Origin of the sequence: Paenibacillus sp. A3M_27_13, assembly GCF_024213315.1 — a bacterium.
Lineage (GTDB): Bacteria > Bacillota > Bacilli > Paenibacillales > Paenibacillaceae > Paenibacillus > Paenibacillus polymyxa_B.
The window spans coordinates 57,672-115,342 of record NZ_JANAVE010000006.1 but is presented as its reverse complement, the minus strand read 5'-3'; the positions used below and the strand labels follow the sequence as shown (position 1 = coordinate 115,342).

Genomic DNA, 57,671 nt, shown 5'->3' with positions numbered 1-57,671 from the left:
GTATGTACGAAGAGTGGAATCAAACCCACCCTCCGCTTGTACTTGTAGAAATGTCTCGTCCACAGCGACTGCTAATTTTCGTTTATCACTCCAGATTCCTTCGATATCTGTCCATAAAAATGTGAATACCGAAAAGATTAATATTCCAAGCATAATAAATATGCCTGTCATTTCTCCACGCTGGTTAAAACTAGCTTTAAATCGTTTAACCATTGTTACATCACACTTTTGATTTTGTCTTCGATAATGTTCCAAAGGTCGGGCATAAATTTTTTCATCAACATGATAATAGCTCCTGCTACGACCACAACACCTAAAATCCAAATCATACTCCCTACGCTAGTTTGTCCTTTTTGGTTCGTAAGTGTTGAAATTGCCTTTTGCCCTAATGCATAGGTTTTTTGAATAAACTTTGTGCTTCTATAGTTGAATTTTACCGCCATAACATCTGTAGCCTTGACCAATTGATTAGATAATTTCATTGATAAATCCCCCATTAAATTAGAATGTGTGAAGCAAGTCTGAAAAAATACTTACAAAGCATATAATTACAGAACCTATAGCCATAAAAATAATCCCAATTGTACTCAACTTGACCCGCTCAGGTTTGGACTTCGTATTCTCTTCCATTGCGGTTCTTCGCAGCTTCAGCATTTCTTCACGGATTTCATCTAAATGTACCTTGCCTTCTTCATATCCGGAGTTGATACCGATCTTAATAGCCGTAGCAAAAGGAAGCATAATAGGAATCGTCGTTTCCCTCGCAAAAATCTCAATCGCCATTCCGGGCTCCATATGTTGCAAGTTACTGTTCAGCCGTTTCAACAACAGCTTCATCTTCTGTCCGCAGCGTTTCTCCATTTCTCGGAAGACGGTAACAAATGATTTCCCTGACTCTAAAGCCATATTCATTTTATCTATAAATTTGGGTAAATCCTTAGTTATCTCTCGTTGCATAGAGGTAAACGATGCTCTTACATCGCGGATACCCTTGATTAAAAAGATGACCACAAATACGGGAACCGCGGCATAATAACTCTCAAGTAAAAAACAGAGAAGAAAAATAGGTGAAGATAGAATGAGGGCCTGTAATAATTTGATTGCAAGCATTTCTTCAACACTGGCATACTTCCCCATCACTTCGATGTTTTGTTTCATATTTTTCCCCAAGAGCCGATCTATTCTGAAAATCGGGTTTTGAGTTATTTTAGGAAGAATCTTTTCACTCAACCAGAGTGTGGCCTTTCCTTTTTTAAGTCGTGCTCGTTCTAAATCAGAACGAGTTACATTTTCCGCTGCCCTGGTATATTGAGCCTCTTTTTGGAAGTTTGGTACAATTTGATGTATACCTAAAAGTAAAACAGCGAATAGAGCAAACCCGAGCATATAGATCCATATCAATGATATTCACCTCCCTTCATAGTTCTTCAAGGTTGACAGCCAACCACTCATCCGACTTGACGAGCACAAAAACGGAAGCAAGTACAAAAATAGCAATGTACATCTGGCCCAGAAAAGTATCCAGAAATACGTTCGCATTTCCTGTATTCATGGTAGAAAGAACAACAGGCACGAACCAAGCCAAAATAATAACTATTACAAGCTGGCGTTTGTCCTTCTTTGATTTAATTTGAAGGTCACGAATCATTGTGTTATCTAAACTGAATTCTTTCGTTGTTTCCTTCAGGCTTCTAATCGATTGCTCATGAAACCCTTCTTGTTCAGCCATTAAAAGTTTTTCACAATACTCCGTAAATCTTTGTACTTTTATTTTTTTTTGAGCTTCTTCTAAAGTTTTATCCAAAGTGAAACCTAAGGTAAGATCATTTAAAATTGCCTGAAATACTAGTTTAGTTTGACCGTACATATCAGGAACCGCTTGCTCCAGAGCACTAAGAACTGATGCAAAATCGATAAGCTTACTGGTGAGCGTTTTAAGATTATCCGGTAACTCAAACATAATTTCTTCCCGTTTGGAGCGTTTCACTTTCCCAATAATATATTGGGGAAGCATAAAACAAAGGATTACACCAATGACAATAAAAAAGTAGTTCTTTGTAACAAGTGAGATCACGATCCCGCCAATACCTGAGAAAAGAGTTATTCCTACAAATTCTTTTAAAGATATTTGTATTCCGTTATGACTAGCTTCCTCCTGGACCTTGTCATAACCTAATATTTTGAGCAACCTATTGTGTTGTGCGTTATAGGTTTTATTTTGTTTAACATTTACTTTAGGCAGAATATAGCTGAACGTCGCTAACCATATAAACAATAGAAGTAACGGAAGGGCTGTTATCATACTGCTTCTTCCTTCAGTGGTTCACACCAGCGATCAATCACGGCCTGTGAAGCCCCGCTTCTGATCATCTTATTTCGCATATTTTTTAACGATCCTACCCGTTCAAATTTCTTTGTTTTGAAGTTGTAAACAAAAATTGGGTTAAGAATTGGTTGATTACGCTCATCGAATCCTAACAGTTCAGCGATTTCGCTTTGTCTTCTAATACCAAAATCATTGACATTGTAACGAACTAAATCAATGGAATCTCCAACTTGAGACGCAATATCCGGTGTATTCCCCGCCAGCTGGAAGAAACGAACAACCGTCATTTTGGCATCATTCGCATGTATAGTAAAAGTTACATTACTACCCGTGTTAGCTGCTTCTAACGCTTGTCGCGCAGCTGCATGGTCACGGACTTCACCGATGATGACCCAATCAGGATTTTGACGCAATGTAATTTTAGTGATTTTAGCAATATCATACCGGCGACGTTCTATTTCATGTTCTTTAACAAAAAATGAAACAATATTCGGATAGTTGAGGTAGGCTTCTTTCTTTTTGAGCATCATCTCCTCACTATCTTCGATCGTTAATATTCGAGTTAATGGATTTAGATATAATGGAATCCGTTGAAGCCCCGCAGTCTTACCAGCATTTACAGAGCCCCCCGTAATTTCATTAACGCCCAGTGGATATATATCAGCGTTAAATTCATCTATTTCCTTACTTATGTTGCCATACGCGATACAAGCTTCCGAGGTATACACATCGGGCGGGAACTTTCTAATGGATACAACTGGAAAATCAGATGTTAATCCACCACGATCCCGATCAGCAACGACATTAATACGGAACCCACCATATTGAGAGTCGAGAACCGGATCATTCGCTGTGAGTGTTTTCCCCATAGGGATTAGCATTTTATTGATGATGGCATAGATGTGCTCTTTGTCTTCGAACTTCACTCGGGTATCGAGCTGATCAACATGGTTAATCTCAGACATGACTTCGTCCGGCCCATTGATCTCAATGCTAGAAGTATTGGGATCATCTAAAGCTACTTGAAGTGGTCCCATTTGGGTAATTTCAGTTTGAACTTTTTGAATGATAACATCTATACTGGCTGTAAATTTATAGGTAGTTTGTTCACGGATATAGTCTGCGATGTGATGCTGTATAATTCCCCGCTTTTGGATATTCGTAAAGGATTCAATAAATTCATCAGCGTGTTGTGATTTTAAGACTTGGCGAGTTTGGTCAACTAACCTTTTTAATTGTTCGGACTCCCGGATGTTGAGACTAACACCATTTCCTCCTTGTAGAGAGGATTGATAGGCTATGTGTTCTGCTGGGTTAATCACACCAATATGTTGAGAAAAAGTTGTAGGTTTCTGATCCGAAATTTTTGAAATTACTTTTTTGTCTAGATTACAAATAAACGAAGTGAGTTCATCCTTTTTCCATACTTTTTCTGGAAGTGCCAATTGAAAATCGCTGTATAGGATAACTTGATCTTCGACACCATACGTAGGCAATTTTTTTAATGTCTTATAAGAATGCGGCAAAGCTACAAGGGACTGAACCTGAACAATGACGCTATCAGCGTGTCTTAGGGCACCAAAACTCATTGGATGGAATAATTGACCTTGCAGTGCATAAATAACTAAATCATAGGTACCAAGTAAACCCTGAGCCAGTTGTTCCGGTGCTTGTAGAGCTGTCTTTAAGTTCTCCATTTTGATCAACACAGGTATATCAGCGCTAGTTTTTGGATGAGCTGCTACACAGTCAACGCCTTCAACAGTAGTGATATATGTATCTAGCGTTTTAACATCACCGCGATCCATATCTAATAAATATTGATCTACGCTTTGCTCTTTTAATATCGTGTCTGGATCTTCAATCCGCGAAAGCAAACGAGGTAATCCAAGACACGGGAATTCAATAATGACTGCTTTTTTCTGGGTGACTCCCATCCATTTTTTTGCTACTGATAATGCTGTTTCAGTAGTATCTCCTGAATTCGGGTCGAAAATGGAAACAACAATTGGCGGCTGTTCTTTAATAGTCGTAATCTTATTCTTTTTAAATCTTCTTAACATTGTTCACCTCAAAAATTGTGTCATATAAGGCATGGTCAACATCACTCAATGGATCGGGGCATAATGATCCCATATGTAGCGTAATCCCGAATTCTTTTTGTTGCTTTTTGGTCAGCATTTCGGATTCGATTTTACGAAAACTACGCTCATCAGTGAGGTTCATAATAATTTTTGTGCCTGGCAAAAAGTGATTATCATGTAGCTGCTCGACTGCATCCGTCAATCTATCAATATCCCATTCTGCGGAACCAGCAATCAGTAATTTAAAGTTTGCGCGAGCATACTCCTGAACCTGGGCAGTTAAGTCCCCTTCTTTCACGAGTGCCCCCAGATCCAAAACAGCAGCATCATATTTATTACTGAAAATGATTTTTAGATATTCCGTACATTTTGGGTAAAAATCAACCCCTCCAAACTGAAATGGATTTTGTCGTGAGTGATTCATTTTCCAAAATACAGCTTCTTGACCTAATTCAAAGCAAGCAACCTTCTTATGCTTCTTGGCCAAATACATCGCACATTGAATAGCCTGATTTGTGGTACCAACCCTTCCATTCATTCCGGCAACTCCAATGACCATGGTACCGAATCCAGAAAAAACAGAGATATCATTTGCACTCGTTTTAGATTGGTTCTCTTTCCTGGCCTTACTTTTTTTCTTTGGAGATGACTGGCTCCTATTATTGCTCACCTCCTCCTCGGAAGGGCTTTGAACATTCTCTGCTCGAGTTAATCGAAGAAACTGCTTCAGCTTGCCGGGGTCGGAAGCAGCTTTAGGATTTTCAACTTCAGAATCACTGTTCTCAGTTAGAATCCTATTATTTTTCTCTTCTGTTTTAACTTCAAAAAAGGCTGCCCCACCAGTTTCATTTATCTCTTGAGAGTGTGAATCCATCGTTTGGTTTGTGACTTCCATGGGTTGCTGGTAAGTCTGATCTTCGATCGTTCTTATACTCTCTTTTTCAGGAGCTTCAAGTTCTTGTTCAGAGACAATTTCTACCTCTTGCTTAGGTATTACAAATTCCTCTTCGACTCTATCCTCATCAAGAAATTCAGCAGGTCCTGGCTTGACTGTCCTTGGTGCGTTATTCTCTAATGGTTTGTTAGTGTGCTTAAAAGAAGTGAGGATTTGTTTCAACATCCCTGTCTCCTGAACCTTGCCTGATTGTGTACCACTTCCATGCTCAGCAATAGTTGATTCTGTGTTGCTTGATAGAGCCTTCGGCTCCTCTTTCGTTAGTTCTTCGTTAGCAGGTTCAACGACCACAGCACTGCTCCCGAACAACAACCTCTCCAAGTCGGAGATACTCGGGTGTCCATATGCAATACACTGAACGTTTTCGGCCGCCAAAAAATGAAGAAATTCATCCTGATCACTTCTATCATGAAAAATAATGATTTGCGGTCTGGGTGCTTCATTATTCAATCTCTTAACACAATTCAAGAATTCGGCGTCTTCATCGAATGCATTATCCATTACGATCAAAGTATCTGGTTGTGCTGCTTCCCATTGGGGGATAAAAAAATTAAAATCTTGAATATCCCCGACCACCCTACAGCTTTTCAATTCGTCTGTTATCCACTCAACCTCTGTCTTATCTATGGAAACTATAAAGACCCGCTTCATCACACACTTCCTTTTCATAAATTGCCTAAAACATTAATGATGGACCATTAATATATTAGGCAATTAATCAAAACCTGATTAATTGCCCATCCTAAGATAGGTCAAAGTATTGTTTTACCCCATCTGCAATCTCGAAAAAGCTGCTTTTAGTGAGGCAATGGTCTGGACTATAAAGGTCATTATCTGTTACAAACCAAGTGGTTTCCCCAAAGCCCTCTGTGCGTACAATTTTATTAGCTATCTCTGCTTTTTTTTCATCGGACACCAAAATTACCAGGATGAATTGTTCGCCCGATTCTTTCATGTATTTCTTATAAAAATCAATCTGATATCTTAAAGTCTTCATCCACTTTTCTTCATCACGATGACATATCAAAATGAATGGCAGGTCGGCACCACCAGGTGTACGAAGAATAAACCTAGCTGTTGGGGCTTGTACTTCTTCACCTAAGCGAAACACTGGTGTAAATTCAAAATGCATAAGTTGGAGCTCATGGTTCAATTGAATATACAATTCATTAGCTATAACGTACTTGAATTTATAAGCTAATGTTGTTGCCTTCGCATGTCGCGGATCTCTCGATCCCACGCGTACACCATATTTGTTATTGAGAATGTCTGCCCCACTTGCACCCAGCTCGTATAAGCTGGGACAAGAGGCTTTGGATTTTGAGTGGCTTCTCCAAGTTATCGTGCGTATTAAACCATGCTTGAGCATTTTTTTTATTCTTTTTCTTACTGTGGCTGGTTCATTGTCCTCGAAAAACAAATTACAAATCTGAGTAAACGTTAGCCATCGATGAACAAATAATGTTTTTACGATTAACAAATCTCGATCCGTAATCCAGTTTTGATTGATTAATTTTTCAATGTAATAGTATTGATGCCTAGTGAGAGGAGCCATGCTTTCTACATAAGCAAAGGGATCATCATACGTCGGGTACTTCACCAGGACTTCCTCAGTACGTTCCTGTTGTAATAAAGGTGATACGTTGCCTTCCATTAGCTGACTCCCCCTGACTAGTACACCTCATGCGGGAAATTTGTGATTCTGCTTTTGATTCTTCGCTCTTCTTTTTTGATACTCTTTATAGCTACAGTCACACTTTTTCCTACCAGTGGACCTTCCGGTCTTCTGTCTGGCCACCAGGACAACGTCTCTATACCAGCACGCAACCGAATAAAAACACCTACGTTGGGAACCTCTGCAGTTACAATGCCACTGTAGAAATTTCCCACGCCATAATGGGTATGAATTCTTTCCCACGGATCTTCCAACAATTCTTTACGTGATAACTCAACTGTTTTCTTTTTCCTGTTGAATGAAATAATCTTCGCAGTAATCGGTGCACCGAGTGGCAGCTTTTTCAGCATAGAATCGGTCCAGCCGTACTCATAATCCTGAATCTTCATGCGGCAAGTTACACCACTGACATCTATAAAGAGCGCTCTATCCTGAAAGCCAGAAACTTTACCATTTACAACATGATCGATCAACTGTTCATCGGGAATGTTCCAAAATTCTGTTTCAAGTTCATCCAAAGCCTGAATTCTTGATAGCAGTACAATATTTTTTTCATAATTGAAAACATTAAATTGTTCCGGATCTAGGTTTTGTTTTCTTACATCAAGAACCATAAAATCAACTGTATGGTCAATAAATCCCACAAGAGACCGGTATTTATGTGCATCAAACTGTGATTCATGAATGAGACCCTTCAAGTCATTTTCGAGATCTATAACAGCACACTTCATGCTATGTCCAAAAGGCGAATGTTCTTCAATTGCATTAATTCTTCCCTGCAGTATTTCACCCCTCTTAAGTGCCTTTTCGTACATTGCAAATGGTCTAATATTTAAAAGCTCATTACTCATTTGGAAGCCTCCGATGGTTTTAAATAAAGTATAAAGTGTCTGGCACTCTCTTCCTGAATACCTGCTAAAGTCAACTTTTGAAGGCCTTCACAGGTAATATCGATGTGTTTCCTGTTTTTCAAAATGTATAAGCTGTTCGAATCAGACGGAGAATGATATGGCGTTATGTAAAACCCATTTTTATATAAGAGATCCTCCCTACGGAGAGCAATAGTCATAACACTCGTTTCTGGAATCTCCAGTTCTTGCATTGCATTTCGAATGGCTACATTTTGTGATGACCAATCCCGTAATAGTGATGGGTTACTCATATTCATATGATTTACAATTTTGAAAACAGGAACATGATGATAGGCCATAAGGCAGTTGTTATAAAACCACTCAAGGTTCTTTATTTCTACCTTAGGATGTGTCATTACGAAGTCCAAATCCAAAATTAGTTGATCATTACTCACAACTGTCCCCCTTTCAGACGACAACGTTAATTAATTAGTTAGTTAACTTGAAAAAAATTATTCTAACTAATTAATTAGTTAGAATTCTAAAAAAAAGCTATCTAGCTAATTAGCTAGAAAGCGAGAATTAAACAATTAGTATCTTACTACATGCCGTCTAAGAAATGAAGAGTATTTTAAAATAAATTTCTGAATACTTATTTTACAGACCTTGTGTTCTTATGATATATATCAATGGGACTTTCGAATTTGGTAAAAAAAGGAGATGGTTCTCCTTTTTTTACGTATTTGGATTCAACATCATGAAAGCTACATTTGTGAACGGTTTGATGTTATCCTCAAGGCTCATCTTAATCAGATCTTTCGCGCTGTCTTGAAGGTCTTTGCTCGTGTCTCCAGCAACACCTAATCTTAAAGCAGGTATGTAGCCTGTAAGTTTACCATCTAGTTCTTCACTTTCTTCAATAATCATCAAATAGCTTCCGTTTTCCTCAACTGCAATGTTAGGAACGCCCGCTGCACTTATATCCGAAGTTCCCGATATTGATTTCATTTGACCTAACATATTAAAATCATCCCTCTCATACTCTTATATAAAGTAGATCAATAGTCACAGAAGAGTAGTTCTTCTAGTTCAAATCTAGACGAAGTGTACTATAAATACGACAAGCGGTCAATACTTTTCCATCTTCTTCTTTAAATTAAATTTTATGTCGACATTATAGTACTTTATTCGCTATTATTCGACATATTATATGTTTTTTTCTCGACAAAACATTATTTTTTACCAGTTTTCTTCCATAATATTAATTACCATACTAGATAAATTTATTTTTTTCGAATAGGTCTATATGCCTATAGTGTATAATAAAGACAATAGTTATATAATTTAGCCTACTATAACTTTAATATGGGGGTACCATGAATACACTTGGAACTTACTTGGAGAAACTAAGAATTTCTTACGGCTATTCCTTACATGCTGCTGCACGTAAATGCGGTTTGAGCCACGGATATATTCGTGATGTCGAGAAAGGAGTAAACCGTAACAATTGTAGTCCACTAATTCCCAAACCCATTACCTTAAAAAAATTCGCTCAAGCATACAATGCAGACTTTAATGTACTGATGCACCTGGCAGGATATTCAGGTGATCCGGTTAAGGGTGAATTCGAATTTGTAGAGATCGAACTTGACCTGATCAATTACATAAGGGTGAATACTTACAATGAAATCGAGTACCATTTAGACTCGGAAGCGCATCTAGAAAAAAAACCACTCTATGACTACCTTCTGCTAGAAACTAAATTAGAGAAATTTGATTTTCTTCGAATTGAAAGTGGGCTTTTTGTAAACCTTAGACAAATTAAAGATTTACGTTTCCCTGAGAGAAAAATACAATTTGATAATAAGTGTTTAACGCTGACTTGGGTTCAATATACTAAGCATAATAAAATTTTAAAACGAGCATTAGAAAAAAACAGTTCTACAGAAGGACAGGCTCCTATTAACACATCCACTTTAATACGCAAATTGACTAGCTTTCATTGATTATTTAAGCAATTAACTAATTGATTAGTTATTGTCTATTCAATAGATGTATGTAATAATCAAACTACAGAAATAAATTTGAAAGAGAGTGGTAATTCAATGACCTTTAACAAAGCAAATTACGACATAGATCTTAATCAACCTACTGAAAATTATCTTAAAGAAATTATAATAAACATTCTTCCTACAGGACCAAAACTTATTATGAAAGCTCTATCTAAAGTTGCTACAATGAATAAAGATAGCCTATCTCTTTCGGCTCAAGTACGTCGAGGAGAGTTGAATTATGCTCTCGGATATTTGGAGGCTTTGGGTTTTGTAGGTACTATTCCACATGGAAAATCAGTGCTGTGTACATTAACTCCACTTGGAAGAAAAATATATGATAAATATACTGAAGATTTTGAGATATCTGAAGAAGAATGAGCGGTTAATCCGCTTCATTCTTCTTTTTTTTGTTCCTTTCTTCTACTGCTCTCAGTCTAACTTTATTTGCAATATTTAAAGCAGCATCTCCTACTACCGCTTGATCAAACCCTTCCTTGACTATAGGCTTCTGAATCGTTATATTTTTTTCCTGATCTAAGAGTGTGACGCTGTCTTTATTAGAATTACTTGTCTCATGCTCCGTTCCTATAGAACTATTTGTTTCAGATGTCTCAGTTACTTTTTTAGCATCCCATAATGGGTTTCGCTTGCTGCTTTCTATTGTGACTACCTGTTTTTTATCTTCTTCCTTCTTCAATTTTTCAGTTAGGCCGATGGGTTTCTCCAAAGGAGGATCAATTGTTGTTGTCTCCACTATGGGTTCAATAAGCTGCAGGTTTTCTTTCTTGGTCTCATCCTCTGTCCTCTTATTTTTCACCACTTGATTTTCTTGCCCAAGTGGACTGAATAGTACTTGAGGTAGTGGGTAAATTTCAGCAAAAACAGGATCTAACCTTACATTATCTTTAACTCCACGGAAGTAACACTCCACTGGTTCGCCCGTTCTCGGGTTATACCCCTTGAGCCTTAAGAAGTCACTCGGATCAACAAGATACCGCTTCTCTTCGCGTACTTGCGTATTAAAACCGGTTGTCGACATTTCATCGGTGCCGCTACTTAATGTTTTCTTGTAATAGTCTGTAAATAATTTAGCATAATATTCTGCATCTTCCACCTCTAAACCAGCTAATACAATCTTCTGCACTGCATTTTGCTTCACCATCGCAGCTAGCCTTCTACTCACATCATTTAGCTGCTCGTTCCCCTGGTGAATAAGCGAAACAAACACTTCATATTCCCTAGCCATTTCTAGAAATGTAGAAAATTCCTCATCACCAAACATTTCAATTTCATCAATTAATAGTGAGTGTGCCTTGAAATTCCCGGTAAGATCCCGTCTAAATGTGCTAGCGCGCAATAAATTCAGATATAATCTACCAACCGTGTAGGTTAGCGTTTGGAGTTTACCAAAGGCAGCGTTAAAAAGAACGATTTCACCATTCTCAAGAACATCATCAATATTAAACGTAGATTTACCGCAGAACATTTTTCGAATATGTGCATTAGACGTTAATTCCAGCATGTAATCATGCAAACTTGAGTATGTCTGCATGGTAAACTCTTTGATTTTTCCATCTGTTCCTATGTTTTTGTGGTATTCATTGAGTAATTGAACCTGATTTAAAAGGTTCTTTTGCTGAAGAACAAATAGCGTATCAGTTCTTAATTCTTCACCAAATGGTTGTATGATCTCATTAAGCTCATCAAACCCACATTCATTTCCATATGCCAGTTTAAGGGCCTTGATACAAACCCGAAGCAATTGAGTAGATCTAGACTTAAAATACTGTTTTGCCTCAGGACCTAAATGAGCGTGAAAAGCTGATATGTTAGCTTCTATCATCAACTCAAAATCTTTTCCTTCTGTAACATATAAAGGATTCAAACAATCAGAATTTTCTGCATCAGGATCTAATCGATAATAATTCCTACCAATTCGATCTAATAAGTTTGCACTTCTTCTGACAAATGTACCCTTAGGTTCTACAATAGTTGTTCCTATTGCATCATTAAAAAAATCCTGAGCTGTCGTTGTTGCCGCAAACAAGGTTTTTCCAGAACCCGTCCCTCCGAGAATTTGGGTATGCTGTGCACGATCTGATTTCTCTAAAACCTGAAGTTGACTCTGTTTGAATAGTGTAGGGACGCTCCAAAAAAGCTCCAGTCTACAATCCTCTGAATAATATCTAAGGTGACTTAAACATCCTCTTTGACTTAAATCTATTTTTGAATTTTCTAAAGCATAGACTGCTTTAGTTCGAGATTCGGTCGTATAAGGAAATAATGAAAACAAACTAAATCTCTCAGGCCTCTGAGCCTTTTCAACAATAGAATGTAGTCTGGCAAACATCGTATCTTGTAGGCTGCTATGTTTGGAGAGTCGTAAAGTCAAAAAAATCATAATAGTTAACATAATAAACGTTATGACAATACCAATACTCGAACCTATAAAAGGTATCAATATTTGTCCTAATGCTAATACCGAGATGGTATTAAGTAGGGTTTGAACAATAGATTTGGCATATATGTTCTTTCGTAAAACTGGACTGTTATAGATTGTATGTCCAAAAAAGCAAACGAGTAATAAAGGTATAGATCTTAAGGTAGCCGGCTCGCGATCAAAAAAGATTATATCCTGGTACCTACCCACCATCCATATAAAAATATAAATGAACAGCGGAAAAAGGAAAACAGCTTGTATAGTCCATTTTGCCTTAGTATTTGCATCATCTCGTATAAATCTTACTAATTGTATATATAAATTCTTCAACACAAAAGAGCTCACATGCAAAATGAGCGAAATCAAACCTCCTATTAACATTCCCACAATCCGCACTATTCTATCATCCTTTCCAAGTTGGTATTAAAGCAGACGAAACTATACTCAAGTATACTGTCTCGCTATCTAACTAATCAATTAATTAATTAGATGTCGAGAAGCTCTCGTTTCTAAGGATCTAGCAGATTTAGTGAAACCTCAATAGATACTTAACTGGTTACAAATATAAGCAGTAACTCATACTTACGAAGAGATCAAATCACATCAGATTTAAGTAGATTTCATCAATTTCAATCCGATTGCGTACTTTTGGATTGAAATCAACAAAAAAGGAGGCCCCTCTTGGGTGCCTCCTACTTATCTTTCTTAACGAACATTCTAACGAACCATGGTAGTGAGTTAACAATCTCCTGCTGTATTTCTTGTTTTGACTTCTGCTCTTTTTGGATCATAGAGAGTTGTTCCATGACGATCTTGTCACGCGTCTCCACGTCTTCACGCATCTTACTTACCGCTTTATCAAGAATTTCTTGTTGCTCTTCAGAATTAACGGAACTTTGGAGTTGAGTCAAGACATCAGCGATCCCTTCCACTTTTTCTTGCAGCTCATTCATCCGGTCTTCTCCAGGAAGTGCAAGCATCCTCATCTCTTCCATTCGCTTGTCAACGATTCCTGCAATCCATTCACTCATCTTTTGCATCTGTTCCTCAGAAGCACTGGCGAAAGGGTTAACAACTCCACTTTCTTGGCTAGTTCGCCTCTCATCCTCATAATTGTCAAGAATCCGAAGACTATCATTAGAGACAATGCCAACCATTTCTGCACATCGGTTGAGCTTAATATTTTGGTGTTTACGAAGCAGAAGTGCCATTTTGAGACGGAAAACAGCTTGATAGTCCATAATCACAGTCCGGCCACTCATTCTCCCCTCAATATAATGGTTCAATTGCTTTTGCCAGCTCCGCATTGTTGACGGCTTACACAAGAAATTGACCGCCTGCTCTTGCGTGCAATACCACCCTTCGAATTCAGTTGTTGTGTAATCTACGGACTCATTCAAGTCCTCTATGTAGTCATCAAACAGTTCATCTAAAAGGTCTGTTTTTGTAATCAACTTATAAAGGGGGTCTTGCTTAAATTCTTGGCTTAGGCGGTCACTCATTTTGCTCATTTCATCCATTATCAGATCACCTCATATTATATTTTACCTCAATCTAATATGATCTGTCACGATTTAAACCACCTCAGAATCTCATATCCTGTATTATTTATCATTACATTTAGTTATTTTGATATATTCTATTGAATTATAATTACATCTGATGAAATCTGATTCAGTATTATTATTTCTGATTTAGATTATATTCTATCAGAACACATCAGATAGTTTTCTGATCAAATCTGTTGAAATAAGTCGCGTTTGGGCTTGAAAACCACTGCTGCCTCAATGATCTACCTTGTCATAACAACCGAAGGGGGATGTAAAACGGGTATATAAGGGTTTTTAAGCATTATCATTTGATTAAATGAGAAATCAAAACACATTCAAGGTAAAGCTTTAGAACAAAACCAAGATAGGGGGGGAATTGAACAACCTCAGATACAATGCAAAAATAACAATTCAAGAAGGGAGAAGGGGATAGGAGCTGAATTCTATTTTGGATCTAAACTTAAATCTTAGAGCTTTGAAGTTAGCCAAGAAGAGAGGAATGATTAACCTTGTTTGAAGATTTTATATAATAAAAAATCTAAATTTAACGCAGCGTTACGCTGCGTTACGCAGAACTATACTCGAAAAATACCGTTATATCAACGTTTTTTAACGCAGCGTTATTTCAAAAATAACGCTGCGTTACGCAGAACTATTTTAGAAATAATAAAAAAAGAGGCCCTCTTTGAAGAGGCCTCTACTAGAATTACTTTCTTGGTGGAAAATTTAACTTCAGATCAAATGTATTGTTGTTTTTTTCTTTTTCTTCTGTTTTTGAACCGAAGAGATCAAATTGGTTGCCGAGTGAAGACTTTTCTTTTACAACTTTATCTTCTTGCTTTGTAAATGAGGAGAGATCTAGTGACTTTTTATCGCTTCGTTCAATTCTTTTTTTCTCAAGTTTTTCTTCCTCTTGTTCGATTTCAACTAACATCCGTCTAACCCGATCTGGAAGATTGATACTTACGGCTGCGGTATATACGATTGCTTTCTTATCTTCTGATATCAACTTGTTCTTACTGGTGATTTTACCCCATATATGATTAGCAATCATGCCAGAATGAGGCTTTTCAGCACTTTCTATAAAGTCCCCGAATTGCTCTTCTAGCACTTTGAAACTCGAATCAGTAATAATTTCGTTTTTAGGATGAATAACCGCCATAAAACCATTTACAGTATCTAATTCATAATCATAGTCACTGGCTGTCGGAGAATTCGCAAAGGCATCTCTGAATATTTTGTCACTTCTATCAATTTCGTTACTATTAGTAATATAACTTTTCCCTATAGATACCCATCCAGGTGAACTAAAAACATCTCTCCATTCGTCCAGGTCAAATGCTTTTGAAGAGGGGAGTGAGGTAAGCATAGTTATTTCATCTAAAAGGGCAGCGAGACTACTATTACCATAATCCATCCAGTTTAAAGGTGTCTCTGTTGTATTACTGTGTACACCCTGAGTCAGATTATAGAGTTTATCGTTGTCTATCAGTACTATTGCACCAATGTCTTCATTTTTAACCAGTTGATCCAGATGTCCTAATCCCCAAAGTGCATTTTTCTTAATACCACGCTTTTCCCAAGATGCTGGTACCGTAATAATTGCACCGAAAGAAGGCTTACCATTAAACGGTTTTCTAATTTTAGCAAGGTTACTACAAATCATTGGAATAGCAGCATTACCTGTTCCGCCTCCCATGCCACCTACTACAAATACATGATCGGCATCAATAACATCCTCATGCTGTAGGACATTCACAATGGCTTCACTATTATCATAGATGGCAGCTTGTCCTCTCTCAATGTCTTTTGCTGCTCCACCGTAGCCTTCCAACTTGATGATCCGGTCACTATTTTTAGCAATGGCTTTTAAGTCAAGTAAGTCGGATTCCGAAGTGTTAATCACAAACACGGAGTGCCCTAATCTCGCTTCCTCATCACCTTGTCGTCCTCCATATTGACCACAGCAGATAAAGCAAAGCTTCAGCGTACGATTTGTTACATCATCTCTTCGAACAAAACCTTCTAGAGTAATAAAGCCTAAATTTGTGTATTCAATTGCCACGATTAATTACCTCCTTGATAAAGTTTATATATAAATTCTGCTAGTTGCGGACCTCTAGTCCTGTCCGGGATATATCTCTTTTTCCGTTTGTCTCTATTATCAATATCAACTTCAACGAATCCAGTAATTTCAAAAATGAGAAGAGCTTTCTCCATAATATATCGCTCATGAGATTGGAGGAGTTCAGTCCACATAATCCCTGTCTCTTTTCTATTCCATATTTCTGAAAACACGGCAAGCATATCATGAGAAAACCGACTTGATACTAATTCAAGTAAATCTTCTGGGTATAACACCTCATTATTCACCTTTTCTTTCACCCCCAATTTAACGCTGCGTTAATTCCAAGATAGTTCTGCGTTACGCAACCTTAACTAATTATACCCTTATATATAAAGGGATTTATGTACATCAAACTAGTTCAGCGTTACACTGCGTTACGCGCCCTTACCAACATTATCCGTTCTATCTGTCACACTGTCAAGAAAGAGAAGGCTTCGTCTACCAAACTACGTTACCTATGTTAGAAAAACAGAGCAAGGTACTAAGAAAAGTCGTTACCCTATATTTCTGTTATGGAAACTCGTTCCTGGATGCTCATCAGCTGCTAGGGGGGACATAGGGAGCAAGTGCAGACGAATTCACGCATGTAAGTATTTGTTTGTTCCAGTATTAGCAGGAAAGAGCCTGGCCATGAAGCACTAACCAGCCACCACCTCACAACCATTACTTGATGGCCTGTACTTCCTAATCCCCTTACATAAGCAACAATATAGATATCTGTTTCAATCTGTATCAGATTTCATCAGAAAATATCCTTCTAACCAATCCCATTTGAAGTTTAAGTCTTTTCATTTTATACAACCAGCATGACTTTTTACTCTCATGGGATATAACGCTTTCTTCATGTTCTAGAATTCATATCTTGTAGGATCTGTACATCCTAAAAGAAAATACCGGTTGCAGAACCCGATCAACCTATATTCAAAAATTTGAAACAGCGACTGACAGGAGTGAATGTATATAAGAAAAATTGATATATTTGTATGCTTGTTTTTATATGCACATCTATGTACATTTTTAATGTTGTTTTATCCACGATTTTACAAAGGATTTTATATGAATGTATACTGTTGGTAAAAAATGATTAAAAATATGCCTAATTCCTTTTACAACAAAGGATTACTATGATTTAAAAAACGCGACTAATGCCGAAAAAATAGTTTTATTCAAAACTGCGGCATTTTTACTACAGCCATTATCACTTGTTAAATCCAAGAGAAGGAGATACATACTTTTGAAGAACCTACCTAATCGAGAGACTAATGAAAAGCAAGCCGATTATTCTTTAGGCCAGACCATTGATTTACTATCTCAAATGGACTGGTCATTTCTGATTGATCTTTACAAATGCCGATGTATGGAGCAAGAATACATTTCACAACTGTACTTTAATGAGAGACCAGAGGAATATTACAAAAACTACCTAGAAGCAGATGAAGAAACGAAACATGAAATTGAGGATCAGAACAATAAACGCTTGCAGGCTCAAATGGCTCGTCTGAAGAGAAAGCTAAAAAGCAGAGGACTTATCGAGACGACAAGTGTAAATCCGGATGCTTTGAATAAACCTAGTTCCTCTCGTGGATCGATTCACGGTAAGACTTGGATATATCTGACGTTAAGAGGACTGAGGATTGTTGAGAAACGTCTGGACATACCTGACGAGGCAAAGCTTTCAAAAATTGAAGTAGACATGGAGAGGGCTAAGAAAGAGCATTTCTGGGAAATTGCTAAATTATACTTAGAATTGAAATACAAAATTTTTAGTGGCGATATGAAGTTGGTTCAATTTGATGAGTGGGACTGGTATCCAAGTGAAACGGTAGCTAGCGATAACGAAACACTCATTATCAGGCCGGACGCTATTCTTAAACTAGAAAACCAACTGTTTTATATTGAGTTAGATAGATCCACAGAGCCCGTTTATAGATCACCCTTTTTTAGCGAACAAGTGTCCATTCAAAATAAACTGAAGCGATACTATGATGTCATGAGATTATCGACCAACGAGCTAATTAGGGAAGGGTACATCGCTATTGTCATCCCAACCGCTAAATACGAAACCCGTCTACAAAACATTCGGAAAGCAGCAGATTATATTTTCCAACAGGCAGGGAAGGTTTTTCAGAATTCGTCAAAAGTAATCGTGAGTAAAAGTATTCAAGATATCTTAATCAACTACGCTGAATTAAATAGCCCCCTGGAAAACACTGAGTCCTAAAATCTGCCTTATATGGACTACTTAAAAAAAAAATCATATTCCAACGAATTAATTTGTGATAATATACAACTAACTAACCAACTAATTAATTAATTAGTTAGAATTCACAATCAATTAGTCCGTTGTTTTTTTCTTATTATCTAATTAATTAGATAATATTTTTTCGTTTTTAACTAATTAATTAATTAGCGAAAATTTCGTTAGGAGGTGAGCCTTATTTGGAAAAACAGAAGAAGATCATGATTACATCTCTTGGTGTTGTCGTTCTTCTGATCGTGGCTGTAATGGTGTTGAGGCAACCACAGCAAAGTGTTGATTCCACTGCTTCGATTTCAGGTACGCCACAGGCAAGTATCCAAGAGATTTCTCAGTCCACCCGTCAACCGGCAGCTGAACACCAGGAGACAAAGACTGATGTATCTCCATCTCCGCCATCGCGGAAGCAAGATGAAAGTCATGAGAAGATTAGCGGCATTCTTGATACGGTATCCGATACGGTATCGAGTAGAGCGCCGTCTCTTTGGGATGGAGTTAGAAATGTATGGAGTTGGTTACTTGGCTTCGACACGAAGCACCTTGTGATTCTCGTAATCATTATTTTCGTTTTCCTTGGTTCAATCGGAAATATCAGCAGTGGTTCCAAAAAGAAAGAAAATGGTAGGTAGGTGAACAAATGTTCGGACGAAAGAAAACACAAGACAAGTCAGGGAGTGAGGTAGTCCCACCTTCATCCACAACTCAAAAGAAGATGAAAGAGAAGGCCCCAAAACAAATGATGATGGGGAAGGTCTATCGGATCTTGTTTTGGATATTTATTGGGTTCGTATGTTTACGAGGAATAACTTCCCTAATTACTGGGCCGAAGGTTATTCAACAAGTGAATAACTACGGAAGTCAAATACAAGAGGTACCCATTGGCGCCAAAGGATTTGCTGCTGAATTTGCAACAGAATACTTTACCTGGGATAGCAACTACATCAATAGTCGCAGTAACAGGCTCGCTCAATTCATTACCAACATCGATGCTGATGCTGGCCTGGATGCTTATTCAACGAAGGGACAAAGCGATGTTTTGACTACTGAGGTGACTGAAGCTCGTTGGATTAATAAATCGTTAGCCGAAATTACAGTTGTCGTTCGTCGAAAAGCCACATTACCAAAAGAGAACACTCCTGAGAATAAGTCAACTGAATTGAGTTTAACGCCTAATCCTCTGGATAAAGACAATTCAATTATCAAAACAAATATCGTTGTTCCCGTTACCGTTGTCGGTAACAAGTATGTTGTTCAAAACTATCCTCGCTTTATTGGTGATGAGGAAAAGGCCGACGTTCCATCCACCAATTTAGGAGAAATCGTAACAGATCAGCAGCTTATTGAGAGCGCTAAAAAGATTACGACAAGTGTCTTAACAGCAATGTTTAATAACAAATCTGATGAACTTAAATATTTCTATGCTGAAGGCAGCAAACCAGCAGCTACTTATCAAAAGGTTAACTACTCCTTTCAAAAGGTAGAAAACTTGACGTTGAGACAAGCTGAAACCGATGCTGAAGGACACTACACCATTTATGCAACGGTATCCGTCAAAGGTCCTTCAGGAGAAAATTTTAAAAATGACTGGATCTTAAAAGTAGCATCCAAAGGGAGTGAAATGTATGTTACCTCCATTGGAGATTCTTCAATTCAGTAAAATTGAAAGGAAGCTAGATATGAACAAAGACAAGAAGAAAAAGAAAAAATTAGGTCTTCGCACTATGCTTACATCGCTCGCAATCAGTGCATTTTGGACAACCCCTATTTACGCTGACACTGACACTAAAATTAAAGTCGGTGAAAATTTAGGAAAAGAGCTCTCAGGAAATATTAATCCAGTTATCCCAGGTATTGTACTTGCGGTGTCTGCTTATTTCTTTATTAAACGTGATTGGCCAAAAATGTTTAGTTTTATTGGCATTAGTCTTCTTCTCGGATACTTTTCGAATTGGGAAAGTGTTAAACAGTTGAGTACAACGATCATGCACGCTATTTTTGGTGGTAACTAGCTTATGGATAAACCAAGCGAAAAACCAAGGTTTATCTGTCAAAACTACTCAAAAATTTGGAATTTCGATTTAATACTCTATGCCATTGAGGGAAAAAAGCTCATTTTCCCCCTCAACATCCGCATAGCCGGTATTGCACTTGTGTGCTTTATGGTTTTTTTTGTTATTGGTAAACTGTTACCTTTCATTCCTGGGGGATATACATACGTAGTGTTCCCTTCATTACTGACTTGGTTCATTGCCAAACAAAAGTTGGATGGTAAACCCCCACACAAATGGCTCATGAGCATGGTGTATTTCTTAATGCGGAACAAGGTACTCCGCCGTTATCAGAAGATGCAATACAACAACCATTATGTTTACAAAAGTAAAATTATGTATCGTACCCATAGAGAGCGCATGTAAGTGGCGCTCTTTTTTAAGGAGGTTAACCAGCTTTGGATTTATCAAAAAAACCACAGCGAATCAATGTAGAATTTCCGATTGCTTATTTTGAACAGAATCTTATCTTTACTCATAACCATGAAGCCTGGGCAGTCTATGAATTGAGCCCTTTTGTATATGATCATCTCAGTGACCGGCGAAAGCTTGATAAATTATTTTCACTCTCATCCCTACTAAGCGTGTTTAGCGATAAATTTCATCTGCTATGGCTGCCAGAGGTCCACGATATCTCTGAGCATCACGAACGCTTGAGACAACGACTATCCGGTCCGCTAAGGGATTGGTCAAAACAGATGGTGGATTTTCATGAGGATTACTTAAACTCGATCTACAATTCAGGCATTAATTCGAACAATGTCAAATACAAGGCTTATATCATCGTTTATCTTGCTAAAGGTGAGAGCAGTGACCTAGTTGATCAAATAGAGGGGGTCTACACAGAGGTCAAACGAATCATATCCCGCCCTAAGCGAATCATCGAAAAGTTTACCGGACTGAATGCTCCTGAAATATATGAACATGAATTTCTGTCTTACTTAACTAAAGAAAAACAAATATATAGTCGGATCAGCCGCAAAATCAAATTACTTCGGGGAACGGAACGGACCACCGAATGGCTTATTAAACGCAACTTCTGGTTAGGGATTGCCGATCCTGAATTACGTTCCACCAAAACAAAAGCATGGTCTCCGAAAATAAAAAAAGGCATTCGAAATCGTATGGAAACCCTTATGTATGATTCACGGCAAGTGCTCACTCTAACGGAAGCTGATATTAATGCAAAACATCCACGTCGCATTACATTGACTCAGCCTCATGATGGTGAAGAGAAGACGATTCATCATACATACTTAACGGTGTCCGAATTACCGGATGAGTTGGAAATGCCTGATAACGAGTGGCTATATTCAGCCGCCTTACTACCATTCCCTATGCAAATGAGCATCAAGGTAGATGTGCTTGAATCACGTGAGGCCTTATCTAAAGTTTCACGCAAAAAAATGGAAATCGAAAACCAAATCAAAAATATCAACGAAGCACAAGCCACCGTACCTGAAGACTTGGCGGATAAACATGCAAGTGCTCACTTTTTAGAAGCCGATTACAAGAAAAGTAAAAATCCTACCTTTTTAACGCATGTAACATTTGGACTCTATCATACGGATCTGAATGCTCTGAAAAGTAACGCTAAAATCTTACAAGATCACTTCAAGGATGCTGGCAATATCCAAGTAGCACAGCCTGCTGGTGATCAATGGCTGCTCTTTAATGATTTTATTCCTGGTTCGCCGTTGTACGTGACGGATTACATTCAGCGAATACCACCTGAAACACTTGCTGCTAGTATGATTGGTGCATCGCAGGAACTTGGTGATGAGCATGGTCCATACATCGGCACTACTGGGGATTTGGCCCGTCCAGTTTATATGGACCCAGGACACCCTAGTAAAATCAATCGCAGTCCAAGTATCGTTATTGTAGGTACGCTAGGTGGGGGGAAATCCGTATTAGGTAATCTGCTCTCATACATTTGTGGGACAGTTACAGGAGGAAAAGTGCTTATCCTCGACCCTAAAAATGAACGAACCAATTGGCCTCTGCACCTCCCTGAACTTGATGAAGCTGGTCAAATTCAGGTGACCACCTTATCTTCCGATCTGGAGGATCAAGGGAAACTCGACCCTTTCATCATGCTCAAAGATATTGAAACGGCTAAAGAGGCAGCGGTTGAAATTCTATCTTATCTATCATCAACGGGTACAAACACGGTGCAATATAGTTATATTTCGCGCGCTGTACAGATGGTTGCCGCTGAACCCAAACCATACTTAGCAAAATGTATAGAACAACTCTATAAAATCGGAGAAGACAATAAGCCAGAGGCAACTCTTGTTGCCGAAATTTTAGAGAGTTTTATGACTCTTTCCTTTGCCAAACTGTTATTTGGTACGGGTGAGGAGAAGACAATGAACCTGGATTGTATCTTTAATATTCTGCAAATTGCTAATTTACAGCTTCCAGATCCCCAGACACATACTGAAAATTATTCATTAGGCGAAAAGATGAGTGTGGGTATCATGTTCGCTGTAGCTCGCTTTGCTGAAAAATTCATCTATCACGACCGTGGAATCTTTAAATATGTAATCTTCGAAGAAGCATGGTCCTTTTTATCAAACCATGCTGGAAAAGCGATTGGAAACAAAGTCGTTCGGACCGGACGAAGCTTGAATGGTGGGGCTGTCTTTATTACACAGAATGCTACTGATGTATCCGGTGATATGGCTGGTAACATCGGAATCAAGTTTGCTTTTCGTGATGAGGATACCGAAAAGATTAAGAATACACTTAGTCTGTTTGGACTTGAGCATATCCAATCTAATATTGATATGATCCGTAATCTTAATGGTGGACAGTGCTTGATGCAAGATGTAAATGGCCGCATTGGTATTCTAGATGTAGATTTGGTCTTTACTCATCTGGAAGAAGCTTTTGATACCCGCCCTCCAGCAGAATCAGAACTTACACAAAATGATATGGGGGAGTTTGGTATTCTTCAGGAGTTCCAGCAGCACGTGGAGCAAATGGAAGGTGCGACGTATGAATAAGTTTGGACACCTGAAGCGGTTATCTCGCCTTTTGGTCCTTATACTTTTTACATTCCTTGCGCTATCGTCATCTTCCATTGCTCATGCCGACATTATTGATGATCTAATCCCCAACGATGGAGACAGCTCAGCAAATTACAACCAGCCCGCTTCCCGTTATCAGGTGGAAACTGTTAATCCAGACCGTGGAGCATTAGAAATCGAAGAAAAGGCTCAAGACTCCATGAATGCGTTTTTGGATTTTGTGGTCAGTGGTTGCCTCATGCTCACGATTTACACGACCAAATTTTTTATCTTTATTGCTCAGGAAGCATTTGAATTCCGATACTTCAATCTCATCGTGGACGTTGTGGTTGAACTTGTCCAGAATCTCACCGGGATTCGTTTTGGTAGTTGGGGAGACGGATTATGGGGAGACTTTATAGGCGTATTTATTCAAATAACGATCGTTTATATCCTGTATCTCATGATCAAAGGTCGGTTTTTGGATGGGATGTCTTCGATTGCATCCTTCTTAATCGCACTTGCTATTATCTTGGCATTCTTCACCAATCTAGGACCTTTCCTTAAAGGTGTAAACTCCTTTGGGCAGGATCTTAATAACTCTTTTTATATCACGTTTTCGTCTAATTCAACCAATCCAGGAACTGGCGTCGGAAATAACTCGTCCAATAATGGAAAAGGGGGAGTATCTGGGTTCTCACGGGAATTATGGACTGAAGTTGTAGATCGCCCTTACCAAATGATGCAGTTCGATTCGATGAATGTGGATCCTACTACGCTAAAAAAAGTGCTAAATACAGAACCCGATAGTGAAAAACGTACGAAAGCTTTAAAAGATGCTGAAGTTGATTACCCTCATGTTGCGAAATCGCGGACGCTCTCCAAGTTTGGCATCGTCATCATGAATGGTATTCTATCGCTTATCATTTTAATATGTTTCTCCTATTTTGCTATTTTCAGTATTCTCGGTAGACTCAAAGCTTTGTATCAGTCGGCTATGATGTCCTTTACTCTTTTTGCAGCTTTACTCCCGGGTAGAGGCGGCGGCGTTCCTGCATTACAGCCCCAATTTATCAAATTAATCGGTTCCCTATTTAGTGCCGTTATGGGGTTGCTATTTTTAGATATTTCTTTGGTCTTAGGGCACGGCGTCTTTACCGTCGTACACAAGATAACAAGCAGTTGGTTCGTCTCGCTCGTCATTGAAACAATCACCATTTTAGCAGGCTTTTATTTTAGAAAAGATATTGCTGGCTTTTTGGTTCGAAAAGTTAATCCTGGGAGTGGGGGCGGTATTCAGGTACCACAAAGAAAGCCATCTGTTCTTGCTTATTCCTTTAAACGGAAATTGAGTGATGGCATTTATGACCGTACCGTAGGTAAAGCCGTTTCTACAATATTTGGGGGAAACAAAGGGGCTAATAAAGTTGGTATGCCCCGTAAGTTTAACCCGCTGTCGCTAAACAATGCCAATAAGAGTTTAGATGATGCAACAGCAGCTAGTATGTCCCTGCGGTATCATAACGAAAAGACCGCAGCTGAAGATGTAGCTGCCAGTAGCGGTGAACCTGTACAATATACGCCTTTTGTCAGCAAAGTTAATGAAAACTTGGAACATGGGATGAAGAATCCTTTTCGTGGGCTGGATAAGGAATGGAAAACCGAAAAGGATCGTTTGGCTTCCATCAAATCCGGTGGTGGCAACATTAAAGACGCTATCCTTACAAAGGGTATCCATCCTGGTATGAATGATCAGCAGGTTGCATCCGTTATGTACTCCAATGAAAGTGCGATTCGGCAGACAGGGGCATTTTTTAACGACCGCCCTCAAGAAGCCTCCCAGCAGATAAAGAACGCTAAAAAGCTGCAAGGGAATCCGAAACTTAAAGCCAACATGGACGATTTTTCCATGATGCAGCTGTACAAGAGATACAAACAGGATCAGCGTGATAGTGTTCAGCAGGCCCGGAAAACCGGTGAGCGTGTTCAACAAACTCCATTCGTTCAGGATATGAATTTACGGTTTAAAACTGCTGGCTTACACAATGCATCCCAAATTAAAACCGCGATGTCGAATCCATTGCGACGTGCGTCTATTATCTCTCATTTTTCTGGTATGCCTGAATTCTCAAAGCAGCAAACGAAATTGTTGGATGCGAATGAATCTCTGAATACAATGACGAGATCGACTAGTCTTTCGACTACGCATGCAGGAGTAAAACCTGTATCCATCAAAGGTCCACTGCAATCAAAAGCCAGAGAGCAAATCATCCGGCAGGCTGCTGGGTCGAAAGTGGATACGGTAAAGGTTCCTTACCGAGCGCATATTGCTCCTGAATTAAATACACGCATGGATATGAGCAAAGTCAAGATCAAGGATACAAAACTCCAATCCGCCATGCGTGAGAAGTCTGCAGAAATCAGACGGTTGATGGCAGAGGAGGGCACCAACGAAAAATTGAATGTGGTGAACACCAGACAAGTGCAAATGGAGCAGGCATTCAAAATAAAAAACAAGATGTCTTCTGAAATTACCGAAGCTCTAAGAACGGAAAAGAAAAGTTTGACGATTATGAATAAAGCCAGCAAGGTCGCTGAAGTATCGGATGCCAATATTAATGTGGCGAACAGTATCAAAAAGCGTGCGGTTGAAGCTCGTGGAAAATCGACCTCGGCTAAGAAGGATTAGCGACAGGGGGGTGGATTCCGATGGCTTCCAGGTTTAATTCAAAGCAGATAGCCTCAACACTGGTCAAAAAAGCTGTACAGTCTTATGTAAAGAAGAAGTTTAAATTTACGACACTACTCATTGCAGCCGTGATTGCCTTTTTAATTCTAGTCTTGTTGGCCATCATCATAGTAGTCAGTATTTTAGTATCCAACCAGACTGAAGATTCGTTTGTTTCTCAAAAAATACTGCCGCCCCAAATCTATGTTCAGGGTTTGAAAAAGCACATTACAAGTCCTTATGGGTATCGTACACACCCGATTACTAAAAAAAAGACATTACACTCGGGTATTGATATCGGAGTTCCAGAAGGAACACCTGTTCAAAGTTCAACCGCTGGCACAGTGGAGACCGTAAAATTCCCCATGCCTAGCGACCCAGCTTCGACTCAAAATGCTGGTATTTTTGTCGTTATTTCGAATCCGGACCCGCAGTTAAATCTAAAGACGCGGTATCTCCATCTAAGCCAAGTGTTTGTGAATCCAGGCGATACCGTGGAGGCCGGACAAATTATTGGTTTATCCGGTAATACGGGGAGATCCACGGGAGCCCACTTGCATTTTGAAACTATTCCCGATGGGAAAAAAGCCGTTAACCCGGTGCCGTATATTAATACCATATCTGAAATATTGGACATATCTACGAAAGAAGCGATGTCCCAAAACATTCCCATTACGTTGCCAGCAAGCTCAGACGCTCGCAACTATGAGTCCCCTAAGATGTTATATGTGAACCAGGTCATCATAGGAGATCAGGCCGGAAGCGGGGGAAGTGGTGGCGGGTCGTCTGCTGGGGGGGGAACGTCTTCTAGTGTACCTTATATTCCTGACCTTCCTCCTCCGAATGTGCCGGGTATCGATAAGATGAATCCATTTGTTCAGAGGTATGCTTCCTTGGCTATTCAGGAACAGAAAAGGACAGGTATTTTTGCCAGTGTCACACTTGCACAAGCTGGAGTAGAGTCATCTTTTGGTGCACATAATATTTGTAATAATTTGTACGGCATTAAAGCAGATAGTCGCTGGCGAGGACCTGTTTGTAAGGGGAAAACAACGGAGCAAGAAAAGAATGGGAAGGTTAAAAAAGTGGTGGCTCCATTTCGTTCGTATAGTAGTTTTGAGGAGTCCATTATCGATCATTCTAATTTTCTTCTACAAAATAGTAGGTATAAGACGGCATTATCTCAGAAGAATCCGTATGACATGATTAGAGGTATTGCTAGAGCTGGATATGCAACTAACCTAAAATATGAGCAAGATACGACAGCTATGATGAGGAATCAAAATCTTACCATTTTTGATAATGGAGGTATTGATCCAACTACCGGCAAGCCTTACGTTGATACAGGGGGGATGAATCTACCGATTGGAGAGGGTGGGGGAGGATCTTCGTCTCAAATCTCACCAGGTGATATATTAGCAGATTTACAGGCCGATACGATTACAGTGGTATATGGTGTTGCTCAATACTATGGTAATAGCGCGGTGCGAATTGTTCGATCAGCTGATGGAGGAGTAGACAAGTATCCGATGGAGTATGATGGGCGGCCCATCATTAATTTGGTGAATTATAATAATGTGGTACAATTAAGCCAGTACGCGGGGAAAGAGACTCGTGCGCCTGAAATTCAATTGGCATCTAAACCAGCTGCCATTACCGTAACGTTAAAAATGGATAAAAAGAAAAAGCTATATGTTGCAAATGTTAGCACCAATACAGATTAGAGAGGGTGTGCCTATGAGCGCGATCAAAAATGTACTTTCGCAGGATCTATTTTTTGTGTTGAATTTTGAAATGACTTATAAGGGTGCCCAGCGGTGGTTTGCAGATGCCGGCTATGCTATGAGTGATATTGAGTTATTTAAAACCCTTGTCTTTTCGGAACAACTGCCTGAGGATCATCAATTTGCTCTTCTTAATTTGGTAGTGGACCGTTATGAAAATGTGTTCTTCCAGGCTAATCGAGTTTTTGAACATAATGCCGATGATGAAATCAACGATACCCATGCTCCAATGCATCAGTTGGTGTTGCATATCCTGCGGGAGCGGATTATTCATGGGGAGGAGAATGCTTTGATTACTCTAGGTTTGGCTCTTATAAAGGACAAGCAAGCAACGGAACCGCAATACTCGGCTTTGCATTCCTATTTTGATACAATTTAATTACTCATACAGGCGACCATGTGGTCGTCTTTTTTCTTTTTAGAGTCTTCAGTATCGAAATGAACCAAACCAATTAGGTGATGATTCATAAGCATGCAGGTCATAAGGGATATTCATCTTCAGAAACGGGTCTTATTTTTCTAGGGAAACAGCCACTGAAATACTATTAAAAATTCAGAATCGTTAAACACCTATTTTATCTTTATATTTTTATTATTTATAATATTTTTTCTTTTATTTTTCAGTATGTTTACTGTTTTAAGGGAAGGAATATCTTAGTAAAATCAATAGATTCATAGGGTTAAAGGCCAAGTCAACGTGAGTGAAAGGCCACACCAAGGCGAGTTAAGGGCCACATTGCCGTGAGTGTAAAGGCCCACGTAGAGGTGAGTTAAAAGCCACGCAGAGATGAGTTAGCGGCCACATCAACGTGAGTATCGTCTATATTTGTGGGTCTTACTTCAATGTATACACTAGACCCCCCTATTTATTTATAAAAAATACTCACCTTGGCGTGGCCGATCACTTGAATTAGGAGCTTTGTTACTTTTCTTGCTGCAATATACTCACGTTGGTGTGGCTTTTCCCACCGGGTATCCCACCCCAATCCATTACATTGATACATATCTTTTGGAACTGAGTGACCATATGACTCACGTTCGTGTGGCCTTTAGATAGTTAAATCGATCTCAAAGCCCCCTACAAAGACCACGCCAACATGAGTGTATTATCTGTCCAAAGTACAGTACAATCAGATTAACGATTGGGACAAGAGGAAGTTGGCATGGCCATCGAAGAACAAATGGAATTTAATTTTGAACCAATGTGATATCAGATCACTTTATTGTATCCGAAGCGAACGCACTTATTGAAGCACGAACTAACCTAACGCTCCATGAAGAGCGAATTATATATATTTTAGCCTCACGGATACATTATAGGAGAGGGGGGATACACTTCTTAATGCTCCTTCTTTAAGGTAGGCAGAATGCAGAGAGTCACTCTTTAAGATGTCTTTCTCAATTTAATACACGTGTGCTATACTCGGAAAATATAACATTCAACGCAACCAGCCTATCTAGGAGTGATTAATGTGATCATCGCAAAGGGCCAAAAAATAGATGTTACAGAAGGGAGGGATTTTGAGGATATCGCGATTGGACTCAATTGGAAAACTATATCTTCGGAGATTGATATCAATGCATCTGCATTCCTTTTAAATTCTTTGGGCATATGTACACGAGACGAGGATATGATCTTCTATAACCAGCAAATAAGCAGGGAACAGGCTGTTAGCCATTCTGGTCCCGCAGATGGATCTCTGGAGGTCATTCGGATTTCAGTAAAAAAGATCCCTTTCGATATTGAAAAGATTGCCTTCACACTTACTATTCATGAAGGTGAAACGACAGGTCAATCCTTCTCCAATGTCAATGATGCCTTATGTCGTATATATAATCCTGTGAGCGGAGAAGAGGTTGCAAGTTTTAACTTTGGTGAAGAGCTCAATAAAGAGACGGCCATTGTCATAGGGGAACTTTATCTTCATAAAGGAGAATGGAAATTTAACGCAGTGGCTAGTGGGTTCAACGGTGGTCTTAATGCACTGGTAAAAAATTTTGGTCTTGAAGTATCTGAAACGACACAAAACGAAATACCTGCTGAAGTCGATAAAGCCCCACTCACAATTCCTAAAGTGGTAACACCAATGAAACTTGAGCTTAAGAAAAAAGAGAGTATCAACATACATAAATCAGAGAAAGTTACAGCCACTCTAGAGTGGGAGACCATGAAGGATTTAGATCTATATTGTTTTTATGTGACGAAAGATAATGAAGTAGGAAAAATTTATTACCGCAATCTCGGTTCCCCACATAGTGCGCCGTATATTCAACTTGATGGAGATGCTTTGGTTCACGGCAAAGAAACAATTATAATTCATCAACCAGCAGCCTTACGTTTTGTTCTATTTGCCGCCTATAGTGCAGTCAGCAATGGTTTCGGCAGCTTTAAATCCATGAAAGTTCGGGCTGTTGTTGATAATCATCAAGGGCAAGTTATCGCAACTCCTCTTCATAAGAGAAACAGCTTTTCGTATTGGGTAGCTATTGCTCATATCGATTTTACTGGACCCAATGAAATGATAGTCAGCCACGTAGAGAAATATTCTCGCAGCATGGTGGAACGTAGCCCACTTCTGTATGAAGATGGATCGTTCAAAATGGATGTCGGAAAAGAGGAATTCAAAATAAATTCTTAACTGTTGTTTGTTGAATAAGCCAGCCACACCTGTTAGAAGTTTCACGATAACCATAAAAATAAAATTTTGATAGCTTGCCAGACAAATGGCAGGCTTTTTTTGTTTAATGTTTTAAAAAAAAGTGATTCCCCAAGAAAGAGTCATCCCTCTATATGTAATCACATTTATAGATACTGCTATTGAGGCTTTAAAAATGCCATAATTGAAGATTTACAGAATGGCAGGAAGCTAGATAGGGCTGATGCAGAAGAATTATTAATTCTGGATAAAAAAAGGCCGCTTCAAGGGTATGAAGCGGCTTTTTTCTTTTATCTTGCAAAGGTTGTTCTATTGTTTATCTAATTTCATATATCTTTTAGGAGGTGGTGTTCATTGAAGCCATTTTAAAACCTTTCACCAACACCATAAATCAATATCTTTTTTTAAAACAATTAATTAAAAACATAAAGATAACACCCTTCGTTAATACCTTTTTATAGCACGTTTTATTTCACTGAAACCCTTGGTAATACTGAGGTTTTAAGATTGTAAAAAATTGAAAACAGAAATTCAATCTCAGAATCCAAAGTGTAAGATTTTTTATTCAGATGCTATCCAACGTAATAAAGAGTCATCAACTTACTATACACTATAAGATTTGAGCTATCCCAACTAACAAAATAATTATTAACAAGGACCAAAAATATAAACACACACAAAAAAACGTTATCCACAGCTTATTTTAAAAAGAAACCATTAAATGTGAGTAAACAAAAGTAGAATGGCTTGCAAGTAATTCGTGAATTCTCGAGAATATATAATTTAGAGGATAAAGATAGAGGTTAATACAAAGAACATTTAAAGATAAACATGACAAATAGCAGTAGGCGTCATAAAAAAAGATACTACTGCTAATAAGTTATGTAATATGACTGCAGAATTATTTTGGGCATACTAAATAAACCAGAGGCTTGTCTAAAAAACTAGAGTGCCCATTTCCTGTCTTCTGCCTTCCTTTTAGATAGTAATTTTTCTATTTCTTGTTTAATTTCTAAGATAGGAGCTGGAAGAGACTTTATCCGATAAAAATTTTGAATAAACCAATCCGGACTTTGACGAAACCTGTTAAGCCAGCATTGATTTAATCGGAGAAGTTTATCCCAAATGATTCGGTGTTGGAGATTAGCTTCTTGAATCAGCTTCTGATGGACATTTGATAATTGCTCGCTGGTAAAGAGGCTTGATTCTGCCGCTTGTTTCTTATTGTTTATCCCATCAAGATCCATTGAGAGTTGAACAGCATAATTAAGCTCAGCTGCTTCCATTACCGCACGAAAATAGGCACTGATTTGGTCTAATTCGTTCGTTTCATCACTTATTATGTATTCATCATCTTCTCTATAGATCATTTTAAAGAATGCTTGAGAACGCATTTTATTTTTTTGAATGTTATAAAGAGCGGTATCAAAAATTTCAGTTGCATATTCGTATCCGAATTTAGCATAATAATCTTCCATAACCTTTGCCACTTGCCAAACAGCTTTGCGGGATAAAAATTCAAAGCAAAAACGATGCTTTCTGAGTTGTTTCATAACCCAAAGCTCTGCACCTTCAGAAAAAACTTCCCCCATGTCCAACCACTCTTGATGTACGTTTAACACTTGAAAGTTTTCTTTATGAATTTTCATTTTCAAATACTTTGAAGCATCCTTAAGAATCTTCAACGCTTCTTTTCGAGTACGAATGTTGAGGAGACCCAATGGGCCGTAAAGATCACTAATATACCCCCAGCGGAAGTTGCCGGGGATATAAACGAGTTCTTTTCCAACATAATGAAGAACAAAACGCTGAACATTTCGATCTTCACTTAAAAACGGTTCCGATACAAAAAAAACGAAGTTTTTCGCATACAGATCGTCTTTCTCCGTTTCTTCTTTATCTCGAACAAAGACAAATTTTTTAAAAAATAGTCTTCCATATTCATCATAATAAACGATTTCTTCATGAATTAATTTTTGCAGGAGAACAGAAACTCGATAGCTGGAGGTTCCCAAACGTTTCGCAAGTTCAACGTTCGTGAGGGGGACTTCGCCACCATAAGCACAGACTGTACCAAGTAACAACTTAAGCTTAAAGAGTAGGCGAGTGTCATTATGTAATGTTCGAGCATCGAACAACGAGGGATGATGTTTCATTGGTTGCCACTCCTTTTTTATCCCCAACCAAAAAAGTATACGGGAAATAAAGGGTATGGCTTTTACTTTTTTTGAAGGCGTGATATACTAAAAACACATCAACAAAGTAGTAAAACCAAGACCCCGACTCCTCATTGTCTAATAAGTGCTGGTCGCCAAACTAACGACTTATTAGATATATAGTTGGGTTCTTTTTTTTTGCAATTACTATATTAAAAAAACTTTATTCTGTGAAACTTTCAACTACAAAAATGATTATAGCATTGCCTATTCCAATTGAAAACATCACAAAAAGTACGAGATAAACGTAAGAAAATCTAAAAATGTGATAATCCTAAGTAAATCTAAACAACTAATTTAGTACGAAAAAATGGTAAGAAAAATTCTAGGGCCTGAATTTGTAAGGGAAAATTTTCAATTCGACAAATGTCCTTCAGAATTTACTCATGTTTAGAACGTAAAAATCGTAATAAAGTTTTAAAGGTACGAGTATCACGTAATAAAATACATAGAGTACGAGAAAACAGTAAGAAAATCTATAAATCATGCAAGTTCATGAAAGATTATAAGATAAAAGTTTTTTTGAAAAGTACGATGAATTCGTAATAATTTTGCTTATACATAGAAAGTACGAAGAAAATGTAATAAAAACTAATGAAGTACGAGGAAATCGTAATAAGAATTTAGTTGGTACGAGGAAATCGTAATAATTCTGTCTAATCCTAATCATTTAAAAATTATTTAAAATATGTTTTAAACTCTAGTACGATATTTACGTAATAAAAAATCGTTCAATATATCATGGTACGAAAAATTCGTAATAAAAATCGATTGAGTACGAATATATAGTAATAAAAATAAAACCATAGCTATTATAAGGAAAGTTAGACTAATCTCATCTCTTATATATTCATGCTAAACAATATCGACTGATCCGAAGATTGATTGATCATATTTTTTGAGGAAGTTGCGAAATATCTTTCCTTTTATAAAAGAAAACCGAGCCAAGAAGAACGATTTCATTCCTCTATAAGCTCGGGTTGTATAGGGAGTGACAATTGAATAGGTGAATCCACCTGATCAAAGAAGTCATGCATTTCAGTATTCGTTAGTGGTATGAAGCAGATTTCGAAGGCAGAGGGGCTATATCTTTTGTAAGATTCGATCAGGATATTAAGGGCTTTAAACTCTTCAAGTGCATCCTGTACTTTTCTCATATTCATTTCTGTTTTTCGTTTGTCCATTCGTACTTTTCGCGTGAAAAAGTTGAGTGGGAAGATGTCTCTAAATTGCTTTCCTTGGACGTAACGTTCCAACCGCTCTTTTTGTAAAGCATGCACGAGTATCTTGGATATGCTCCCTTGGATTGAATCGAGACTATCTCTATATATCTTTACCGTTTGCTGATTAATGTACTGTTGGTGAAAATAAGTACCAATAACAATCTCGGCATAACGTCTGCCATTAGGATTCGAATTAATTACTACGGAATCAAAGATACTCCAGTCTGCTGAACCAGGTCTTGCTTTTTCAGACTGTTTTTTAATTACGGCTTGAAATCCAAAGGATCTGATTTTTCGTAATCGTTTTTCAATTTCTACGTAATTTTTAACCCCTTGAGAGTTGTAAGCTCGCTGCACTAACTTAGAAATATCCACAGTGATTGTTCTATCGGTGTAAAAAGATTCATCTTTTTGGGACATCACATAGAATATAATTTCCCGATCTGTTCCATCTAAGGTTTTTGTTAAGCTTTTGTCGGCAAAAAGCAAGTCGCCATCTTCAACTTTAATAATTGTCCGCAGAAACTCATTGTCGCTAATCTCATAGTCGTCGAAGAAAGTCTCTTTCAAAGTAATTGCATTAATTTCTCTTTTAATTTTCAATGATGTTGATTTCTCAGAGAAGACTACATTTTCGATTAGACCATGTGGCTGTACATCCACAGCTTGGGTTAAATCATACTTCTCAATAGTATCAGCAATAATAAAATTGAGATCTGTCTCTAGAGCCTTTCGTATTTGATTCGTTTTCTTTGTTGACAAATAGCGATAATCCGAGAGGAAAGTCGAATTTGTCGATGACCATTCTTTAATTTGTTTCAAACGTAGCTCGGGTAAATCCTCTAAGTTTTTTACACCTATTAATCGTTCTGACTCGGCAATAATATCTAATTCAGGTGCAGAAACTTTCATTTGCTCAAGTGCAAGCTTCCATGATGAAATTTCAATCGAGACAGGGTTGTTTGGAATCTTGACCAATTCCTCTTGAAACTTTTTAAGCCAGTACTTTTTACTTTGTTGTTTTTTTCTATAATTTTTTTCCCTTATTTCAACGTGATCTTCAAGATGCTGTGTGTCGTACCCAAATGTCTCAATAAGTATACGCTTGACATATTCAAACAACCAGGTCTCCTTGGAAACACCATCAGTATCCTTATATAAATACGTATACATATGATCCACAATAGTCTGTGGGATAGATTCAACAATTTTAGTTAAAGCAAATAAAGACAACTTGACCATATAATCTCCCTTTTCTAAAAAGGTTTTAGCTTAAATATATCACAATTGGGCTTGCAGTCGTTAAAAAGCTTCATAGGTTTGCTTAACAATTATCCATTAGAAAAGAGGTCATATCAAGTATGTATATGAAAAGAAGCGGAATGCGGAAGTTACGAATATGGCTGGTTATATCGTTAAAGCCATTGAGGAGAACTACGCCGATACTCAAAAAGCCTTTGAGCCAGAGGACGAGCAAGATATTGAAACGGTCATTTCATGTATGAACGATCGTATACGCAAGTTTATCTTTTTCAAAGACCGCAGTGTTCAAGAGGAGATTATGAATGAAGTTGAAGGAACCCAACAAATGATAAAAAGTATCACTGCTGATATTCTACGGGTAATGGAAAAACGGAAATTTAAGAACTTACGCCCTTTAGAGGAAGCAGACTTTGAAGAGGAATGGGGGAAATCTTCCCTAAGACAGATTCTACAGGATATGTAGCCTGGTGGGAGTCCATTAATTAAGGAGATAGTTTAAATTATTTTAGGTCGCAATTGAACTGTAGGTCTTTCACCTTGTGGAATTGTAAAGGGTTTAACATCAATTTGAAAGTACCGTAATCGTAACGCTAGAATGAAATATATTAGGAACAGTGTAAAGCCGGTAGGTTATTAGACTTACCGGCAGATCTCGTATGAACATCGTCAGCAATACAGTAAACGATGGGCTCATGCTACCGGCTCTAAGGGGTCACCCCCCGCCCCTAAGACCCGCTAATCAGGCCGATAATTAGAGCGCCTTCGCCGGAGGAGAACGCCTCAGCCAAGGCGCTCTACGTTCCTGTCCTTCGTTTTATGCGACCCACGGAACATTGGGGGCCAGGATAGGAGAAGCAAACATGGGAAACCATTCAGCCAGCTCAGTGTTGCTGTGACTTCAGCCATCAAAACCTCAACTACCCCGCAGTTTGTTAGACCTAAAGAAAACGCTCTGATTTTAATCAGAACGTCTTCTGCTGGGGATGGAATGAGAAAGTCATTTAGTCTATCGAAACAATTTGCCATAATCCATCTTTATCTTTTTCGAAATAGAAGGTGTACCGTATATCAGGTGAAGAACCTTCTTCTTTATTAAGCCGTTCGCCTACTACGGGTACCAATATCCGATCCTTTTCTTTTATAGCTTCGGCAATACCTGTAAACTTCACGGGCTGACCCAGGAGGTAATCGTGCCCTGTTTTAACAGTTGGGCTGAGTGCAGCATGGAACTGATCCAAATCTTTTGATATAAAGGCGTCCAGAGCCACTTTGAGTTTTGTTATCATGCCATCCTCGACCAGAGGGTCTTTAACTTCATTCCATTTGATCTCGTCCAAGCTGGCTGATTGACCTGGTCCTTCTTTTACTGCCGACTCAGGGGCTGGCGGTACCGCTTCATTAGTGGGTGTAGTTATTTCCTGCTTTCCACAACCAGTAAACACACTTACACCTGCAGCAAGTATGAGAATAGAAATAATTCGAGCAGGTTTATCCATGTTTAGATTTACACATCCTTTCTCTTTCTTTAACGAATCCATTAAAAGAAAGTTGCAATACTTTTAGTGTAAAAAAAGAAGGCGTCAACCGAATGATCCTCGTTCAATTGTATGTCCAAGATATCTTTAGGGTGAAGAGGGCTCGTGAGTACCCTCTACTGGATTTTAAGAAACCATGAAGAAGACTTTACGTCCATCGCCTGTTGCCTTAACGATGCCTGTTCTCATCTGTACAGAACCAGAATCATCTAGGAAAATAACGTTTACCAGCGTCCCGCGAGCGTACTTTGCTTTCTCATAACCTAAGCTGTAGGATCCTTTTGCTAACAATTGCTTACAGCAATTGTTAGCAAAGGATTACATTTGTGGATGAATACAAATCACTCTAGCAGGTCTTTTTTCACTCTATTGGCGTGGAGCAGTTGCTATCATTGATACTGAAACAGGATCGGAAAGTCTCTAAGCTGAAGGGAGTCCTTAGAGAGGTAGAAATTGTATATGACCCGATGAATTATCTGTCTATCTTGATAACTAAGTTAGATTACGCTATAATATAGCTATTCGGAAACACATTGATGATCTCTGACGACATGAGTCGATGGAGAAGGAGAATATTGTTGTCTTGGTGACGGCAATGAATGTACATGCTCTGATGCAAAATTGGTGGTCAATTTATTTGACGATGCCTTTTTTTGTGTTCGGGGCTTTTTTTGTTTATTCAAACAGGAGGGATGTATTATGTCTCAAGAAGATCAAAAAGAGAGGTTTGTTCGAGTGAACACAAACAACCAACGTACATATATGGGAGGCACTTTAGTGGTTACTGCTGTTCCTGCTCTTAAAAATGAGAGTGATGAAGGTGACGAGCAAATTGCCGTTGGCGATGCAGCTCTTATTGCTGGGTACGCCAACTTGTTGGACCAATCTAATATCATTGGCCAAGTCACTGTTCCGTTTGAACAACTAAGACAAAAGTTCTCGGTTGAGAACTTCCTTAGAAACCCAAAGTGAACTGATTTCCATAGCGTGTATAGAGGGTGAGGAGATGCATATATTGCATCTCCTTTTTTTTGTACTAAAAAGGGAGGATGTAATGCTGATTAAAGTGGCATGCATTCAAATGATAGGTTCTTTGTTGTATGACAGTTACGCCTCATTGTGAAAAATGTTAGGCCTGCTGAAAAAAGTGCATCACTCAGAAGTGATCAAATACACACTTAACAAATAGGAGACAATTATATGTTAATGGCAACTCTTGCAAATCGAAATATTCGATCGATGAATGAACAAATCGCAGCTGGTGAGTGGGTAGATATCACAGAGTTATCTAGAAGTATGGGTTTTCCCCCTCAAATGTTGGTTAGTCGTGCAGCATGGGATACTGTCGTATGTCCAGATCAGAAGGGGACTTCCCTAGGGATAAATACTGCTAATGCAGCGGCTTTCTTTTTGTCCCTTCTCAAAGTGACTATCGGGGTAACGCAACCTGGAGCTACAGTTTCTTTTTCTGTATTTGTAGCCAAGCCTGAACTACATCCCATTCCTTTGACCGTGATCGGTGCATTTGGGGATTACGGCGAGTATATTTTGAAAGTGGAATTAACAGCTGAATTACAACGGCATATTGAAAAAATTCATAATTAAAATAACCTTTTAAAAGGTGAGAAGATATATGCAAACGGAGAATGAAAATCAGAATCTTTTCGACGACGATTACTCAGATGGGATTCATAAGCGCAGTGTGATGCATTTTGTCCCAAATGTGAGAATGCGCACCGTAAGAAGTATCCATATTAATCGGTTACTTTTTACATGTTGACATAAATTCATGAGTTTGAAGGCAATTATTTTCCTTCAAAAAGAAATCAAATATTAGGGGGGAATCTCTGCGCGGATAAAGCGGGAGATTTCCCCCGCTTAATTCTCGTAGACTACACAATGCTAAAAACCTTAAATGGCAAATGTATTTCAACATGTTCGAGTGTGTCACACCTATCATGGTACTTCATGAGCTGGAATGATATCAGGGGTTCTTCTAGTGCAGATGAATTCATAGAACAAAAATGGATTCACCTGATTAATCAGGCTCATTTTCTAACTTACATGAAGACGAAAGGAGAAACATACGATAAGTTGCATATTATATCGTATGTGATATAATCAATGGTATATATTGAGTTTGCAAAAGATAATTCAGGACAACGTCCTGTTTTAAATGAACTAGAACGCTTGCGTAAGCAGGCCGCCGCCAACAATCCGGAAGCTATCTGGCTGTTACAGCGGATCACACGTGCTCTACAGTTTGCTCAGAGATACGGCATTCCTGAAGCTCTTATTCATAATCTAATTTCTGAAGATGATGTGGGTATTCCGTTTACGTTAGTACAGCCTGTTAAGGCACTAAAGTCTCATCAGCCTTTGTATGAGCTACGCGTAAACCAAAAGAACCGCAAAGGGGCTTTCAGAGCCATCTTTTTTACACACATTTTTGAAGGTAACCAGATATTGGTCTTCACTTACTCAGTGATGAAGATGAAAACATCATCGCCAGAATTTGACAGGGCGGTAGAGATTACGGAACGTATGATCCCTGATTTTTTAAAAGATCCGAGTAAGTATATTAATGGTGGCTGAAAGGAGTTTCACGATGAAAAAATTAGGGCAGGACTTCGAAAATTTTATGCAGGAAGCTAAACAAATTCCTGAAGTTGAAGACTATTTAACATCTTTTTCTGTAATGATTGGAGATATGGTGTTAGCCCGAAGAACCAAATTAGGATGGAGTCAAACGAAACTTGCTTCCCTTGCTAGTACTACCCAAGCTAGGATCTCCCAAATAGAAGCAGGGAGCCAGAGTGTCAAATTAGATACGATTAATCGGGTTGTGCATGCGCTTGGACTGAAAAGCGTTTCTCCCTTCTATGGGGAAGATGCTGCAAGTAAAGAAGTCGTATATTAGAAATAAAAAAACACAAGGAGTCACCTTTAAAGTGGCTCCTTGTGTTTTTTTAAATAAATCGATGAACGAGAAATAGATCTAATAAAAAGATACGTACAAGTATCTTATGTTTAAAGACGCGCCCGCGAGGAATCGAACCTCGATCTCAGGCTCCGGAGGCCTACGTCATATCCGTTGGACCACGGGCGCATATGTTTCTTGCGTGAAAACAATTATACACAAGATCCATTGAAAAAACCACCCTCTCTCGCCGCTTTGCAGCCCCAGCATTGACCTTTTAGGGATCTACACAGCCTTGCCCTTAGGAAAGGGATGTCAAGGCTGAAATGAACGCTGCGCGACTCTTGACGTCCTCATTTTATCTCTACATGACCATTTATAGCAGTAACGTGCCGTTTTCCAGCTAAATATTTCCCTCTTTCAAGTTCTCTTAAGTAAATACCAACCAGCGTGCCAAAACCGTTTGTATAAGTTGTAATAAAAAATTTGCTACTAGACATGAGAATAGTCTGGAATAAAGTTACGCAAAATCTATGGTTATAGTTTACAGAAATTAGCGTAAACAAAAAGATGAGGGAGAAGACACTGTAGGGCGCTCCATTACAAAACCTGCAGACAGAACCTTAGTGAAATCATTACCGTTCTATGGGGAAACGTGAAATACTTCTGTATTTTGTGGTATTATAAAAATATTACAAGATCAATGATTTTCTCTGCTGAATGGTTCAAGCGGAGAACAGCTATGCTTTTCGCATAAGTGAAATGGATGTTAAGGAAGAAAACGAACGTACGGGATACGTATGCTCTTTTCTTCCTTTTTTGCGTCCTAAAAAGCTAAAACTGTATTTTCTGTAAGTCTCCCGGTCAGGGGAACGTATAACTACGTCCCCGTCTGACCGCGGGGACTCTACGGAGGAATGATTTAAATGAAAGAACTAATTACAAGACAAGAGCAATACCAGACGGACAGTCACATGAAAGGTAGACACTTCGCAATTGTTTGCGAAAAGGAATTGCTTGGCGCCAGGAAACATCTGATAGTACAAAAGGATATGAAAATAAAAGATTACGATTTTATAGGTTTTTCTGAATGGGATGCAAAAATGTTTCCAGATCGTGAGTCACTTGAGAAAGCAATAGCCCTTAAACGGCAAGAAATGCACAATACAGCTGTTGGAAATATATTATCTGCTCCAGTTGTAGTTAAGGTATCACAGGAGCTTGATACTCTTTTAAATCTTTATAATCGAATTATTTTTTAGAAACTCCTTCGGGAGTTTCTTTTTTTGTCTCTATGTAAGTCTCCTTAATCTTGTGGTGATAAATATCTTATTCATACGTAGTACTTCCTTTTAGTGCTACTTCAATAAGTACTTCTTTACTTTCAAGATTTGATACCTCCTCTTTCAAAATCTGAAAGGGGGTCTGTCATTATTTGATACCTCCTCTCTCAAAATTTGATAGACGATTACGTTTATCAAATTTTGAGAACCCGCCTCTCAAAATTTGATACCCGCTTCTCAGATTTTGAGGGGCCGCCTTTCAAAATCTGAGAAGCGGATATCAAATATAATAAAGTTGAGTTCTAATCGAAAAAAACACATTAAAATTGAATTCTAAATTTACAAATTATTTATTATTGTACAGAAATTAAAGTTATATTTTGGGAAATATTATATAACGATTCACACAATTTAATTGAATGGGTTTAAAATCAGTTTGATTTTTTACTGGCGTATGAATTTCATGCTAATATATCAGAAATAAAGAAGGTATAATCATGGGGGCATGGATGTATGAAAAGTGTGGAGAATTTGGTTAACAGTATTGTCGATGAATCTGTGATTAAAGGGAAAACTTATATTTATTTAATATCAGGTACAGAGAATTCGTTCACCAGCGGATATTATAAGATTGTTGAAAATGAAGTCTCATATGTTAGTGATATAACGGTTTTTCTTTTTGAAAAATATACAAATGAGATTGGGATGATAATGAGGGGAAAGGGGATTCTTTGTATTAAAGTGGAAGCTGGAAAATTAATGGAATATAGTATTGTAAACGATATGAATCCAGAGCTTTATGATAGTGATGTCTTCGAATTGATTATCTACCAGAGATATGATTTGGAACCGGAGGGAGAGGAAAGTAAAGTAACCTTACGGAAATCATTAAAAGCCGAGAAAATTAAAGAAACTCTAGTGTTTGCATGCTATATGAATGATATGGAAGGAATCAAGGAACTCGTTGCGAACGCAAGTAAATCCAATTTAGATAAGGTTTTGAAATATCACGGTACAGCTTTGCAGTTTTGCTGTAAACACAATAATTTAGAGGCATTTAGACTTTTAGCAGAAAAAGGGGCAAATGTAGGAAAACGTGCGTTGGCTGAAACACCGCTTGAAATTGCATTTAGATATTCAAGTGATATTGTGAATTATATACATACGGAATATGCGGATATCTATCAAAAAGAGGTAGAAAAGAAGGGGTTCGGGATCGCTCTTCATTGTAAAGATGAAGCTCTGTTGAATGATATATTAGAGCTGGGCTGTGATGTGAATTGCGAAAAGAAACCGTTTCCCCCTTTACATAATTTTGCGGATTGTAATAACATTTTGGGTATTCAATTCCTGTTGGATCATGGGGCTAATATTGAATGTAGGAACCAGTATAAACAATCAGCCTTGCATAGAGCTGTCAGTAAGGGAAATGCAGCAGCAGTAGAAGTCCTATTAAAATATGGGGCTGACATTAAGGCTAAAGATGATAATGGAAAAACACCTTTGGAATTGGCTTGGGCACGTGAAGACAAAACAACATTTAATATGATGGAATGATTAAGGAATTTCTTTGTTAGCAGATCTAGTATGAAGCCGACTTTATTAGGTCAGCTATACGTTTCATACCAATTTGCTACGATAAGTTAGAATTGAGCTTATATAAAATTGAGAACAAAAAAAGCCCCTAACCCTCAAGAAAACAAGAATTAAGGACCATCCTATTTTAATTTTAAAGGTGAGGAGGAGTTAGACCTCCATCTCCTTCTTGACGGGAAGGTATTTTCATTAAACTATCACCATACACAGAAAGGATTGAGACCTTCATTCTCCCGCGTGAAAGGCGGGCACTTTAATTAAGCTACTGTGTAAGAAAATTGTACCATATGTTATTATATGTGTAAATAATATTTAAGGTGATAAAATGAGAAAATATGAAAAATTAAACGATAATGGCAGACAGTATAGATGCTATGTTTGTAAAGAATCAAATATTGTATTTCATGAACACTATGTAAAGCTGTGCCAATCATGTGGCGAATACAATGAAAAAAAACGTCTAGCCAAGCATCATTTAGAATCTTACATCGCATTGATTACAGGTGGACGAACAAAAATAGGATATCATACTGCATTACGTCTATTACGAGACGGATCACGAGTCATTTTGACAACCCGTTTTCCGTATGATGCATTACAGCGTTATATCCAAGAGCCTGATTTTGAAAATTGGAAAGATCGCATCCATATCTACGAATTAGATTTTCGCCAAATTGAAAGGGTAGAAATGTTTGCCCGTTTCATAGATAAAGAGTTTCCCTACATAGACATCATTATAAATAATGCTGCTCAGACGGTAAGAATGTCGCAAGAGGAATATAAGGAATTAAAATTAAATGAAGTGGAACTCCAAAAAAAAATAATGGACAACCAACGTCTACTTGCTAACAGCACGACTATCTCTTACTTTGATAAATCTACGAATGAAACAAAAGATATTCAAAATTTACAGCTTTTTAATCAAGAAATGGGAGTAGTAAGTCACAATCATTCGTTTCAAAATTCATGGACAGCTCAATCCCATCAAATTTCCATGGTTGAAATGCTCGAAGTTCAGCTAATCAACGTGACCGCTCCATTTTTGCTCAATACAAAGTTGAAGGATACTATGATGAGGAGTCCTAATCAAAATCGATTTATTGTTAATGTATCTGCGGCAGAAGGCCGATTTCAGATGAAAAGAAAAGGTGGATATCATGTCCACACCAACATGGCAAAAGCCTCGCTTAATATGATGACCCTAACCTTGTCTAAAGAGTATAAAAAGCATCGAATATTTGTAACTAGCGTAGATCCTGGCTGGGTATCAAATCAGTTTCCAGAACAGGTAAAGGGTAGTCGAGAGATAAATCTACCATTGGATTTTAATGATGCTGCAGCTAGAATTTGCGATCCAATCTATGAAGGAAAAGACGCAGAGAGACCACTCACGGGTGTATTTTTAAAGGATTATAAACAAGTGGATTGGTAAAAGGTATTCATATTATTATAGGAGGGTAGCCAGAGGCTCTCCCTGTATATCTATGTATAGAGGAGTTTAGATTGTTGTCAGGGTAAGCTAATACATATGGGGGATGGTCGATAATTGGCTGTTCCCTTTTTTCGTGCTGGCCATATAGCTACTACTTATAGGGAAAAGAAGGGATTACATTCAAATTAGTTGAATTAATCCTGATAAGACAAATCAACATGTTCAACAGCATGAAAAGGGGAGGCTATATGATCTGGAATATAAGACATCTTGTCGTACTTGTATTTGTCATTGTCATGTGGATGATTGTGGATCATTTACATATCAATAATGTGTTAGCTTTTATAATCATTTTTATCCTGATGTTTCTCGTACTATATGTTCCTATTCTTTTTACTGTATTATGGGATTCTAATTTGAAGAGAATAGAGAAGTTTTTAATGTCGCGTAAGAATAAACCAGAATACCATCTATTTTATGCTCTAGCCAATGAAACCGATGAAGAAGTAGAAGACTCAATTCGCCTATTGCTCCAAAAGTATAAAGGAATTCACAAACAAGCGTTATATAAAACCGTTTTTGCTTTCTATAAAAGAGAAATTTTGACGGTTAAAGAAGAAATCGAATTCATCAAACCACTGGCATATAAAAATTACTATCGAGCTATCGTGTGTATGGAAGAAGGAAATAATGCGGAAGCTCACAAAATCATTCACGAGATTCCAACACCTTGGATGAAAAACGCGCTTCTTTCCGAATTGGAGTTGAAATCAAATCATCATGCAGCAGCAACTGAACTGGCACAACAAGCCTTGCATCAATCCAAAGGTTTACAAAAGTATGTACTGTTCAAAACATATCAACGGAAATTCCCTGAGATGCAATCTGTAAATGGAACACAACTTTAAAAACGAAGGTCTATGCACATTCGCATAGGCTTTTTTTCGTGATGGAAGTGAGCAGAATGAGTAAAAACAATAACATTCCCAAAAGAAATAAACCGAAGATACTGACAAAGTATGATCAATTTGTTGTGCCAAGACTAAGGGATATTCCCGTTAAATAACTCGTGTTAATATTTCTTTAGTATGGTCTAATGGGCAAAAGGATACCTTTAATTATCCAACAAATGGAGTTCCTACACATGTATCAAATCAAGGAGAAACAGTATACAGCAACCCAGGGCTCCATTCAGCAAAACTTTATGGCGGTGTTTCTGTAACTGGAGCTACTGGGTTTAATTTGCCAGCTAATGGAGCTAAAGTGACTTTTACAACTAAATAACCTAAAAAGAGAACACAATTACTCTTCAATCCTTGTGTTCTCTTTTTTGTCTTAGTACTAAGTATTTGTTATGGTGATATATATAGGAGGAATGAAGATGAAACTATTTGAAGAGATTTTAAATAATCAGGAAGAAGTAACTATCGAAATTAGAAACAAAACTACTATTCTTGATAGACCTAGCATAAAAAAATAAAAACAAATGAGAGTATAGAAGAGAAACTATCAGTATTGGCTCAATTTTTTCTTTTACCATTCGAAACAGGCGATTCAAATGCTGTTTTACATATTCCAGTTTTTGATAAAGACACTAGAGAGCAAATATTACAAGAGATTGGGTCGCATTTTGAAGAGTGTAAAATTGTTGAGTATAAGGATCATGCTCAAATTATGCTTAGTAAATTAAGGGCAATTTCGAAAGGTCTTATTGAAAGGTTGATCGACTCTGGAGAAATAAATCAAATTGCATATAGTTTGTACAAAAAAAAATCTGTGAGTATTGATTATTCAGAAGAGAAAGAATACAAAGTCAATATTGAGTTGATACAGAGGTCATCTGAAAGATCAATCATTGAGTTGTGGACATTCTTAAACAATACCTTTATAAGAGAGGCTGGAGAATTAATTTTAATGCCACACCAATGGTATTTAGGTGAAGCATTTAAGGATTATTTAGCAGTAAGGTGTTTTGCTAGCGTATGTAAATCAATGAGAGTAACTGTAAATCCTATTGATAAAGCAATTAAGTATATATCCATTAGTTAGAGTCCCTATAACAATGACCGTTTTTGATTAGAATTTGACCGATGTATGACCCGCCACTGAACTTTTTATGTGGTAAATTTGTATCATGGATAATCAAATAAGGAATGCACTATAGCTTTCTGCCTCGGTGATTAGGTCGGCCAATGAGCCGGCCTTTTTACATAGCCCGCGCAGCGACAAGGTAACGTTAACCATTGGAAACATTCTGGTCGGACCCCTTGCGCGGTTCAATTCCGTAGCGTGCTTTCCTTCTACCTATTAATTCCAATCACTTTATTGACGATATATACAGAATAAGGGGGAAGTATTAATGGCTAGAAGACGGAGAAGAAAACAGAAAAATTCTTTTGAAGAGGCTATTGCAGGGATTGCGCTAATAGCCCCGTTTTTCTTTATCTACTCAGTTACGGGTTCAATCGGTGCCTCTGTTTTTGCATTTTTTGTAGCAGTAGCAATGGTCATAGCATTTATCTTTTATCGTCAAATGGCTGCTGCAACAAGACTACGTAATTCTGGGATCGCTGAAATTGATAAAATGGATGGTCGTCAATTCGAGAAATATTTAGGACTTTTGTTCAGTGCTCAAGGATACAAAGCTGAGGTTACACAAGCTGCTGGAGATTACGGTGCTGATTTGGTTCTTACAAAAAGCGGTCAGCGTATCGTAGTTCAGGCGAAACGGTACAGTAAAAATGTTGGGCTTAAAGCAGTTCAGGAGGTTTACGGTGCGGTAGCTCATTATCGTGCATCTTCAGCATGGGTTGTGACAAATAGCGATTACACTGAGCAAGCATACAAACTGGCAAGGTCCAATAACGTTCGCTTGATTAACCGAGAGCAGCTTATTGAAATGATTCTGCAGGTTAAACAAAAGAATTCTGTAACCAGGAAAGCAGGATAAAAAGCGAGAAAGGGAGTGGATATATAATTTTGGAATTAGACAAAAACTAGGGAGGATATTTTTAATGTTTTTGAAGGTGCAAATGTAGATATGTGGGGTGCTGTAGGAGGAAACAAATTATTAATATTTATTTTAGCCTCATTCTTATGGTGTGTAGTATGCATCCCCATAAAAAAAATACTTGGAAAAAGATTAACTGGAATCCTAGCAAGTGTAGGTGTTCTGGTTATTTTTATATTATTGGGCTAAATTGTTTCTCAATTAAAGGAGCAACCTTCGGGGCAATGTCATTAAGTTAAGACGCAGGTTCTAAATCAGGAACAAGAGCAGGTTATCGAAAAGATAGCCCGCTCTTTTTTTGCATGAAAAAGAAAAAAAGACTTGACAAGAAGATGGTCATATGTGGCGAAGCCCCTTGAAAAAACGAGGAGGTTACGCCAATGGATGAGTACGCAAATTCCCTAAAAGAAACGCTGACATCCCTCATACGAGAAATGTCAGCCGCACCAGCACCTTATGTCAAAAACCCTGAAAAAGATTTTACCCGAAAGAAAAAGCTGCCCTTTGAAACGGTTATGCAACTCCTGATCTCCATGGGGGGGAACAGCCTATATAAGGAACTCTTGGAATCACAAGATACACTCTCATGTAAATAATGAGTAAAAATCATCGTGTTGAAGCACATCGGCTAATTTCTACCTGGCCGCTAGTTTGTGGCTATATATCCTTAGCTACGATAGTAACGCCGGACGAAAAAGTAGGTGCGTAGGTTGCGTTCTCTACGACGCTCCCGACTACCTTAACAGATGCCATTCTGCCGCCCGCGCAATTTACTAACCTCTGCCCTCCGGTACCCTTGAACGTCACACCCATCATAACAAGGTTGGTGTTGCTGTAAGTCATACCCGCGGTGCTTATATTATTAAGTACGATTGATGTATTCGTTATCTCGCTATTTACAAGCTTTATTGTGTCGACGGGAGTAGTAGCTGTGATTAATCGGGGGATGTCAGTCTGCATGTGTATATTTTCCAAAATGATGTTCTTCTGAATGGGCGGTGTTGCATTTGGGTAGTAACTACGGGAGTAGTTGTCCTTGTCAAGGTGGAGACTAACTGCGACGGGTCTGTTTTTCTGTAGGTAGATGTTTTTCAGGTGTACATTTCTACAACCTGCCGTATAGGTAACATCGTCCTGTATCATCACCCATTTAATATTACCGTCGAGAGTGACCGTCCCGTTTACGTGTGTAGGTGCCGTCATTGATGTGTACTTAGTGCCGTCGGGATTCGCGACTACTCGGTACAATCGCCCATTACTTACCACCGTGTCTGACTTTTGTAGCTCCATGCCGGAAAACCAATCAACCCAAGCGCCGGCGAGGACACGTAAGAAGTATCCAGTCGTAGATGCAGCGGCTAAATCGTAGCAATTTTCTATTAAGCCATTCTCGATCCAACCAAGCTGTGGATTTCCTGTATCGTAGTCATGCCCGTTTAACGCTATAGGATCATCGTACGTTTTAAATTTTCCATCACGGACTACGAAATTACTGCCTCTACCAAAGTGTACCGCGTCCTTGCCTCCCTCTACTCGTATCTTGTCTATGATTACATCCTCGAAGGTGCATATCTGTACGCAATAACTATAGGATAGGAGGTCGAGACATTCGAAGTTTTCGATTGAGAGATTTTTAACATAGAAAAAAGAGATTTGACCTCTCAACCCCGTAATTAAGTCTGAGCCCGCAGTGGATTCTTTACCGTTGCATATTAGCTTTAAACCTCTTATTACGATGTTTTTGTTGTAACTACGAGTAAATGCACCCTTATTGACGAGTACGTACCCGTTTGATGTGGTGCGCCTTAAAAAGACACCTGGACCAAAATTTAGAGTGACGTTGTCCCCGATCTTTATCGCTCTGTCGATATCGTAGATGCCTGGCTGTTCTACCCTTATCATGCCTCCCGCATCAACGGCCCTTTGTAGTGCAACCGCGTTAGTTGCCGCGTCATTACTTGGCATAAATCCAAATTTAAGTGCGCTAGGTATAAATATAGGTTCTGTCGTAGTTGTGACGTCTACGGCGTAGACTTGATAAGATGTTTTGCTTGTATCGGCAACTACAATTCTTACAAAGTAAACGTCATCATCGACCGTGTAATAATTAATATCAAACGCAGCTTGCCGTAGCATCTGCTTCGCCGCGTTGTATAAATTAACCCTGTACATAATTGTGTTATTTTCTAGCCTGAGTCTCTTCACCTTCGACACGTCGATGTATCCGGATCTATAACTATTCGTAACACTCGTCTCCATACCAGCGCTGGTCAGTCCACCTATTGCCCAATTGGAAGGTATCGGGGTGGTAATCTCCTCAGCTACCTTAGTGGTAGTTTGACCTATTATCTCGCCTACTTTAGCGTCTGCTTTCCTCGCAATCGTTCGGGCCACCGTGTCTTTTATCGTCATTTAGCCAACACTCCTATTAGATACCCGTACGTAACCGCTAAACGGATATCTTGCAATTAGTTCAGTTGAAGCATACTCACGTGTTTTTGCCATAATATTTAACCTCCAAAGTTTTTTTGTTTCACTCGAGTTGAGAACTGCGCGCTTTAATTGCTCTTCATTTATAGGGTAATTAACATGGTTATTTAACAACCTAAACGAAGAATCTTTTATATAATCTTCTGTTGTCTTGCATTCATAGAGACAGTGCAGGAAAAAATCCGGCTGCCGAAGATTAAAGTAACATGTTAAAAGTGTTGAATGATGGATCGGCTCTTAGTTGGACAGAAAATATAAGGGCTAGTAGAACGAGCAGATAAGAAGAAGGGACGGAAAAAGTGCCCTCATAGGAGTTGTTCAGTTTTGTGTTGACAATCCAGAGTTAAGAATTACATATTGAAGTGCACTTATTGAATAGTACCTATTGAACAATTTTATTATCACCACAGGCTAAAAAAATGATTTGAAGACAAAAAAAGAAACCCCCAAGGGATCCGGGGGGACTGACCCCATAACGTGAGACAAATCAAAACACCTTCAAGAGAATCGAGCCATGTCGTAAGATATGGAGATAACCTTGGAGGTGTTTTTACGTTGGCAACGAGAGTGAGTTACCCCTTAGAAATAAAGATGAAAGCTATTGAAATGAGATTGGCAGGAGTTCCAGTAAGAGAGGTTATGGAGCAATTGGGAATACGGAATAAGACACAGCTAAAAACATGGATGAGGTGGTATCGAAAAGGCGAAGTGCATCGTCTGGAGCAACCTGTGGGTAAACAGTACAGCTACGGAAAAGGTCCGGAACACTCTTCGGAGCTCGAAAAATTAAAGGCGGAGAACCGGTTCCTGAAGCAGCAACTGGACCTGCTAAAAAAGTACAAGGAACTGGAAAGGAGGTGGAACCTCAAGTCGTCATTGCCTGGGTCGAGTCCATTCGAGAAGAAGTGACGGTGTCTGAGGCTTGTGCATGGCTCGGGATCGCAAGAGCTACCTACTACCGCTGGAAAGCAAGCGTGGAGACAGAGCGTACAGATGCTACGGTAGAGAAAATCCGGCAGCTTTGCATCCGTCATAAATTTCGGTATGGTTACCGGAAAATCGCCGCACTCCTTCGGAGAGAGCAAAGAACGAATCACAAACGAGTTCAGCGGATGATGCAGCGTGAGGGGCTACAGTGCCGCGTGAGGATGAAGAAACGAAAGGCCACTGGGCAGCCCGCTCATCCAGCAGAAAATCTGTTGAAGCGGCAATTCCATGCAGAGGCGCCCCTGCAAAAGCTCGTCACGGACATCACCTATTTACCATTTGGCGGAAAGATGTTGTACTTCTCCAGCATTCTAGATCTGTACAACGGGGAGATTGTGGCTTACAGTATAGCGGACAAGCAAGATACGTCCTTGGTTTTGGATACGCTGAATCAACTTCCAAAACGGACAAGTATGCTGCTCCATAGCGACCAGGGAAGCGTATATACGTCACAGGCTTATCAAGCTGCAGTAAAGGGAAAAGGCATTACCATGAGCATGTCCCGTAAAGGAACGCCCGCTGATAATGCCCCCATCGAATCGTTTCATTCCACATTAAAGTCTGAAACGTTCTACCTCGAAGATCTCATGTGTACAACGACTGCAATCGTTGAACAGACCGTTCGAGACTACATCACCTACTATAACTCAATTCGGATTCAAGCGAAACTAAATAACCAGTCGCCGGTGGATTACAGGCGACTGGCTGCTTAAACTTGCAAGGTGTTTTGATCCCTGTCTCACAAACGGGGGTCAGTCCCATCCTTCGGGGGGCTCTTTTTTTAATCTTGTAGGACAGAATGTATGTCTTAAACTTTACTCCTGTTTATGAACGGAATGATGAAGGAGTTCAGAAGAGGCGTGCACGTGTTTCGTGATCATGTTAACTGGTATACGAATATGGGAGGATAAACAAACAAGTCGGACTGACGTCTTTCTTTTAATATTTGTTCAAGAAAAATCCTATTATGGATTAAAAAGTAGTGACATCATCGATTAATCTTGCAATAATAGGTAAGTGATTCTATATACCTAAAATATTAGGTATATAGTCTTGGTTTAACATTACATACATGAGAGGACAAAAAAGATGAAGAAGTGGGTTAATGTTTTAACGGCAGGAATTTTAGTGACCTCCTTATGGGCTAGCCCCATATTGGCGGCTGACAGTTCGCACCATGTAGCAAAGAAGGGCAGTTCTACTGAATCTCAACCTTATGTGGATATGGCGAACCATTGGGCAACGGACAACGTTGCAAAATGGAGCAATCGAGGAGTGGTTTCAGGTGTTGCGAACGCACGCTTTGAGCCAAATCGTCCGATTACAAGAAGTGAATGGGCTGCTTTGTTAAATCGTGCATTTCAAATACAGCCAGGACAATCAGCATCTTTTACCGATGTAGATAAAGACGATTGGTTTGCCCCAACCGTTACGGATGCAGTTTATGCTGGATATATGAAAGGATTCGAAGATGGCAGCTTTCGCCCTACGCAAGTATTAAGTAGAGAAGAGGCGGCAGTGACCATAAACCAATTGCTTCAAATCCCTTCTTCCGATTCAAATAAAACCTTTAAAGATAGCACATCTCTACACAATTGGTCCCAAAAGGCCGTTAATGCTGTAGTGGCAGCTGGTATTATTGAAGGTTATCAGAACGGTACCTTTCAGCCTCAAAAACCGTTGACTCGTGCTGAGGCGGTCACGATTCTGGATCGTGCTGTTAATCATTCTGGTGCTTGGTATGGAGAATCAGGAACATATGGACCTTCAAATGGACTCGCCAAGCAGTCAGGCAATGTTGTAATCAACACAACGGGTGTAACGCTTCAAAATATGGAAATTGCGGGTGATTTAATTATCGGGAAAGCCGTTGGGAACGGCGATGTATTCTTGAAGAATGTCAAAGTCCACGGTCAAACCTACGTTTACGGCGGTGGAGAGCATAGCGTTCATCTGAACAATTCTGTGCTAGTTAGTATCATCGTAAACAAAGTGGATGGAACCGTTCGTTTGGTGGCGGAAGGTGCAACTTCCATAAGTGAAGTGAAAATTAAGACGGGCGCAGCCTTGGATGTCTCACAGGGGGCTAGTGTTGATCGGGTTACTCTAACAAATGAGCTCCCAGCAAAATCGAATGTGAGCCTTACAGGATACTTCCACACGGTGAACGTGGAAGCATTCGCTATTAATGTAAACATTCCAAACGGACAAATTGATAAGTTAAACGTAGCTGACAACGCTACGGGTACAACTATAGATACAGCACAAGAATCTTCTATTCTCTCTCTGGTGCTTAATGCTGCTGCCAAGGTAATAGGATTAGGTTCTGTTGATAAAGCCGTAGTTAATGCTGAAAATGTTTCCTTCCAAACCAAACCTAAATCTATGACAAATGGCGACAAGGTAAGTAGTGATGTTAAAGTTACAGTAGGCGATTCGACGAATACTTTGGGATCACAGGGGACAACATCATCAGGTGGCGGTGAGGGTTCTTCTAGTAACCCTAATGAATCCGGTAAATCCAAAAATGAAGATAAGAAAGATAATACTCCTCAAACTCCAGAAAACAACAGCGGGGACTTTAAAATTTCTGTTCCTAAAAAAGTTGTAGCTGTTGGAGAGGCAGTTTATTTTACAAGCTCTCGTGATGGGGTAGCATATTTTTCAAATCATATTATTGATATTGAAAGTATGACCTCTCTTGAATTAGGTGTTGAGAGTGGTGAGGTTCAAAAGATTGAGGTCCAGGCCAATAAAACGGTAAGTTTCTCAACATATGCTATTAATAATTATGAATATCCAAGAAATTTCGAGTTCAATCTGACTGTTTATGACAAGAATAATAACTATGATAGTGAAGATATTACGGTATTAGATGAGAATCAGGCAATTGTTGAGAACCCTATATTTACACAATATACGGCATCGGAAAATGAACTTGATCAATTTTCTTTTGATTACAATCGCTTGATTACAGTTAATGAAGGGAAAGCCACAAATAATATAGTTCAATGGTCAATTAGTGACGGTCCGTTCCTCCCATTTACAGAAAAAGATGGTGAGGTGGAAGTAAAAGATAACTTAATTATAATATCTCCGAAAAGTTTAGAAGATCGAGTAATATATAAATTCCAAATAGTTGCAGATGCTGTAGTAACAAGGAATGGCGAGGCAAATAAAGAATATCATACCGGAGGAAATAGAAAAACAGTCAGAATCACAATGATTAAGCCTAACGGTGGAGCATTCAAGGTTAAAAAAGGAGAAGATATTACCTTCTCACTTTCAGATGTTTCAAAAGTATACCTTCTCAATTCGTTCGTCTGGGGTAGCAACAGTGACTATGATGATTTAGTTGCAGAGAACTGGGGAAAGAAAATAGAGGTTGAGGATGATGAGGTTAATAAACCAGTTACTATTTCTACAGGCGATTTGCCATCTGGGAAGTATAAACTTGATGTTTGGTATGGACGAAACTTTGATCTGGAAATTATAGAATAAACTTAAATAGCGCAGGTATCTATAATATGCATTACGATACTTTAAGAGGGCAGGAAACTTTTCCTACCCTCTTTTTTTGTTCCAAATTCCCCCCTTTAAAATAAGCTATTATGGTGAGCGTAAGACATATCCCACTCGAAAAATCAGTAGTAAATCCGAATAAAACAATTGTTATAGTGTATTCATAGAAGTTTTAAGGAATTCGGTGAAATATTGAAATGGTATGATAAAGCCATATATTCATTTGCTGAATGCTGCTCTTCCAGTATCGGTAAAACAGCAGATGATGGGCATAGGCAGGACGACAGTCCAAAAGAACTCAAACTAAATGTTGTTATTGGTCTGGATAAGCATTAATGCAATTATATATGGCATTATAGAACTTAATAAAATTATAGATGACGTTACCAATTGCTAACTAACAATTTCTAATAAGCACCGATAGGTTTCATCTGATTGATGGTAGGGCACAAGTGGAATAGCATTGACAATATTTTAAGGTTTATTGACTAGATTGGTAACAACAAAAGTGATAACTCCAATATATCTTAAGCCCTGCTAAAGTTAGCAGGACTTTTTTACTGAGCCTTAACTTCATAAGTCACGTAAGGCTTCTTAAAATTTTGGGATGCTTTTCAGTATCGTTTTCAGGAATTTATCCTCATTGGATAAGGGATTTCTAAGCTATCGTATCAATATTTGCACTCATATAGAGTGCGAATAAAAACACAATAAGTCAAACTAAGTTAGCAGTTTTATTTCAATCCACGCACTCACATGGAGTGCGACCGAATCTGATATGGGTACGGTACGAGAGGTCGAAATTTCAATCCACGCACTCACATGAAGTGCGACGGGTGCAGTTCGTATGACGCAACGGAGCAAGTGATTTCAATCCACGCACTCACATGGAGTGCGACAGCGGACAAACTATACTCCACGATTCGCGAACAGTATATTTCAATCCACGCACTCATATAGAGTGCGACTTGTCGAGTAGAGAAACTTTAAATTTAAATATAAATTTTAATCCACACACTCATATAGAGTGCGACAGCAAAAAACTACGTATCCAAGAGCCTTTATCTCTATGGTAGCGTACAACAGTATATATGGTAACTAGATTATACTAAAATCACTGATTAAAGTTCAGGTGTTGTTCACATTCCATGCGATTTCGACAAAATCTGAGGTGCGAATAACTCGGGGAAATCATGTGAGCTTGGCATTCGCACCAGGCATAGCTGCTAATTCTTTTATATTTTACAAAAAACAAATTAGATCAAATACTCAATGGACAAGATTTTATTTTTGGTGTCCCAGGAAGTTTTTGCGCCCGGAAGTACCACTGGAATGTCACGGGCTTTGACGTAAGAAGTCCCTGCGAAGACTTTAAATTGCGACACCGCCCTGCCAGCTAGTGTGGGGACTTTTTTAGACGAATCGTAGCCCACTGGGAGCATGAGCTGCCTTCCAACTGAGGAAAGAGGCACATACATATTGCCATCGACTAGAAGTCCCTCTTCGGCTGACTTACCATTAACGATTACGGGAAACCTCGGAGCTTTCTGGCTTATGTCGGAGGAAGGGACGTATGTAACCGATACATTGAAATCAGGCTGGGCATACTTCTCCTTCTCTGTCCTTGAGCCAACCACCACCTCGTGTGATCCAACAAGAGAGCCCACAGTAGCAGTAAGGATAGCCTTTCCATAGCTGACACCACTGATGCTGCCGTGAGCTTTTACGGCAACAATGTCAGGATTAGAGGATTCCCACTTCGCAACTTCAGTTACGTAAGTGGTATCTCCGTTGGCGAAAAGAGCTAATGCGTTCACTTCCATACCTTGGTTCAGTTCCATAGAGATAGCTTGACTGCTTGGCGGTAGTGTGCCCCGAACAATATCGATCTTTCTAGGAAGACCTACATAGATTTTAGCGCTTGTGCTCGTATAATTTTTATAATCATTGCCGTCCTGATCCTGAAGTTCAGTATTTTCCATGCGGACAGTAATAGATGTATTTGAATCGCTCACAGTTTCTTTGGCGTTCAGGAACAGGTGTACAAATGGAACACCTGAATCTGATGACAGCCATTTGTCTTTATTCCCAGATACATAGATGACAATTTCCTTCTTGTTATCGCTTGGATTAAGGTCAGTAGGATAAGGATTTTCGATCCGGTAATTTCCGTTATCATAGGGTCTGATGAGGGTGAAGCAGTCGTCTCGCCAAATATATTTACCTAGTGCATCGTCATAACGCAGAAGTCCATCTGTCGTAAACACATTTTCGTCGTAGCTAAGTGTGATTTTGGCTGCCTGAATGCCTTTTGTATCCGGAAGTGCAGCAGACGGAATTCCGACTTTAAGTGAGGCGCTCTGACCTGGAATCACGCTGGTTGAGCTGTTGCTCAGATCCACATATACTTTGTTCGGTTCTGATGCGACTACGGTTCCGACTGCGGACACTGTGCTCATCAGGATAAATAGCACTGCTATTATTGTTTTTTTGAGTGTTAACATCTTGCTGCCTCCAGAATAGAATTAAAAGCTTCAAAATAAATGAGCATCAGTATGATGCTAATGATATATATCGACAAAATGCTTGGCGAATTTACGATTAATTCTAAATGTATCTATTTTTACAGGCATGTTGATGACCACTAAATGGTAGGAAAAGAGTCGTCAACCCGGTAAAATGTTTGTACCCCTAGAACCTACCGAAAGGTGGACGGTTTTCTTTAGGATTATTCGAAACAGACATGGACAAAGAACACCATAGTCTTGTGGGAGTGTCAAAAGTCTATACGAAGCTACTTGAAGAGAGAGCCGCAATAAATATAGAAAGACTATATTAAATGAAATAGTCCAATTGTATTATGCTGATAATAACACATACGGAAGCACCGTTGTGCAATCCGAAAGCATCGGTAGCACCCTGCTGGCTAAAGCCGTCAGGGTGTTTTTTTAAGCGTGTGTAAGCAATATTGTATGTATAATATTTACATGCGTGTTTAAAAGTTTTTAAGATTTATTGCCTGTTAGAGTTAACTTCTATAATAATGAAAAATTGATATTTAAATGCACAAGGGTGATTGTATTGAGTATTAGAAGAGAAGTAGCGGAGGGTATTAGAGATTACAAAACTGCTGGTTTAGCAGAGGGGTTTGTTCTAGCTGAACTTTTGTTTCTGGGTGTAGTTACTGGTAGATGGGCTGATAGAACTTGGTGGCCAGAGGGAGAATGGTGGGTTGGTGCTTGGGTTTTTATCGTGTGCCTACTTCTTCTTTTTGTTCCTGTAACATGTCTAATTATGACTGTTGTATTTGGTCTAGCTTGTGGTATGGGCTGTATGATAGGTGACTATTTATTTGAGAATTTAGGTGCTTCTGTTGTAATTGCAATCATATCTGGAGTATTAGGCCTAATGGTAAATATGGTAGGCTGTCCTAGATTTACTTCAAAGCGTTTAGCCCAAGAGTTTATTGATAAACTTTAAAATATTTAGAGGGAGCGAAATTTATTCTATAGAATAACCATATATCCTTCCTGTTGTGATGCAATGTATAGCTTAAAAAAGCCAAATGATGAGATATTAAATACTCCGCCTAAAGGGAAAGGAGCAACGCTTGAAATTCGATATTACATAATAATTTGAAATG

At 38.7% G+C, this 57,671-nt stretch carries 46 protein-coding genes and 1 tRNA gene (1 of these 47 only partly in view); 27 read left to right on the top strand and 20 right to left on the bottom strand.

Going from position 1 to position 57,671, the window contains the following annotated elements; all coding sequences use genetic code 11:
• The 10 genes from NLX82_RS19715 to NLX82_RS19670 form a co-directional block, all read right to left on the bottom strand.
• Window positions 1-213, bottom strand: partial view of a DUF4320 family protein gene (locus tag NLX82_RS19715; protein ID WP_254348854.1) — the start only. It extends 222 nt beyond the left edge of the window; the window shows 213 of its 435 coding nt (coding positions 1-213); the start codon lies at window positions 211-213; its stop codon lies beyond the left edge, outside the window.
• A 2-nt stretch (window positions 214-215) separates the two neighbouring features.
• Window positions 216-482 carry a hypothetical protein gene (locus NLX82_RS19710; protein WP_254348853.1) on the bottom strand — a complete coding sequence of 89 codons (267 nt, stop codon included), beginning with the start codon at window positions 480-482 and terminating at the stop codon, window positions 216-218.
• 19 nt (window positions 483-501) lie between these two features.
• Window positions 502-1,401, bottom strand: a complete 900-nt coding sequence (locus tag NLX82_RS19705; RefSeq protein ID WP_254348852.1) for a hypothetical protein — start codon at window positions 1,399-1,401, stop codon at window positions 502-504.
• A 16-nt stretch (window positions 1,402-1,417) separates the two neighbouring features.
• Complete coding sequence (locus NLX82_RS19700; RefSeq protein ID WP_254348851.1) at window positions 1,418-2,302, bottom strand: type II secretion system F family protein; 885 nt, start codon at window positions 2,300-2,302, stop codon at window positions 1,418-1,420.
• Window positions 2,299-4,389 carry an ATPase, T2SS/T4P/T4SS family gene (locus NLX82_RS19695; protein WP_254348850.1) on the bottom strand — a complete coding sequence of 697 codons (2,091 nt, stop codon included), beginning with the start codon at window positions 4,387-4,389 and terminating at the stop codon, window positions 2,299-2,301. The genes NLX82_RS19700 and NLX82_RS19695 overlap by 4 nt, the downstream gene beginning before the upstream one ends.
• Window positions 4,373-6,016 carry a hypothetical protein gene (locus NLX82_RS19690; protein WP_254348849.1) on the bottom strand — a complete coding sequence of 548 codons (1,644 nt, stop codon included), beginning with the start codon at window positions 6,014-6,016 and terminating at the stop codon, window positions 4,373-4,375. The genes NLX82_RS19695 and NLX82_RS19690 overlap by 17 nt, the downstream gene beginning before the upstream one ends.
• Before the next feature lie 91 nt (window positions 6,017-6,107).
• Complete coding sequence (locus tag NLX82_RS19685; RefSeq protein ID WP_254348848.1) at window positions 6,108-7,019, bottom strand: replication-relaxation family protein; 912 nt, start codon at window positions 7,017-7,019, stop codon at window positions 6,108-6,110.
• 17 nt (window positions 7,020-7,036) lie between these two features.
• Window positions 7,037-7,891 carry a 30S ribosomal protein S1 gene (locus tag NLX82_RS19680; protein WP_254348847.1) on the bottom strand — a complete coding sequence of 285 codons (855 nt, stop codon included), beginning with the start codon at window positions 7,889-7,891 and terminating at the stop codon, window positions 7,037-7,039.
• Window positions 7,888-8,346 carry a hypothetical protein gene (locus NLX82_RS19675; RefSeq protein ID WP_254348846.1) on the bottom strand — a complete coding sequence of 153 codons (459 nt, stop codon included), beginning with the start codon at window positions 8,344-8,346 and terminating at the stop codon, window positions 7,888-7,890. Before NLX82_RS19675 ends, NLX82_RS19680 begins: the two co-directional genes overlap by 4 nt.
• A 280-nt stretch (window positions 8,347-8,626) precedes the next feature.
• Window positions 8,627-8,911, bottom strand: a complete 285-nt coding sequence (locus tag NLX82_RS19670) for a hypothetical protein (RefSeq protein ID WP_254348845.1) — start codon at window positions 8,909-8,911, stop codon at window positions 8,627-8,629.
• Window positions 8,912-9,267: 356 nt separating this feature from the next.
• Between NLX82_RS19670 and NLX82_RS19665 the strand changes: the two genes are divergently transcribed.
• Both NLX82_RS19665 and NLX82_RS19660 read left to right on the top strand, forming a co-directional pair.
• Window positions 9,268-9,897 (top strand): helix-turn-helix domain-containing protein, encoded by a 630-nt coding sequence (locus NLX82_RS19665; RefSeq protein WP_254348844.1) that lies wholly within the window; start codon window positions 9,268-9,270, stop codon window positions 9,895-9,897.
• A gap of 99 nt (window positions 9,898-9,996) precedes the next feature.
• Window positions 9,997-10,323: a hypothetical protein gene (locus tag NLX82_RS19660; RefSeq protein WP_254348843.1), complete on the top strand. Its 327-nt coding sequence runs from the start codon at window positions 9,997-9,999 to the stop codon at window positions 10,321-10,323.
• 4 nt (window positions 10,324-10,327) lie between these two features.
• On the opposite strand, the gene NLX82_RS19655 is transcribed toward NLX82_RS19660, so the two are convergent.
• From NLX82_RS19655 to NLX82_RS19640, 4 genes are all read right to left on the bottom strand, one after another.
• Window positions 10,328-12,781, bottom strand: a complete 2,454-nt coding sequence (locus tag NLX82_RS19655; RefSeq protein ID WP_254348842.1) for a type IV secretory system conjugative DNA transfer family protein — start codon at window positions 12,779-12,781, stop codon at window positions 10,328-10,330.
• Window positions 12,782-13,077: 296 nt separating this feature from the next.
• A complete protein-coding gene (locus tag NLX82_RS19650; RefSeq protein WP_254348841.1) occupies window positions 13,078-13,905 on the bottom strand; it encodes a hypothetical protein in 828 nt (275 codons plus the stop codon).
• Window positions 13,906-14,641: 736 nt separating this feature from the next.
• Window positions 14,642-16,000, bottom strand: coding sequence for an FtsZ/tubulin family protein (locus tag NLX82_RS19645; RefSeq protein WP_254348840.1), 1,359 nt, complete (start codon window positions 15,998-16,000; stop codon window positions 14,642-14,644).
• Window positions 16,001-16,002: 2 nt separating this feature from the next.
• Window positions 16,003-16,308 (bottom strand): hypothetical protein, encoded by a 306-nt coding sequence (locus tag NLX82_RS19640; RefSeq protein ID WP_254348839.1) that lies wholly within the window; start codon window positions 16,306-16,308, stop codon window positions 16,003-16,005.
• A gap of 989 nt (window positions 16,309-17,297) precedes the next feature.
• Here NLX82_RS19640 and NLX82_RS19635 point away from each other — a divergent pair.
• The 10 genes from NLX82_RS19635 (at window position 17,298) to NLX82_RS19590 (ending at window position 30,533) form a co-directional block, all read left to right on the top strand.
• A complete protein-coding gene (locus NLX82_RS19635; protein ID WP_254348838.1) occupies window positions 17,298-18,284 on the top strand; it encodes a replication-relaxation family protein in 987 nt (328 codons plus the stop codon).
• A gap of 218 nt (window positions 18,285-18,502) precedes the next feature.
• Window positions 18,503-18,949, top strand: a complete 447-nt coding sequence (locus tag NLX82_RS19630; RefSeq protein ID WP_254348837.1) for a hypothetical protein — start codon at window positions 18,503-18,505, stop codon at window positions 18,947-18,949.
• Window positions 18,950-18,957: 8 nt separating this feature from the next.
• Window positions 18,958-19,977, top strand: a complete 1,020-nt coding sequence (locus NLX82_RS19625) for a conjugal transfer protein (protein ID WP_254348836.1) — start codon at window positions 18,958-18,960, stop codon at window positions 19,975-19,977.
• A gap of 19 nt (window positions 19,978-19,996) precedes the next feature.
• Entirely contained in the window at window positions 19,997-20,329 is a 333-nt protein-coding gene (locus tag NLX82_RS19620) for a hypothetical protein (protein ID WP_254348835.1), read from the top strand.
• A 3-nt stretch (window positions 20,330-20,332) separates the two neighbouring features.
• Complete coding sequence (locus tag NLX82_RS19615) at window positions 20,333-20,734, top strand: TcpE family conjugal transfer membrane protein (RefSeq protein WP_254348834.1); 402 nt, start codon at window positions 20,333-20,335, stop codon at window positions 20,732-20,734.
• 32 nt (window positions 20,735-20,766) lie between these two features.
• Window positions 20,767-23,379, top strand: a complete 2,613-nt coding sequence (locus tag NLX82_RS19610) for an ATP-binding protein (protein ID WP_254348833.1) — start codon at window positions 20,767-20,769, stop codon at window positions 23,377-23,379.
• On the top strand, window positions 23,372-26,071 hold the full coding sequence (locus NLX82_RS19605; RefSeq protein WP_254348832.1) for a CD3337/EF1877 family mobilome membrane protein: 2,700 nt from the start codon (window positions 23,372-23,374) through the stop codon (window positions 26,069-26,071). Before NLX82_RS19610 ends, NLX82_RS19605 begins: the two co-directional genes overlap by 8 nt.
• Before the next feature lie 20 nt (window positions 26,072-26,091).
• On the top strand, window positions 26,092-27,834 hold the full coding sequence (locus NLX82_RS19600; protein ID WP_254348831.1) for a glucosaminidase domain-containing protein: 1,743 nt from the start codon (window positions 26,092-26,094) through the stop codon (window positions 27,832-27,834).
• A 13-nt stretch (window positions 27,835-27,847) separates the two neighbouring features.
• Window positions 27,848-28,273 carry a hypothetical protein gene (locus tag NLX82_RS19595; protein ID WP_254348830.1) on the top strand — a complete coding sequence of 142 codons (426 nt, stop codon included), beginning with the start codon at window positions 27,848-27,850 and terminating at the stop codon, window positions 28,271-28,273.
• Between the two features lie 1,093 nt (window positions 28,274-29,366).
• Window positions 29,367-30,533, top strand: coding sequence for a TerD family protein (locus tag NLX82_RS19590; protein ID WP_254348829.1), 1,167 nt, complete (start codon window positions 29,367-29,369; stop codon window positions 30,531-30,533).
• A gap of 962 nt (window positions 30,534-31,495) precedes the next feature.
• On the opposite strand, the gene NLX82_RS19585 is transcribed toward NLX82_RS19590, so the two are convergent.
• Together NLX82_RS19585 and NLX82_RS19580 are read right to left on the bottom strand one after the other, a co-directional pair.
• The gene (locus tag NLX82_RS19585; protein ID WP_254348828.1) at window positions 31,496-32,707 is read right to left on the bottom strand and encodes a hypothetical protein; all 1,212 of its coding nucleotides are present in this window, start codon (window positions 32,705-32,707) and stop codon (window positions 31,496-31,498) included.
• 1,019 nt (window positions 32,708-33,726) lie between these two features.
• On the bottom strand, window positions 33,727-35,232 hold the full coding sequence (locus NLX82_RS19580; RefSeq protein WP_254348827.1) for a hypothetical protein: 1,506 nt from the start codon (window positions 35,230-35,232) through the stop codon (window positions 33,727-33,729).
• A 157-nt stretch (window positions 35,233-35,389) separates the two neighbouring features.
• Here NLX82_RS19580 and NLX82_RS19575 point away from each other — a divergent pair, with 157 nt between their 5' ends.
• A complete protein-coding gene (locus NLX82_RS19575; RefSeq protein ID WP_254348826.1) occupies window positions 35,390-35,716 on the top strand; it encodes a hypothetical protein in 327 nt (108 codons plus the stop codon).
• A 538-nt stretch (window positions 35,717-36,254) separates the two neighbouring features.
• On the opposite strand, the gene NLX82_RS19570 is transcribed toward NLX82_RS19575, so the two are convergent.
• Window positions 36,255-36,749: a hypothetical protein gene (locus NLX82_RS19570; RefSeq protein ID WP_254348825.1), complete on the bottom strand. Its 495-nt coding sequence runs from the start codon at window positions 36,747-36,749 to the stop codon at window positions 36,255-36,257.
• Between the two features lie 738 nt (window positions 36,750-37,487).
• Here NLX82_RS19570 and NLX82_RS19565 point away from each other — a divergent pair.
• The 4 genes from NLX82_RS19565 to NLX82_RS19550 all read left to right on the top strand — a co-directional run bounded on the left by NLX82_RS19565 (window position 37,488) and on the right by NLX82_RS19550 (window position 39,708).
• Complete coding sequence (locus tag NLX82_RS19565; protein WP_254348824.1) at window positions 37,488-37,760, top strand: hypothetical protein; 273 nt, start codon at window positions 37,488-37,490, stop codon at window positions 37,758-37,760.
• A gap of 228 nt (window positions 37,761-37,988) precedes the next feature.
• Window positions 37,989-38,393, top strand: a complete 405-nt coding sequence (locus tag NLX82_RS19560) for a hypothetical protein (RefSeq protein WP_254348823.1) — start codon at window positions 37,989-37,991, stop codon at window positions 38,391-38,393.
• 519 nt (window positions 38,394-38,912) lie between these two features.
• Entirely contained in the window at window positions 38,913-39,383 is a 471-nt protein-coding gene (locus NLX82_RS19555) for a hypothetical protein (protein ID WP_254348822.1), read from the top strand.
• Between the two features lie 13 nt (window positions 39,384-39,396).
• Window positions 39,397-39,708, top strand: coding sequence for a helix-turn-helix domain-containing protein (locus tag NLX82_RS19550; RefSeq protein ID WP_254348821.1), 312 nt, complete (start codon window positions 39,397-39,399; stop codon window positions 39,706-39,708).
• Window positions 39,709-39,825: 117 nt separating this feature from the next.
• Here NLX82_RS19550 and NLX82_RS19545 read toward each other — a convergent pair.
• Window positions 39,826-39,897: transfer RNA gene (locus NLX82_RS19545), tRNA-Arg, on the bottom strand.
• 737 nt (window positions 39,898-40,634) lie between these two features.
• Between NLX82_RS19545 and NLX82_RS19540 the strand changes: the two genes are divergently transcribed.
• The 7 genes from NLX82_RS19540 (at window position 40,635) to NLX82_RS19510 (ending at window position 47,625) form a co-directional block, all read left to right on the top strand.
• On the top strand, window positions 40,635-40,970 hold the full coding sequence (locus NLX82_RS19540) for an aspartyl-phosphate phosphatase Spo0E family protein (protein ID WP_254348820.1): 336 nt from the start codon (window positions 40,635-40,637) through the stop codon (window positions 40,968-40,970).
• A 534-nt stretch (window positions 40,971-41,504) separates the two neighbouring features.
• Window positions 41,505-42,548 carry an ankyrin repeat domain-containing protein gene (locus NLX82_RS19535; protein WP_254348819.1) on the top strand — a complete coding sequence of 348 codons (1,044 nt, stop codon included), beginning with the start codon at window positions 41,505-41,507 and terminating at the stop codon, window positions 42,546-42,548.
• 364 nt (window positions 42,549-42,912) lie between these two features.
• Window positions 42,913-44,019, top strand: a complete 1,107-nt coding sequence (locus NLX82_RS19530) for an SDR family oxidoreductase (RefSeq protein ID WP_254348818.1) — start codon at window positions 42,913-42,915, stop codon at window positions 44,017-44,019.
• A gap of 248 nt (window positions 44,020-44,267) precedes the next feature.
• The gene (locus NLX82_RS19525) at window positions 44,268-44,927 is read left to right on the top strand and encodes a hypothetical protein (protein WP_254348817.1); all 660 of its coding nucleotides are present in this window, start codon (window positions 44,268-44,270) and stop codon (window positions 44,925-44,927) included.
• A gap of 607 nt (window positions 44,928-45,534) precedes the next feature.
• Complete coding sequence (locus NLX82_RS19520; protein ID WP_254348816.1) at window positions 45,535-46,068, top strand: hypothetical protein; 534 nt, start codon at window positions 45,535-45,537, stop codon at window positions 46,066-46,068.
• A gap of 310 nt (window positions 46,069-46,378) precedes the next feature.
• Window positions 46,379-46,969, top strand: a complete 591-nt coding sequence (locus NLX82_RS19515; protein ID WP_254348815.1) for a restriction endonuclease — start codon at window positions 46,379-46,381, stop codon at window positions 46,967-46,969.
• 440 nt (window positions 46,970-47,409) lie between these two features.
• A complete protein-coding gene (locus NLX82_RS19510) occupies window positions 47,410-47,625 on the top strand; it encodes a hypothetical protein (protein ID WP_069011638.1) in 216 nt (71 codons plus the stop codon).
• A 61-nt stretch (window positions 47,626-47,686) separates the two neighbouring features.
• Here NLX82_RS19510 and NLX82_RS19505 read toward each other — a convergent pair whose 3' ends face one another.
• Window positions 47,687-49,441, bottom strand: coding sequence for a hypothetical protein (locus tag NLX82_RS19505; protein WP_254348814.1), 1,755 nt, complete (start codon window positions 49,439-49,441; stop codon window positions 47,687-47,689).
• A gap of 633 nt (window positions 49,442-50,074) precedes the next feature.
• On the opposite strand from NLX82_RS19505, the gene NLX82_RS19500 reads away from it, so the two are divergent.
• Both NLX82_RS19500 and NLX82_RS19495 read left to right on the top strand, forming a co-directional pair.
• A protein-coding gene (locus NLX82_RS19500) for an IS3 family transposase (protein WP_110455586.1) occupies window positions 50,075-51,219 on the top strand; the annotation gives its coding sequence in 2 pieces (ribosomal slippage) (window positions 50,075-50,348 and window positions 50,348-51,219; 1,146 coding nt in all).
• 376 nt (window positions 51,220-51,595) lie between these two features.
• The gene (locus NLX82_RS19495) at window positions 51,596-54,007 is read left to right on the top strand and encodes an S-layer homology domain-containing protein (protein ID WP_254348813.1); all 2,412 of its coding nucleotides are present in this window, start codon (window positions 51,596-51,598) and stop codon (window positions 54,005-54,007) included.
• Between the two features lie 1,277 nt (window positions 54,008-55,284).
• On the opposite strand, the gene NLX82_RS19490 is transcribed toward NLX82_RS19495, so the two are convergent.
• The gene (locus NLX82_RS19490) at window positions 55,285-56,532 is read right to left on the bottom strand and encodes an Ig-like domain-containing protein (protein WP_254348812.1); all 1,248 of its coding nucleotides are present in this window, start codon (window positions 56,530-56,532) and stop codon (window positions 55,285-55,287) included.
• A gap of 577 nt (window positions 56,533-57,109) precedes the next feature.
• On the opposite strand from NLX82_RS19490, the gene NLX82_RS19485 reads away from it, so the two are divergent.
• A complete protein-coding gene (locus tag NLX82_RS19485) occupies window positions 57,110-57,508 on the top strand; it encodes a hypothetical protein (RefSeq protein ID WP_254348811.1) in 399 nt (132 codons plus the stop codon).
• Window positions 57,509-57,671 lie beyond the last annotated feature (163 nt).

Coding starts and splice junctions, on each gene's coding strand:
- NLX82_RS19670 (WP_254348845.1), bottom strand. CDS start 8,911: ATGTTAGGTCAAATGAAATCAATATCGGGAACTTCGGATATAAGTGCA.
- NLX82_RS19710 (WP_254348853.1), bottom strand. CDS start 482: ATGAAATTATCTAATCAATTGGTCAAGGCTACAGATGTTATGGCGGTA.
- NLX82_RS19515 (WP_254348815.1), top strand. CDS start 46,379: ATGGCTAGAAGACGGAGAAGAAAACAGAAAAATTCTTTTGAAGAGGCT.
- NLX82_RS19595 (WP_254348830.1), top strand. CDS start 27,848: ATGAGCGCGATCAAAAATGTACTTTCGCAGGATCTATTTTTTGTGTTG.
- NLX82_RS19615 (WP_254348834.1), top strand. CDS start 20,333: ATGGATAAACCAAGCGAAAAACCAAGGTTTATCTGTCAAAACTACTCA.
- NLX82_RS19665 (WP_254348844.1), top strand. CDS start 9,268: ATGAATACACTTGGAACTTACTTGGAGAAACTAAGAATTTCTTACGGC.
- NLX82_RS19575 (WP_254348826.1), top strand. CDS start 35,390: ATGGCTGGTTATATCGTTAAAGCCATTGAGGAGAACTACGCCGATACT.
- NLX82_RS19565 (WP_254348824.1), top strand. CDS start 37,488: ATGTCTCAAGAAGATCAAAAAGAGAGGTTTGTTCGAGTGAACACAAAC.
- NLX82_RS19600 (WP_254348831.1), top strand. CDS start 26,092: ATGGCTTCCAGGTTTAATTCAAAGCAGATAGCCTCAACACTGGTCAAA.
- NLX82_RS19535 (WP_254348819.1), top strand. CDS start 41,505: ATGAAAAGTGTGGAGAATTTGGTTAACAGTATTGTCGATGAATCTGTG.
- NLX82_RS19560 (WP_254348823.1), top strand. CDS start 37,989: ATGTTAATGGCAACTCTTGCAAATCGAAATATTCGATCGATGAATGAA.
- NLX82_RS19680 (WP_254348847.1), bottom strand. CDS start 7,891: ATGAGTAATGAGCTTTTAAATATTAGACCATTTGCAATGTACGAAAAG.
- NLX82_RS19620 (WP_254348835.1), top strand. CDS start 19,997: ATGAACAAAGACAAGAAGAAAAAGAAAAAATTAGGTCTTCGCACTATG.
- NLX82_RS19510 (WP_069011638.1), top strand. CDS start 47,410: ATGGATGAGTACGCAAATTCCCTAAAAGAAACGCTGACATCCCTCATA.
- NLX82_RS19685 (WP_254348848.1), bottom strand. CDS start 7,019: ATGGAAGGCAACGTATCACCTTTATTACAACAGGAACGTACTGAGGAA.
- NLX82_RS19660 (WP_254348843.1), top strand. CDS start 9,997: ATGACCTTTAACAAAGCAAATTACGACATAGATCTTAATCAACCTACT.
- NLX82_RS19585 (WP_254348828.1), bottom strand. CDS start 32,707: ATGAAACATCATCCCTCGTTGTTCGATGCTCGAACATTACATAATGAC.
- NLX82_RS19540 (WP_254348820.1), top strand. CDS start 40,635: ATGAAAGAACTAATTACAAGACAAGAGCAATACCAGACGGACAGTCAC.
- NLX82_RS19525 (WP_254348817.1), top strand. CDS start 44,268: ATGATCTGGAATATAAGACATCTTGTCGTACTTGTATTTGTCATTGTC.
- NLX82_RS19625 (WP_254348836.1), top strand. CDS start 18,958: ATGTTCGGACGAAAGAAAACACAAGACAAGTCAGGGAGTGAGGTAGTC.
- NLX82_RS19505 (WP_254348814.1), bottom strand. CDS start 49,441: ATGACGATAAAAGACACGGTGGCCCGAACGATTGCGAGGAAAGCAGAC.
- NLX82_RS19570 (WP_254348825.1), bottom strand. CDS start 36,749: ATGGATAAACCTGCTCGAATTATTTCTATTCTCATACTTGCTGCAGGT.
- NLX82_RS19605 (WP_254348832.1), top strand. CDS start 23,372: ATGAATAAGTTTGGACACCTGAAGCGGTTATCTCGCCTTTTGGTCCTT.
- NLX82_RS19550 (WP_254348821.1), top strand. CDS start 39,397: ATGAAAAAATTAGGGCAGGACTTCGAAAATTTTATGCAGGAAGCTAAA.
- NLX82_RS19695 (WP_254348850.1), bottom strand. CDS start 4,389: ATGTTAAGAAGATTTAAAAAGAATAAGATTACGACTATTAAAGAACAG.
- NLX82_RS19690 (WP_254348849.1), bottom strand. CDS start 6,016: ATGAAGCGGGTCTTTATAGTTTCCATAGATAAGACAGAGGTTGAGTGG.
- NLX82_RS19490 (WP_254348812.1), bottom strand. CDS start 56,532: ATGTTAACACTCAAAAAAACAATAATAGCAGTGCTATTTATCCTGATG.
- NLX82_RS19495 (WP_254348813.1), top strand. CDS start 51,596: ATGAAGAAGTGGGTTAATGTTTTAACGGCAGGAATTTTAGTGACCTCC.
- NLX82_RS19580 (WP_254348827.1), bottom strand. CDS start 35,232: ATGGTCAAGTTGTCTTTATTTGCTTTAACTAAAATTGTTGAATCTATC.
- NLX82_RS19530 (WP_254348818.1), top strand. CDS start 42,913: ATGAGAAAATATGAAAAATTAAACGATAATGGCAGACAGTATAGATGC.
- NLX82_RS19555 (WP_254348822.1), top strand. CDS start 38,913: ATGGTATATATTGAGTTTGCAAAAGATAATTCAGGACAACGTCCTGTT.
- NLX82_RS19700 (WP_254348851.1), bottom strand. CDS start 2,302: ATGATAACAGCCCTTCCGTTACTTCTATTGTTTATATGGTTAGCGACG.
- NLX82_RS19650 (WP_254348841.1), bottom strand. CDS start 13,905: ATGGATGAAATGAGCAAAATGAGTGACCGCCTAAGCCAAGAATTTAAG.